The 55,491-nt window shown below is 41.8% G+C and carries 58 protein-coding genes, 2 tRNA genes, 2 rRNA genes and 1 pseudogene; 62 read left to right on the forward strand and 1 reads right to left on the reverse strand.

The genetic code is table 11. The features are described from left to right. Positions 1-7 precede the first annotated feature (7 nt). From rrf to rsmI, 14 genes are all read left to right on the forward strand, one after another. A 5S ribosomal RNA gene (rrf, locus tag C6344_RS18210) occupies positions 8-123 on the forward strand. Between the two features lie 171 nt (positions 124-294). Beyond that, positions 295-486: a sigma factor G inhibitor Gin gene (locus tag C6344_RS18215; protein ID WP_003217973.1), complete on the forward strand. Its 192-nt coding sequence runs from the start codon at positions 295-297 to the stop codon at positions 484-486. Between the two features lie 128 nt (positions 487-614). Next, complete coding sequence (locus tag C6344_RS18220) at positions 615-1,229, forward strand: 5-bromo-4-chloroindolyl phosphate hydrolysis family protein (protein WP_106031933.1); 615 nt, start codon at positions 615-617, stop codon at positions 1,227-1,229. Between the two features lie 19 nt (positions 1,230-1,248). Beyond that, positions 1,249-2,307 carry a toxic anion resistance protein gene (locus tag C6344_RS18225; RefSeq protein ID WP_106073173.1) on the forward strand — a complete coding sequence of 353 codons (1,059 nt, stop codon included), beginning with the start codon at positions 1,249-1,251 and terminating at the stop codon, positions 2,305-2,307. Between the two features lie 77 nt (positions 2,308-2,384). After that, positions 2,385-3,794 carry an aminotransferase class I/II-fold pyridoxal phosphate-dependent enzyme gene (locus C6344_RS18230; protein ID WP_106073174.1) on the forward strand — a complete coding sequence of 470 codons (1,410 nt, stop codon included), beginning with the start codon at positions 2,385-2,387 and terminating at the stop codon, positions 3,792-3,794. Then, positions 3,791-4,429 carry a dTMP kinase gene (tmk, locus tag C6344_RS18235; RefSeq protein WP_034665671.1) on the forward strand — a complete coding sequence of 213 codons (639 nt, stop codon included), beginning with the start codon at positions 3,791-3,793 and terminating at the stop codon, positions 4,427-4,429. Before C6344_RS18230 ends, tmk begins: the two co-directional genes overlap by 4 nt. A gap of 79 nt (positions 4,430-4,508) precedes the next feature. Next, on the forward strand, positions 4,509-4,838 hold the full coding sequence (locus C6344_RS18240; RefSeq protein ID WP_024425625.1) for a cyclic-di-AMP receptor: 330 nt from the start codon (positions 4,509-4,511) through the stop codon (positions 4,836-4,838). Positions 4,839-4,850: 12 nt separating this feature from the next. Next, complete coding sequence (locus C6344_RS18245; protein WP_034665673.1) at positions 4,851-5,291, forward strand: YaaR family protein; 441 nt, start codon at positions 4,851-4,853, stop codon at positions 5,289-5,291. Positions 5,292-5,302: 11 nt separating this feature from the next. Beyond that, positions 5,303-6,292 carry a DNA polymerase III subunit delta' gene (gene holB, locus C6344_RS18250; RefSeq protein ID WP_106037503.1) on the forward strand — a complete coding sequence of 330 codons (990 nt, stop codon included), beginning with the start codon at positions 5,303-5,305 and terminating at the stop codon, positions 6,290-6,292. A gap of 2 nt (positions 6,293-6,294) precedes the next feature. Further along, positions 6,295-7,122 (forward strand): competence/sporulation regulator complex protein RicT, encoded by an 828-nt coding sequence (gene ricT, locus C6344_RS18255; RefSeq protein WP_012008643.1) that lies wholly within the window; start codon positions 6,295-6,297, stop codon positions 7,120-7,122. 14 nt (positions 7,123-7,136) lie between these two features. Beyond that, on the forward strand, positions 7,137-7,490 hold the full coding sequence (gene yabA / locus C6344_RS18260) for a DNA replication initiation control protein YabA (protein WP_003217957.1): 354 nt from the start codon (positions 7,137-7,139) through the stop codon (positions 7,488-7,490). Between the two features lie 55 nt (positions 7,491-7,545). Then, positions 7,546-8,289 (forward strand): tRNA1(Val) (adenine(37)-N6)-methyltransferase, encoded by a 744-nt coding sequence (locus tag C6344_RS18265; protein WP_044140390.1) that lies wholly within the window; start codon positions 7,546-7,548, stop codon positions 8,287-8,289. Further along, positions 8,276-8,572 (forward strand): GIY-YIG nuclease family protein, encoded by a 297-nt coding sequence (locus C6344_RS18270; protein ID WP_106072606.1) that lies wholly within the window; start codon positions 8,276-8,278, stop codon positions 8,570-8,572. Before C6344_RS18265 ends, C6344_RS18270 begins: the two co-directional genes overlap by 14 nt. Then, complete coding sequence (gene rsmI / locus C6344_RS18275) at positions 8,550-9,428, forward strand: 16S rRNA (cytidine(1402)-2'-O)-methyltransferase (RefSeq protein WP_106073175.1); 879 nt, start codon at positions 8,550-8,552, stop codon at positions 9,426-9,428. Before C6344_RS18270 ends, rsmI begins: the two co-directional genes overlap by 23 nt. 45 nt (positions 9,429-9,473) lie before the next feature. On the opposite strand, the gene abrB is transcribed toward rsmI, so the two are convergent. Beyond that, positions 9,474-9,764 (reverse strand): transition state genes transcriptional regulator AbrB, encoded by a 291-nt coding sequence (gene abrB, locus C6344_RS18280; RefSeq protein ID WP_087975202.1) that lies wholly within the window; start codon positions 9,762-9,764, stop codon positions 9,474-9,476. A gap of 520 nt (positions 9,765-10,284) precedes the next feature. Here abrB and metG point away from each other — a divergent pair. The 48 genes and pseudogenes from metG to C6344_RS18520 all read left to right on the forward strand — a co-directional run. After that, the gene (gene metG, locus C6344_RS18285; RefSeq protein ID WP_106037506.1) at positions 10,285-12,282 is read left to right on the forward strand and encodes a methionine--tRNA ligase; all 1,998 of its coding nucleotides are present in this window, start codon (positions 10,285-10,287) and stop codon (positions 12,280-12,282) included. 82 nt (positions 12,283-12,364) lie between these two features. Further along, the gene (locus tag C6344_RS18290) at positions 12,365-13,132 is read left to right on the forward strand and encodes a TatD family hydrolase (RefSeq protein ID WP_034665688.1); all 768 of its coding nucleotides are present in this window, start codon (positions 12,365-12,367) and stop codon (positions 13,130-13,132) included. 244 nt (positions 13,133-13,376) lie between these two features. Beyond that, the gene (locus C6344_RS18295; RefSeq protein WP_034665691.1) at positions 13,377-14,579 is read left to right on the forward strand and encodes a G5 and 3D domain-containing protein; all 1,203 of its coding nucleotides are present in this window, start codon (positions 13,377-13,379) and stop codon (positions 14,577-14,579) included. A 160-nt stretch (positions 14,580-14,739) separates the two neighbouring features. Then, the gene (gene rnmV, locus C6344_RS18300; RefSeq protein WP_060595350.1) at positions 14,740-15,300 is read left to right on the forward strand and encodes a ribonuclease M5; all 561 of its coding nucleotides are present in this window, start codon (positions 14,740-14,742) and stop codon (positions 15,298-15,300) included. Beyond that, positions 15,293-16,171 (forward strand): 16S rRNA (adenine(1518)-N(6)/adenine(1519)-N(6))-dimethyltransferase RsmA, encoded by an 879-nt coding sequence (rsmA, locus tag C6344_RS18305; protein WP_060595351.1) that lies wholly within the window; start codon positions 15,293-15,295, stop codon positions 16,169-16,171. Before rnmV ends, rsmA begins: the two co-directional genes overlap by 8 nt. Positions 16,172-16,306: 135 nt before the next feature. Then, a complete protein-coding gene (gene yabG / locus C6344_RS18310) occupies positions 16,307-17,191 on the forward strand; it encodes a sporulation peptidase YabG (protein WP_012008652.1) in 885 nt (294 codons plus the stop codon). A gap of 213 nt (positions 17,192-17,404) precedes the next feature. Beyond that, a complete protein-coding gene (veg, locus tag C6344_RS18315; protein ID WP_003217979.1) occupies positions 17,405-17,662 on the forward strand; it encodes a biofilm formation stimulator Veg in 258 nt (85 codons plus the stop codon). A 163-nt stretch (positions 17,663-17,825) separates the two neighbouring features. Beyond that, on the forward strand, positions 17,826-18,011 hold the full coding sequence (locus tag C6344_RS18320) for a small, acid-soluble spore protein, alpha/beta type (RefSeq protein ID WP_012008653.1): 186 nt from the start codon (positions 17,826-17,828) through the stop codon (positions 18,009-18,011). Between the two features lie 146 nt (positions 18,012-18,157). Further along, positions 18,158-19,027, forward strand: a complete 870-nt coding sequence (gene ispE, locus C6344_RS18325; protein ID WP_060595352.1) for a 4-(cytidine 5'-diphospho)-2-C-methyl-D-erythritol kinase — start codon at positions 18,158-18,160, stop codon at positions 19,025-19,027. A 55-nt stretch (positions 19,028-19,082) separates the two neighbouring features. After that, positions 19,083-19,916: a pur operon repressor gene (gene purR, locus C6344_RS18330; protein ID WP_034665706.1), complete on the forward strand. Its 834-nt coding sequence runs from the start codon at positions 19,083-19,085 to the stop codon at positions 19,914-19,916. A 38-nt stretch (positions 19,917-19,954) separates the two neighbouring features. Further along, complete coding sequence (gene ridA, locus C6344_RS18335; RefSeq protein ID WP_034665708.1) at positions 19,955-20,332, forward strand: 2-iminobutanoate/2-iminopropanoate deaminase; 378 nt, start codon at positions 19,955-19,957, stop codon at positions 20,330-20,332. A gap of 225 nt (positions 20,333-20,557) precedes the next feature. Further along, the gene (gene spoVG / locus C6344_RS18340) at positions 20,558-20,854 is read left to right on the forward strand and encodes a septation regulator SpoVG (protein WP_034324487.1); all 297 of its coding nucleotides are present in this window, start codon (positions 20,558-20,560) and stop codon (positions 20,852-20,854) included. Positions 20,855-21,053: 199 nt separating this feature from the next. Further along, a complete protein-coding gene (gene glmU, locus C6344_RS18345; protein WP_034665711.1) occupies positions 21,054-22,424 on the forward strand; it encodes a bifunctional UDP-N-acetylglucosamine diphosphorylase/glucosamine-1-phosphate N-acetyltransferase GlmU in 1,371 nt (456 codons plus the stop codon). Positions 22,425-22,446: 22 nt separating this feature from the next. After that, positions 22,447-23,400, forward strand: a complete 954-nt coding sequence (locus C6344_RS18350) for a ribose-phosphate diphosphokinase (protein ID WP_060595354.1) — start codon at positions 22,447-22,449, stop codon at positions 23,398-23,400. Positions 23,401-23,537: 137 nt separating this feature from the next. Beyond that, a complete protein-coding gene (locus C6344_RS18355; protein WP_060595355.1) occupies positions 23,538-24,164 on the forward strand; it encodes a 50S ribosomal protein L25/general stress protein Ctc in 627 nt (208 codons plus the stop codon). 139 nt (positions 24,165-24,303) lie between these two features. Next, positions 24,304-24,870 carry an aminoacyl-tRNA hydrolase gene (gene pth, locus C6344_RS18360; protein WP_012008658.1) on the forward strand — a complete coding sequence of 189 codons (567 nt, stop codon included), beginning with the start codon at positions 24,304-24,306 and terminating at the stop codon, positions 24,868-24,870. Positions 24,871-24,925: 55 nt separating this feature from the next. Then, the gene (gene fin / locus C6344_RS18365; protein WP_003217967.1) at positions 24,926-25,156 is read left to right on the forward strand and encodes an anti-sigma-F factor Fin; all 231 of its coding nucleotides are present in this window, start codon (positions 24,926-24,928) and stop codon (positions 25,154-25,156) included. Positions 25,157-25,223: 67 nt separating this feature from the next. Beyond that, entirely contained in the window at positions 25,224-28,757 is a 3,534-nt protein-coding gene (mfd, locus tag C6344_RS18370; protein ID WP_060595356.1) for a transcription-repair coupling factor, read from the forward strand. 139 nt (positions 28,758-28,896) lie between these two features. After that, positions 28,897-29,433 (forward strand): stage V sporulation protein T, encoded by a 537-nt coding sequence (gene spoVT, locus C6344_RS18375; protein WP_003217990.1) that lies wholly within the window; start codon positions 28,897-28,899, stop codon positions 29,431-29,433. A 193-nt stretch (positions 29,434-29,626) separates the two neighbouring features. Next, complete coding sequence (locus tag C6344_RS18380; RefSeq protein ID WP_066031451.1) at positions 29,627-31,231, forward strand: putative polysaccharide biosynthesis protein; 1,605 nt, start codon at positions 29,627-29,629, stop codon at positions 31,229-31,231. Further along, positions 31,221-32,705 (forward strand): bifunctional methyltransferase/pyrophosphohydrolase YabN, encoded by a 1,485-nt coding sequence (gene yabN / locus C6344_RS18385; protein ID WP_106048783.1) that lies wholly within the window; start codon positions 31,221-31,223, stop codon positions 32,703-32,705. Before C6344_RS18380 ends, yabN begins: the two co-directional genes overlap by 11 nt. Next, complete coding sequence (locus C6344_RS18390) at positions 32,702-32,962, forward strand: RNA-binding S4 domain-containing protein (protein WP_008341839.1); 261 nt, start codon at positions 32,702-32,704, stop codon at positions 32,960-32,962. The genes yabN and C6344_RS18390 overlap by 4 nt, the downstream gene beginning before the upstream one ends. Before the next feature lie 74 nt (positions 32,963-33,036). Next, the gene (gene yabP / locus C6344_RS18395; RefSeq protein WP_034665732.1) at positions 33,037-33,345 is read left to right on the forward strand and encodes a sporulation protein YabP; all 309 of its coding nucleotides are present in this window, start codon (positions 33,037-33,039) and stop codon (positions 33,343-33,345) included. After that, the gene (gene yabQ / locus C6344_RS18400; RefSeq protein ID WP_060595359.1) at positions 33,342-33,980 is read left to right on the forward strand and encodes a spore cortex biosynthesis protein YabQ; all 639 of its coding nucleotides are present in this window, start codon (positions 33,342-33,344) and stop codon (positions 33,978-33,980) included. Before yabP ends, yabQ begins: the two co-directional genes overlap by 4 nt. Positions 33,981-33,998: 18 nt before the next feature. Then, positions 33,999-34,373 (forward strand): FtsB family cell division protein, encoded by a 375-nt coding sequence (locus tag C6344_RS18405; RefSeq protein WP_003217952.1) that lies wholly within the window; start codon positions 33,999-34,001, stop codon positions 34,371-34,373. A gap of 82 nt (positions 34,374-34,455) precedes the next feature. Beyond that, complete coding sequence (locus tag C6344_RS18410) at positions 34,456-34,854, forward strand: S1 domain-containing RNA-binding protein (RefSeq protein ID WP_003217901.1); 399 nt, start codon at positions 34,456-34,458, stop codon at positions 34,852-34,854. Positions 34,855-35,031: 177 nt separating this feature from the next. Then, positions 35,032-35,105: transfer RNA gene (locus C6344_RS18415), tRNA-Met, on the forward strand. A 26-nt stretch (positions 35,106-35,131) separates the two neighbouring features. Continuing rightward, positions 35,132-35,203, forward strand: a tRNA-Glu gene (locus C6344_RS18420). A 203-nt stretch (positions 35,204-35,406) separates the two neighbouring features. Further along, on the forward strand, positions 35,407-37,890 hold the full coding sequence (gene spoIIE, locus C6344_RS18425; protein ID WP_034665738.1) for a stage II sporulation protein E: 2,484 nt from the start codon (positions 35,407-35,409) through the stop codon (positions 37,888-37,890). Positions 37,891-37,967: 77 nt separating this feature from the next. Next, positions 37,968-38,705: a vWA domain-containing protein gene (locus C6344_RS18430; RefSeq protein WP_066031448.1), complete on the forward strand. Its 738-nt coding sequence runs from the start codon at positions 37,968-37,970 to the stop codon at positions 38,703-38,705. After that, entirely contained in the window at positions 38,689-39,696 is a 1,008-nt protein-coding gene (locus C6344_RS18435; RefSeq protein ID WP_106073176.1) for a protein kinase domain-containing protein, read from the forward strand. The genes C6344_RS18430 and C6344_RS18435 overlap by 17 nt, the downstream gene beginning before the upstream one ends. A gap of 96 nt (positions 39,697-39,792) precedes the next feature. Next, positions 39,793-41,215 (forward strand): annotated as a pseudogene (gene tilS / locus C6344_RS18440) (tRNA lysidine(34) synthetase TilS). Continuing rightward, positions 41,212-41,751: a hypoxanthine phosphoribosyltransferase gene (gene hpt / locus C6344_RS18445; protein ID WP_003217950.1), complete on the forward strand. Its 540-nt coding sequence runs from the start codon at positions 41,212-41,214 to the stop codon at positions 41,749-41,751. The pseudogene tilS and the gene hpt overlap by 4 nt, the downstream one beginning before the upstream one ends. A gap of 95 nt (positions 41,752-41,846) precedes the next feature. Then, a complete protein-coding gene (gene ftsH / locus C6344_RS18450; RefSeq protein ID WP_060595363.1) occupies positions 41,847-43,748 on the forward strand; it encodes an ATP-dependent zinc metalloprotease FtsH in 1,902 nt (633 codons plus the stop codon). Between the two features lie 162 nt (positions 43,749-43,910). After that, positions 43,911-44,687 carry a type III pantothenate kinase gene (locus tag C6344_RS18455; protein WP_060595364.1) on the forward strand — a complete coding sequence of 259 codons (777 nt, stop codon included), beginning with the start codon at positions 43,911-43,913 and terminating at the stop codon, positions 44,685-44,687. 15 nt (positions 44,688-44,702) lie between these two features. Beyond that, positions 44,703-45,578 (forward strand): Hsp33 family molecular chaperone HslO, encoded by an 876-nt coding sequence (gene hslO / locus C6344_RS18460; protein ID WP_060595365.1) that lies wholly within the window; start codon positions 44,703-44,705, stop codon positions 45,576-45,578. Positions 45,579-45,624: 46 nt separating this feature from the next. Beyond that, positions 45,625-46,533 (forward strand): peptidyl-prolyl cis-trans isomerase, encoded by a 909-nt coding sequence (locus C6344_RS18465; RefSeq protein ID WP_034665753.1) that lies wholly within the window; start codon positions 45,625-45,627, stop codon positions 46,531-46,533. Positions 46,534-46,610: 77 nt separating this feature from the next. Next, entirely contained in the window at positions 46,611-47,534 is a 924-nt protein-coding gene (gene cysK, locus C6344_RS18470) for a cysteine synthase A (protein WP_060595366.1), read from the forward strand. 124 nt (positions 47,535-47,658) lie between these two features. Then, positions 47,659-49,077 carry an aminodeoxychorismate synthase, component I gene (gene pabB, locus C6344_RS18475; protein WP_060595367.1) on the forward strand — a complete coding sequence of 473 codons (1,419 nt, stop codon included), beginning with the start codon at positions 47,659-47,661 and terminating at the stop codon, positions 49,075-49,077. Positions 49,078-49,090: 13 nt separating this feature from the next. Next, positions 49,091-49,684 carry an aminodeoxychorismate/anthranilate synthase component II gene (gene pabA, locus C6344_RS18480; protein ID WP_060595368.1) on the forward strand — a complete coding sequence of 198 codons (594 nt, stop codon included), beginning with the start codon at positions 49,091-49,093 and terminating at the stop codon, positions 49,682-49,684. Then, complete coding sequence (gene pabC / locus C6344_RS18485) at positions 49,681-50,529, forward strand: aminodeoxychorismate lyase (protein ID WP_060595369.1); 849 nt, start codon at positions 49,681-49,683, stop codon at positions 50,527-50,529. The genes pabA and pabC overlap by 4 nt, the downstream gene beginning before the upstream one ends. Positions 50,530-50,538: 9 nt before the next feature. Continuing rightward, positions 50,539-51,396 (forward strand): dihydropteroate synthase, encoded by an 858-nt coding sequence (gene folP / locus C6344_RS18490; RefSeq protein ID WP_106071958.1) that lies wholly within the window; start codon positions 50,539-50,541, stop codon positions 51,394-51,396. Further along, positions 51,389-51,751, forward strand: a complete 363-nt coding sequence (gene folB, locus C6344_RS18495; protein WP_034665765.1) for a dihydroneopterin aldolase — start codon at positions 51,389-51,391, stop codon at positions 51,749-51,751. The genes folP and folB overlap by 8 nt, the downstream gene beginning before the upstream one ends. After that, positions 51,748-52,251 (forward strand): 2-amino-4-hydroxy-6-hydroxymethyldihydropteridine diphosphokinase, encoded by a 504-nt coding sequence (folK, locus tag C6344_RS18500; protein ID WP_060595371.1) that lies wholly within the window; start codon positions 51,748-51,750, stop codon positions 52,249-52,251. Before folB ends, folK begins: the two co-directional genes overlap by 4 nt. Further along, entirely contained in the window at positions 52,203-52,436 is a 234-nt protein-coding gene (locus C6344_RS18505) for a helix-turn-helix domain-containing protein (RefSeq protein WP_106071959.1), read from the forward strand. Before folK ends, C6344_RS18505 begins: the two co-directional genes overlap by 49 nt. Beyond that, positions 52,429-53,430, forward strand: coding sequence for a tRNA dihydrouridine synthase DusB (gene dusB / locus C6344_RS18510; protein WP_034665771.1), 1,002 nt, complete (start codon positions 52,429-52,431; stop codon positions 53,428-53,430). Before C6344_RS18505 ends, dusB begins: the two co-directional genes overlap by 8 nt. 90 nt (positions 53,431-53,520) lie before the next feature. Then, entirely contained in the window at positions 53,521-55,020 is a 1,500-nt protein-coding gene (gene lysS, locus C6344_RS18515) for a lysine--tRNA ligase (RefSeq protein WP_106071960.1), read from the forward strand. Positions 55,021-55,361: 341 nt separating this feature from the next. Next, a 16S ribosomal RNA gene (locus C6344_RS18520) occupies positions 55,362-55,491 on the forward strand; the annotation flags it as partial.

Consider the following 55,491-nt stretch of genomic DNA (forward strand, 5'->3'; position numbering starts at 1 on the left):
CATCAGGTTTGGTGGCGATAGCGAAGAGGTCACACCCGTTCCCATACCGAACACGGAAGTTAAGCTCTTCAGCGCCGATGGTAGTTGGGGGTCTCCCCCTGTGAGAGTAGGACGCCGCCAAGCTTTTCTAAGGATCAGTTCCATACGGAACTGGTCTTTTTTGTTTTTTAAGAAAAGGAACAAACACCCGATCTGACATGGATACATATACTAAACTACCATCTAAAACATTCTTAATTTTGTATACAATTGAAAGCGCTAGGGCATACTGAAGCTATAAGTGGAGGTGTCACAATGAGCAAAAAAGAGCGAGAAGCGATTTGTTTGATTTGTGAAGAGAAAAAGACAAAGGGAATTTATTTATATCATCAGTTTTTGTGCCGAGACTGTGAGCGAAAGTTAATTTCTACATCGACCTCGGATCCTAGCTATTCCGATTATGTGAGAAAGCTTAAAAATCTTCATACGCCGCCTTTGTATTCATAGACCACTAGATGGTCTTTTTTTATGAGCTATAAAGGATTGGTCTTGTTTTTTGGAACTTAGTTTGGACATCATCCGTAATTCATAATAAGATAAACAGAGAGCCTGATTATTCATAGGAGTCGATAAACATGAAATCAATCTTTTATACATTTATATGGGCCATCCTCTCTACTTTTTTTTCGCTTGTGATTTTAACCGTTAGTATTGGGGTTTTCCATCATCATGCTGGATTATCGATACTGTATGCGATGATTGGATGGGGTGTGATGTTTGTAGGGAGCAGATGGACTGCTTTCCAATTGTTTTTAAAGAAACACGGACTGTCTCGTAGTGATTATGTATATATCAAACAGCATTTAAAAGAAGCAGGGCAAAAGCTCGTGCGTTTAAAAAAAGCTTTATTTGCTGTGAAAAACGTACAAACGATCAAACATAATTATGAAGTTCTTCGGCTTGCACGACGAATCTATACAATAACAAAAAAAGAGCCAAATCGATTTTATGATGCACAGCGTTTTTATTTCGAAAGCTTGGATTCTGTCGTTGAACTAACTGAGAAATATGCACTATTGTATAATCAGCCTAATCGTAGTCATGAGCTGGAAATGACATTGAGCCAAACCCGAGTGACATTGACAGAGCTGCAAAAGCAATTGACCAATGATTTGCAGCAAGTTTTAGGAAGAGACATAGAAGCTCTTCATATTGAGCTTGAAGTAGCAGATAAAATGATGAAGAAATAGATGAAAGGAGTCAAACTCGATGAAACCGGAAGATCACGCCACACCATCACCTGCCTCCACTACAGATCTTCAGTTTCGGGTGTTTGATACCTTATCTGATGAGGAGAAAAAAGAAGCCGTGCAGCGTGCTAAGCAGATCCCTGACAATCCGCAAAAACTGCTTTTCTATGGTACACGTGTGCAGGAACGACTATTGGAACAATCACAACAGATGATGAAATATGTTGAGAAAAAAGATATCGATCAAATAGGAGACGTGCTTGAGACCTTTTTGCAGCAGCTGCATGTAGTGGAGCCTGAGGATTTACTGCCAAAGAAACAGGGCATTTTTTTAAAATGGTTTCAACGGGATAAACGATCTACTCAGGAGATCATATCGCGTTTTCAACATGCAAAATCACAGATCGAGAGATTGTCAGCAAGACTTCGTTATGCAAGAGGCGTATTAATCTCGGACCATATGTTATTAGAGCGTTTATTTGAAGAAAATCAAACTTATTTTCAAGAGATGACGCTGCAGGTCGCAGCAGTTGAAGCGAAAATGACAACGTTAGAGCAGCGGCCTATTTCAGAAACGCAACTTTCTGTTGACCGGACAATAGAGGAGCAATTGATGAGTCAAGAAGTCAATGAGGAAGAGTATGTGGAGAGACTAAAGGAACGAAAGTATGATTTGCTGTTAAGCCGGCAAATTGCATTGCAATGTAATGCTCAAATTCGGATGATCCAGCATACGAATCATACTTTGGCCAATCATATTCAATCAACTGTTTCTGCGTCTATTCCACTATGGATCAACCAAATGTCGATTGCGTTAACGCATATTCAGCAGCGGGCTAATTCAGCTCTTGAGAACCGAATCCAAAAAACATATGAAAAGGTATCGAAGCAGCAGGGACAGCTTCTTGAAGAGGTATCTTTTGCTCCTATAGATACGTTGAAAAAGGTCCAACGTCAATTAGCTGAAACATTACAGGAAACGTTACAGGTGAAAGAGCATGGAAGCCAAGAGCGAGCTCAATTGAAAAGCAGTATGTATGAGGCAGAGCAGCAGCTGGCGAATCCAATAAAGGAATGAGAAACCATCTTTCGGTTCACTTGTTTGAACGTTATAATAGACTTAAGATATCGTTAAAGTGAAAAGGGTCGATTTGTTTGAGAACACCTTTATATACAGCATTAGCACAGCATGCGGAAAAGAAGCCTTATTCTTTTCACGTTCCAGGACATCACAATGGAGATGTCTTTTTTGATGAGGCGCGGTCCCACTATGCTTCAATCCTTCAGCTGGATGTGACGGAGCTTGAAGGTCTAGATGATCTCCATCACCCGACTGGTGTGATTCAAGAGGCAGAAAATTTATTGACTAAGCTATATGGTTCAGATCAAAGCTTTTTCCTTGTAAATGGCACAACAGTCGGAAATTTGGCGATGGTGATGGCGGCATGCCGCACGGGAGACGAGATTTTTGTCCAGCGTAATTGCCATAAGTCTGTCTTCCATGCGATCGAGCTTGCAGGGGCAACGCCTATTCTGGTAGACGCTGAGATAGACCCACACTTGCATGTTCCAACACATGTGACGGATGATACAGTCAGAAAAGCCATAGCAAGACATCCTAATTGCCGAGCAATCGTTTTGACTTATCCGAACTACTATGGACATGCAGCTGATTTATCAAAGCTGATTCACATGTGTCATGAAGCAGGTGTGGTTGTTTTGGTTGATGAGGCTCATGGCGCGCATTTTGTATTAGGCGGCGCATTTCCTCCATCTGCTCTTTCCTATGGAGCGGACGTGGTGGTACAATCAGCACATAAAACCCTTCCGGCAATGACGATGGGTTCCTATCTTCATCTTCAAGGGGACCGAATCGATGCGAAGCGTTTGAAAACATTTCTCACGATGCTTCAAAGCAGTTCGCCGTCTTATCCAATTATGGCCTCATTAGATGTGGCGAGGGCTTATGTCGAGGAGATCAAAGGAAAAGGGACATTGGATGTAATCATGAAAGAACTGACAGAGCTGAAAGATCAGTTCAACCGTCTGACTCATCTTGAAGTGGTTGAGCCTGACTCGCTGCTTTCCGATCCATTAAAATGCGTCATTCGATCAACAAAAGGACTGACTGGTTACGAACTAAAACGGGTGCTTGAATCAGTGGATGTTCATCCAGAGCTTGCGGACGAACATCAGGTTTTACTTATTCTTAGCTTAGAACAGAGGAAGGACGTTCCTTTCAAGCGGATCGAGCAGGCTCTTAAGCAAAGTGATTCATTGATCAAAGGAAAAAAACATATCCAAAATGAGACGTTATCTATTGAGACTGATGAGCAAAATCAAGACATAGAGGCTGTCCCATTTGAACATGCAGCAGGCCGGATGAGTGCAGAATCAATTATTCCCTATCCGCCTGGTATTCCTTTGATGATTAAGGGAGAGCGTATTGAGATAGATCAAATTGAGGCGTTAAGCCGTTTGCTTGGACATCAGGTTCATGTTCAAGCAAGTCAGGTCATTCATCAGAGAAAATTATATGTTTATATAGAAGAGGAGACACTATGAGCGGTATGTTTATTACGTTTGAAGGGCCAGAGGGCGCCGGAAAAACGACAGTGATTCGAAAAGTGTACGAAGAAATGGAACGTCAAGGATATGCAGTCATGGCGACACGTGAGCCGGGAGGCATTGAGATTGCTGAGCAGATTCGTGAAGTCATTTTAAATGAAAAAAACACGAAAATGGATGCGAAAACAGAGGCATTGCTGTATGCAGCAGCGAGAAGGCAGCATTTGGCTGAAAAGGTAGAACCGGCATTGCAGCGCGGAGACACAGTCTTATGTGATCGTTTTGTTGATAGCTCTCTCGCTTATCAAGGCTATGCGAGAGGGCTTGGAATTGACCAAGTCAGATCAATTAACGACTTTGCTATTGATGGTACGATGCCGCAAATGACCATTTATTTTTCCATTACACCTGAAGAAGGGTTAAAACGAATTCACGCCAATCAAGGAAGAGAAAAAAACAGATTAGACATGGAGACGCTGAATTTCCACCAGTTGGTCAGAGAAGGCTATGAACTGCTTATTGCGCAATCGCCAGAACGATTCCGTGTAGTAGATGCGTCTCAGCCGATACAGGATGTCTATGAAGAAGTACTTCGGGTGATTCAGGACACATTAAAGAAAAATCAAATATGACCTCATTCCCAATCGTTGTTATAATATAGAGGAAGACATCGGCATGTCACCTGTGCCTAAAACAAAGGAGGCCAATCAAATGAAATTAATTGTTGCCGTTGTACAGGACCAAGATAGCAGCAAGTTGTTGAAAATATTGACTGAACATCATTTCGGCGTGACAAAATTAGCTTCAACTGGTGGGTTTTTAAAGTCTGGGAATACGACTTTTATCATTGGTTGTGATGATGTCCGAGTGGATAAAGCATTACAGCTTATAAAAGAAAATTGCCGCAAACGTGATCAAATGATTGCACCTGTATCTCCAATGGGTGGTAACGCAGATTCATATGTACCATACCCTGTTGAGGTTGAAGTTGGTGGAGCTACTGTCTTTATTCTGCCAGTTGAACAATTTCATCAATTCTAAGGATGGGTTGCTGTGAAAATTAATCAAGATATGCGGCTGCTTTTAGAAAAGCGTGAACTCCAAGGCATTAAAGGAAGCCAAACATCTGCCTCCTTTAAAGCATCGATGGAGACGCAAAGCGGCAAAATGCGCTTAGAGCAGCTGACGGTTATGCTGAGTGATATCGAAGTGTTCGGTAAAAAGCTGACAAAGTCACGAAACCTAAAGGACTTGGCAAGGTTTAAAGGGCTTGTGAAGCGCTTTGTAAAAGAGACAGTCGATAATGGATTCAATATAGAAACATCAAGGAGCTTTGACATTTATGGCAACACGCGTACACTCGCTTTAGTCAAAGCATTAGATGAAAAGCTGATTGAATTAACAGAGGATATGATGGACCAAGAGAAACCTTCTATTGATTTGCTTGAACGTATTGGAGAAATAAAAGGTTTATTGATTAACCTTTACACATAGAGAGTGATAACATGGCAATTAGCTGGGATGACATGAATGATTTGCAGCCGCGCGTCATGCGGCTGATTTTTAATAGTATTGATAAAGACCGACTTGCGCATGCCTACTTATTTGAAGGAAAAAAAGGGACGGGAAAGCTGGATGCTGCGATGCTTTTGGCTAAGAGCTTTTTTTGCTTGAAAGCAGGAGTGAAACCATGTGAATCCTGCCAAAACTGCAAAAGGATTGAGTCAGGAAACCATCCCGATTTACATCTCGTGCAGCCTGATGGTCAATCGATTAAGAAAGCGCAAGTGCAGGCATTGCAAGAGGAATTTACAAAAGCAGGTGTGGAATCTCACCGAAAAATGTATATCATTCTTCATGCGGACAAAATGACGGTCAATGCCGCGAACAGTTTATTGAAGTTCCTAGAGGAGCCTAACCGGGAAACGATGGCAATTTTAATCACTGAGCAATCGCATAAAATGCTGGATACGATTATTTCAAGATGTCAGATGCTTAGCTTTCAGCCGCTGCAGCCGCAATCCTTGGAGCAGCAGCTATTACAAGAAGGCGTATCTCAGCATCTTGCAAGGCTTTTGTCGAATTTAACCAACAATTTAGCAGAAGCACTCGAATTAAGTCGAAATGATCAGTTTGCAGAGTCTAGAGCGAAAGTGATAAAATTGTATGAAGTCTTACACCAGCGAAAAGAACATGCATTTTTTTATATACAAGATCAATGGATGCCTTTTTTCAAAGAGAAAGACCTTCAAGAAACAGGTCTGGATATGCTTTTATTTATATATCGTGATGTATTGTCGATTCAAATAGGAAATGAAGATAAAGTCATTTATCAAGACTTATTCCAGACAATGAAGCAGCACGCGCTGCATTCCACACAGCAGATGGTGACGAACCAGATCCTTGCTGTATTAGAAGCGAAAAAGAGACTTCAATCCAACGTGAATGCCCAAGGGCTGATGGAGCAATTGGTGTTGATGTTGCAGGAGGGATAAGTTTGTACAACGTAATTGGTGTTCGTTTTAAAAAAGCGGGCAAAATCTATTATTTCGATCCTAATGGATTTCATATAGAAAATGATAGTTGTGTCATTGTAGAGACGGTCAGAGGAGTTGAGTACGGACAAGTGGTCATCGCTAATAAAAAAGTAGATGAACACGATGTCGTTCTTCCTCTGCGTAAGGTGATTCGTGTAGCAGACGAACGAGACCGGCTCATCGTTGAGGAAAACAAAGAAGCAGCGATGACAGCCTTTGATACATGTCTTCAGAAGGTAAGTGAACACGGGCTAGAAATGAAGCTGGTCGATGTTGAATTTACATTTGACCGAAACAAGGTCATCTTCTACTTCACAGCGGATGGCAGAGTAGATTTCCGCGAGCTAGTGAAAGATCTTGCTTCAATTTTCAAGACGAGAATTGAACTTCGCCAGATTGGTGTAAGAGACGAGGCAAAAATGCTGGGCGGCATAGGTCCTTGCGGGCGAATGCTTTGCTGTTCGACATTCTTAGGAGACTTTGAACCAGTATCCATTAAGATGGCAAAAGACCAAAACCTGTCGCTAAATCCTACAAAAATTTCAGGGCTTTGCGGCCGTTTGATGTGCTGCTTGAAATATGAGAATGATGAGTATGAAACAGCGAAAGAACAATTGCCCGATATCGGTGAAACGATTCAGACATCTAGTGGCTCTGCAAAGGTAGTAGGGCTCAACATTTTAGAACGAATTTTGCAAGTTGAATTAACCGGGCAAGAAAAAGTGATAGAATATACGTGGGAAGAATTATTACAAGAAGGCGTTGTATCTGCACAAACAACTGAGTAACGAGGTGTGCCACCTTGGATAAAAAGGAACTATTTGATACGGTGATCAATTTAGAAGAACAAATCGGTTCTCTTTATCGCCAGTTAGGTGATTTGAAAAATCATATCGGTGAAGTGATTGAAGAAAATCATCAGCTGCAGATGGAGAATCAGCACTTGCGTGAACGTCTGGATCAGTCTGATCGGGACAAATCGTCTGAGACAGAGAATGATTCTGCTCAGAAGCCAGGTCATTCTGATATAGGAGAAGGTCATGATAACCTGGCTCGGTTATATCAGGAGGGCTTCCATATTTGTAATGTACATTATGGGAGCATTCGTAAAGAGGGAGACTGTTTGTTCTGTCTGTCATTTTTAAATAAAAAATGAGAAAAGGCTTCCGCTGAATCGGAAGCCTTTTTCACAGGAAAAGAAAGGATACATCATGGTTTCGTTAAGAGAAGATGAACGATTAGATTACTTGCTCGCCGAAGATATGAAGATTATTCAAAGTAAAACGGTTTTCGCCTTTTCATTGGACGCAGTATTATTAGCGAAATTTGCGTATGTGCCAATCCAAAAAGGAGAGATCATTGATCTTTGTACGGGAAATGGCATTGTGCCATTGCTGCTTTCGACTCGATCTAAGGCCTCCATTACTGGGGTCGAAATTCAAGAACGGCTGTTTGATATGGCAAAAAGAAGCGTGGCGTATAATCAACTTGAAAAGCAGATTGAATTGATTCATGGTGATTTGAATGATATGCCAGCACGCTACGGCAACCACAAAGTAGATGTCATCACATGTAATCCGCCATATTTTAAGACACCTTCTAAGGAAGAAATCAATGAAAATGAATACTTGGCAATTGCCCGGCATGAAATCCATTGTACATTAGAAGATGTCATTCGTGTTTCTTCCACGCTGCTGAAGCAAGGAGGTAAACTGGCGATGGTTCATCGACCGGGACGGCTGCTTGAGATTGTGGAATTGATGAAGAAATACCGAATTGAGCCAAAACGAATTCAATTTGTTTATCCCAAACAGGGGAAAGAAGCCAATACCATCTTAGTAGAAGGTATAAAAGATGGAAAACCAGATCTGAAAATCCTCCCGCCTCTTTTTGTTTATGGAGATGATCAAGAGTATACAGAAGAAATCAGGACGATACTGTATGGAGAAGCATAATCATTACTTCTATGTATTGAAATGTGCAGACGGCAGCCTATATGCAGGTTATACAAATGATTTGCAAAAAAGACTGACGACCCACAATAGTGGAAAGGGAGCAAAATATACAAGAGCAAGGCGGCCGGTTGAGCTGTATTATCATGAACGCTTTGCAACCAAAAGAGAAGCCATGCAGCAAGAATATCGTTTTAAAACGTGGACGCGGAAAAAGAAAGACATTTATATAGAAGAAATGCGAATAGAAAAGGAGGCGGCACATGAAAACACAGAAAAGCTTTGATGGTCAATCAGATATGGGCATTCTATATCTCGTCCCAACCCCAATTGGCAACTTAGAAGATATGACGTTTCGAGCCATACAAACATTAAAAGATGTAGACTATATTGCCGCAGAAGATACAAGACAAACGAAAAAACTTTGTCATGTCTATGAAATTGATACGCCATTAACGAGTTATCATGAGCATAACAAAGAAAGCAGCGGCCACAAGTTGATCGAATGGTTAAAAGAAGGAAAAAACATCGCACTCGTGAGCGATGCTGGTTTACCGACGATCTCAGATCCAGGTGCTGAAGTGGTTCGAGACTTTACTAATATCGGCGGTTATGTCGTTCCGTTACCTGGAGCAAATGCTGCACTTACAGCACTCATTGCATCAGGGATTACACCTCAGCCATTTTTCTTTTATGGTTTTCTTGACCGACAAAAAAAGGAAAAGAAAAAACAGCTCGAAGCTTTGAAGAAGCGTCAAGAAACAATCATTTTCTATGAAGCGCCCCATCGATTAAAAGAAACGCTGACTTTGATGAAGGAAGTGTGGGGCAACCGGAATATCGCCATTACGAGAGAACTAACGAAAAAATTTGAAGAGTTTATTCGTGGAGATTTAGAGTCTGTGCTGACATGGGCCGCCGAGCATCAAATCCGGGGTGAATTCTGTCTTGTCGTACAAGGTAATGATCAAGATGAAGAAGAGTTAAATGAAGATGTCTGGTGGAAGTCCTTATCTGAAAAGGAACACGTGATCCATTACATAGAAGAAGGATTAACGTCGAAGGAAGCCATTAAACGTACAGCCGTCGAACGTGGTGTACCAAAGCGCATGATATACGATGCCTATCATATTGAACAATAAAGAAAGGTTCTTGCAAACGGTGCAAGAACCTTTTTTATATCAAACTTATTTTTGTGATTGAAGTTGGTTTTGGATTTCGTTAATGATTTGCTCTGCACCTTCACGGCTAAGAACTAATTTACCATTAGCAAGTTTAAGGTTATCGTCTGATACTTCACCTGTAACTTGGCAAGTCATGTTTGGTTTATATTTTTTTAGGATAATTTTTTCATCATCAACATAAATTTCCAAAGCGTCTTTTTCAGCGATTCCTAGAGTACGGCGAAGTTCGATTGGAATCACCACGCGTCCTAATTCGTCAACTTTACGTACAATACCTGTAGATTTCATCTTCATTCTCCTCCCAAAGAGTTCTTATTCTTAATATAATATTATCTTCGTCATTATTCGACAAATTCCTTACATTCATAGCATAACAAGGTTTCCATAAATCGTCAATCATTTTGTTTACTATTGTTTGTAAAATATGACTCTTAAAGTCAAAAGACCTTGAAACTATTGATTTATAAGGATTTCTCGGGTTTTTTCTATGAAAATATGAGAAATGACGAGTTCAGATTAACAAGACTTTTGCCCTAAATTAGACAATTGTAAATCTGGAAATAGATTTCATACGACAATATTCGACAAAATGTCGACAGGTTTGTCGTTTTTTTCGAAAAACTCATCTTTTTCGATCATTTCATCTTGTTCTATGTATATATGCTTGATCTTAAAGGCTAAGATGGTATCATAGAGAAAGCACAAGTGCAAAATTTAATGAATTGATCTAACACATTTTCATGTAACGATGATAACCGCTCTCGTCCATTGGGCGGGAGTTTTTGACATTTACACACACGCAGGAGGTTCCGACATGCCGGAAAAGAAAAAAACGTTTTATCTGACAACACCTATTTACTATCCGAGCGGAAAATTACATATTGGACATGCTTATACGACAGTAGCAGGGGATGCTATGGCTCGTTATAAACGTCTTCAAGGCTATGATGTGATGTATTTAACGGGTACAGATGAGCACGGACAAAAAATTCAGCAAAAAGCTGAAGAACAAAATATTACACCGATCGAGTATTTAGATCCGGTCGTAGCAGACATTCAATCATTATGGAAGAAACTCGACATTTCGAATGATGATTTCATCCGTACAACAGAAAAAAGACATACGAAAATCATTGAGCAAGTGTTTCAAAAGCTGCTTGATCAAGGTGATATTTATTTAGATCAATATGAAGGCTGGTACAGTATTCCTGATGAGACTTTCTATACGGAAACACAGCTTGTGGATGTTGAGCGGAATGAAAAAGGAGAAGTCATTGGCGGGAAAAGCCCTGACAGCGGACATCCTGTCGAATTAATTAAAGAGGAATCATATTTCTTCCGTATGAGTAAGTACGCGGATCGTTTACTAGACTATTATGAGAAGAATCCAACGTTCATTCAGCCTGAATCAAGAAAAAATGAAATGATCAATAACTTCATTAAACCAGGTTTAGAGGATTTGGCTGTATCAAGAACAACCTTTGATTGGGGAATTAAAGTTCCTAACAATCCAAAACACGTCATCTATGTATGGATTGATGCGTTATTCAACTATTTAACTGCGATTGGCTACGGAACTGATCAGGATGAAAAATATAAAAAATATTGGCCTGCTAACGTGCATCTCGTAGGGAAAGAAATTGTACGCTTCCATACGATTTATTGGCCAATTATGCTGATGGCACTAGATCTGCCGCTGCCGAAACAAATTTTCGCACACGGCTGGCTGCTGATGAAAGATGGGAAGATGTCTAAATCAAAAGGGAACGTAGTAGATCCCGTCACATTAATTGATCGCTATGGCCTTGATGCCCTTCGTTATTACCTCCTTCGTGAAGTACCATTTGGTGCGGATGGTGTGTTTACACCAGAAGGATTCGTGGAACGTGTAAACTATGACCTTGCCAATGATTTAGGTAACTTGCTTAACCGTACAGTTGCGATGGTACAAAAATATTTTGACGGTACATTAAGCAGCTATAAGGGTCCAGTTAATGAGTTTGATGAGGAACTTAAAGCGGTAGCTGAGCAAACAGTCAAAGCCTATGAAGAAGCGATGGAAAACCTTGAATTCTCGGTGGCTCTTTCAAATGTTTGGACATTAATCAGCAGAACCAATAAATATATTGACCAGACAGCTCCATGGGTGCTGGCAAAGGATGAAACAAAACGAAAAGAGCTGCATTCTGTCATGTATCATTTAGCAGAATCACTGCGCATCACAGCGGTGCTCTTAACGCCATTCCTAACGAAAACACCTGAGAAAATCTTCTTCCAGCTTGGCATTGAAGAAGAGAAGCTTAAAAGCTGGGATAGCATTCTATCTTTTGGTGCCATTCAACAAGCGACGGTACAAAAAGGAGAGCCTTTGTTCCCTCGTTTAGAGGTTGAAGAAGAAGTAGCGTATATTAAAGAGAAAATGCAGGGAAGTGCACCAAAGGAAGAAGAGAAAGTTGAAATAGAAGAAACGGAATTACCTGAGCTTGGAGCAGAAATTGCATTTGATGATTTCTCAAAAGTTGATCTTCGAGTAGCACAGGTACTGGAAGCAGCCCCAGTGAAAAAAGCGGATCGTCTCTTAAAGCTTCAGCTTGATTTTGGATTTGAAAAAAGACAAATTGTTTCAGGGGTTGCCAAGCATTATCAACCTGAGGAATTAGTAGGGAAAAAGCTCGTTTGCGTAGCGAATCTCACACCAGTCAAACTCAGAGGGGAAATTTCCCAGGGAATGATTTTAACTGGAGAAACTGATGGGAAATTGCAGGTTCTTGAAGTAGACCGATCTCTAGCAAATGGAACAAAAATTTTATAAATCAACAAAAGGTGTTCCACGTGTAACATTTCGTCGAACACCTTTTGTTTTTTAGAAGAATTGTCGAAAGGAGCAATCAACGATGTTATTTGATACACATGCCCATTTAAATGCTGAACAATATAATGAAGACTTAGAGCAGGTGATCGAAAGAGCGAAAAGTGAAAAAGTCGAAAAAATCGTGGTGGTAGGGTTTGACCGCCCGACAATTACGAGAGCAATGGAATTAATTGAAGAGTATGATTTCATCTATGCAGCCATTGGCTGGCATCCAGTCGATGCCATTGATATGACAGATGAGGATTTGCTGTGGATCAAAGAATTATCTCAACATGAAAAAGTCGTTGCGATTGGAGAAATGGGTCTGGATTACTATTGGGACAAGTCGCCAAAAGATGTACAAAAGGAAGTCTTTAGACGTCAAATTGCTCTTGCGAAGGAAGTGAATCTTCCAATCATTATTCATAATCGTGACGCAACGGAAGATGTCGTGACGATCTTAAAGGAAGAGGGAGCGGCTGATGTTGGAGGGATTATGCATTGCTTTACTGGCAGCCTAGAAATCGCAAAAGCGTGTATGGATATGAACTTTTATATTTCATTCGGTGGACCCGTGACATTTAAAAATGCCAAAAAACCGAAGGAAGTTGTCAAGGACATACCAAGTGACCGGCTTTTAATTGAAACAGACTGCCCTTACTTAACGCCAGCGCCATTTAGAGGGAAACGTAACGAGCCAAGTTATGTGAAATATATCGCAGAACAGATCGCGGAGTTACGAGAAACAAGCTTTGAAGAGCTTGCTGAATTGACCACAAAAAATGCGAAAAAAGTTTTCGGTATAAACTGACAGTATATGATGTCAATCCTTGTTTAAGCTTGTCCAATTGTGAAACATAACGAAAATGTTCTACACGTTTGCGCCTCCTCATAGGATAAGTTGTCGATAAGTCTTTCTTCCCTTCCTTCCATCAATCTCCCATAATAGGGTTACAATCGAGCATTTTTGTACAGTGGGAGGAAGGGTTGACAGGTTTTGAGATACTCTATATAATCTCTCCGAGGAGAAGGAGGCGTTTTTCATCGTACAAAAAATGAAAAATCTGTTTTCTGTTAAGCTAGGAAAAGGCAAGGTTTTATTACTAGTTGTTTGCTTGCTTTTAGCTGGAACTGGGACGGCTTACGGTGCGCATGAGCTCACTAAGCAGTCTATTACCATTTCAATCAATGGTAAAGAGAAGACAATTCGTACACATGAAGAGACAGTAGCACAGCTGCTTTCAGACCTTGGAATAAAGACCAGGGCGGAGGATCATATCTCTCCAAGTCTAAATACAAAAATTGAAGACAACATGAACATTGTGTATGATGCGGCTATACCGGTTCATCTGACCCTAGATGGGAAAGAGAAAACGATATGGACAACAGATCAGACGGTTGGAGCATTATTGAAGAATGAGAAGATAGATATTGGGAAGCACGATCAAGTAACTCCAGGAAAGAATGACAAGATTAAAAAGGATATGAATCTTGTGGTTCAGCAGGCCTTCCAGGTCAGCGTAAATGATGGAGGAAAAGATAAAAAGGTGTGGACCACTTCGACTACGGTCGCTGACTTTTTAAAGCAACAAGAGCTGAGGCTCAAGAAGCACGATAAGATCAAGCCTGCGTTACATAGTAACCTTTCTAAAAAGAGCGCAGATATAAAGATCACTCGGGTGGAAAAAGTCACCGATGTAGTGGAAGAGAAAATTGCTTTTGATACCAAACATAAAAAGGATCGTTCTCTTGAAAAAGGAAAAGAGAAGGTGCTTAAAAAAGGTGAAGAAGGTAAATTGAAGAAGCACTATGCCATTGTGAAAGAAAACGGCAAAGTGGTGTCTAAAGAATTGATTAAAGAAGTGACTGAAAAAGATAGCAAGGATCGTTTAGTGGCTATTGGTACACAAGTGTCCAATAAAGAGCCTAAAGCGACACCTGCCGTTTCAAGAAGCAATGAATCGTCTGGAAAAGAATTTTATGTGGCGTCGACAGCCTATACAGCGAGCTGTGCTGGATGTACGGGCAGAACGTCAACAGGCTTTGATTTAAAAGCAAATCCGGGTGCAAAGGTTATAGCAGTAGATCCGAGTGTCATTCCGCTAGGCTCTAAAGTGTATGTGGAAGGCTATGGATATGCCGTTGCATCAGACACTGGATCTGCTATAAAAGGGAATAAAATCGATGTGTTCGTCCCAAATAAGTCGGCAGCTTATCAATGGGGAAATAAACGAGTGAAAATTAGAGTACTCAAATAAACACATCAAATCATTTATATGAACAGAGGGCTTTGCGCACCCTCTGTTTTTTTGGTTATAATAGAAGCACTGTTTTCTAATTAATTAGACGCAAAAACAGCATGAAAGGTTTCATTTTTTAACCAAAAATTGTTTATTGTTTTTGCAAGCGGAGGAATACATGAAAATCAAAGAAATCATTGTGGTGGAAGGTCGTGATGACACTGCCAGAGTGAAGATGGCAGTTGATGCAGATACGATCGAAACAAACGGATCAGCTATTGGTGATACAGTTATTCAACAAGTGCGTCTTGCTCAGGAGACGAGAGGGGTCATTATTTTAACTGATCCTGATTTCCCTGGTGAGAAGATCCGGAAAACCATCGCAGAAGCGGTTCCTGGCTGTAAGCACGCATTTTTGCCAAAACATCTTGCGAAGGCGAAGCGAGACAAAGGAATTGGTGTCGAGCATGCTTCCTTGGACAGTATTCGAGAATGCCTAGCCCATGTCCATGAGGAAATGGAAGAATCGGAAAGTGACATTACATTAGATGACTTATTTGACGCAGGCCTTATCGGAGGAGAAGCATCGAAACGCCGCCGCGAACGACTAGGTATGCTTTTAAATATAGGATATACCAATGCGAAGCAGCTGCAAAAGCGCCTTCACATGTTCCAAATAACCAAACATGATTTTATTGCGGCCTTAAAGACCGTCATGCAGGAGGAAGCCGATGAATAAAGATATTGCGACACCCATCAGAACGAAGGAAATACTGAAGAAATACGGTTTCTCTTTTAAAAAGAGCTTAGGGCAGAACTTTTTAATTGATACAAATATACTCGATCGTATTGTCGATCACGCAGAGGTGACGGATGAGACCGGCGTGATTGAGATTGGGCCTGGTATCGGTGCATTGACCGAGCAGCTCGCTAAGCGTGCAAAGAAAGTCACCGCTTTTGAAATCGATCAGCGTTTATTGCCCATTTTAAACGATACGCTTTCTCCATATGATAATGTCACGATCATTCATCAAGACGTATTAAAGGCGGATGTGAGGAAGGTCATCGAGGAAAATTTTGCTGACTGTAAAGAAGTGATGGTTGTCGCCAACCTTCCATATTACGTGACGACACCGATTATTATGAAGCTGCTTGAAGAAAACCTTCCATTGAAAGGGATTGTCGTCATGCTGCAAAAAGAAGTAGCAGATCGTATGGCAGCAGTCCCTTCATCAAAGGAATACAATTCGCTGTCTATCGCAGTTCAATACTATACGGAAGCGAAAACAGTAATGGTTGTGCCTAAAACGGTTTTTGTTCCACAGCCTAATGTGGATTCGGCTGTGATTAAACTAACCGTTCGTGAAACGCCTGCTGTCTCAGTAGAAAATGATGCGTTTTTCTTTCAATTGATCCGTGCGAGCTTTGGTCAGCGCCGAAAAACATTGATGAATAATCTCATGAACAATTTACCTGATGGAAAAAAACATAAAGCCATCATCGAAGAAGCACTTCAAACAGCAGACATTGATGGAAAGCGCCGCGGCGAGTCATTATCCATTGAGGAATTTGCCTGTTTGTCGAACGTTTTACAAAAAGCTCTGTCTTAAGGGCTTTTTTCTTTTGTTTTTCACCACTTTGTTCGTTCGGGCATAGGCTAGAAAGAACAGCACACATGAAAGAAGAACATATTTTAGCGTAAGACGATACCAACAGGATATGAGCCTGATTGTGGAGTGAAAAGCATGCAATTTCAAATAGGAGATATGGTGACAAGGGCATCCTATCAAATGGATATTTTGTTTCGAATCATTCGAATTGATGAGACCGATCAGCACGAAGCTACCGCCATATTGCATGGGAATGAAGTGAGGCTGATTGCTGATGCCAAGTTGTCAGATCTCGTCAAGGTTCAAAAAGAGGAACAGCTGACTAGAGAGAAAAATGACGAACGAAAAATCAATGAATCGCTTGACTTACTTAGACAGGATTATCAGCTGCTGCGGGAAAAACAAGAGTATTATACTTCTGGACAATATCAGCATCAAGAGCAGTATTTTCACATGCCTGGAAAGGTCCTTCATTTAGATGGAGATGCTTCATACTTAAAGAAATGCTTGGATGTATATGAACGAATTGGTGTACCTGTGTACGGTGTGCATTGCCATGAGAAGAAAATGCCAAGCATGATTGACTCGTTAATTGATCAATATCGACCAGATATTTTGGTCATCACAGGACATGATGCGTATTCCAAGCAAAAGGGCGGCGTACATGATATCGGTGCCTATCGCCATTCTCGTCATTTCGTTGAAACGGTTCAAAAAGCAAGACGGAAAATTCCTCATTTAGATCAGCTTGTGATCTTTGCAGGTGCCTGTCAATCTCATTTCGAATCATTGATCCAAGCAGGTGCCAATTTTGCGAGCTCGCCTTCCCGTGTGAATATCCATGCGCTCGACCCCGTCTATATCGTTGCGAAGATCAGCTTCACTCCATTTGTAGATCGAATCAACGTGTGGGATGTGCTCCGAAATACATTAACAAGAGAAAAAGGCCTCGGAGGCATCGAGACGAAGGGCGTTCTAAGGGTAGGTATGCCATATAAAAGAGACCATGAATCGACATAACCCGACTGATTACAGTCTGGTTTTTTTTATGTTCAAAAAGAAATTGCAAAAGGATACATAATTCACCGGAATTTGAGAAAAATAGGGAGAAGAAAAGGTAGAAGTTTGTCAAAATTATTTTGTTGACAATGGCTCGTGTTCGTTGATATAATTTAATTTTTATTTGACAAAAACGAGCCGTTGTTGTATAATTATCTCAGTGAGGTGGATGCAATGGCGAAGACTTTGTCCGACATCAAAAGATCGCTTGATGGTAACTTAGGTAAACGTTTGACGTTAAAGGCTAACGGGGGCCGCCGTAAAACAATTGAGCGTTCGGGCATTTTAGCTGAAACGTACCCTTCTGTATTTGTGATTCAATTAGATCAAGATGAGAATTCGTTTGAAAGAGTTTCTTATAGTTATGCAGATATACTGACTGAGACGGTCGAATTAACGTTCGATGATACCGCTAGCTCAGTCGCCTATTAATGGGCAGTGAACTTCTTGTTTACTGCTTTTTGTTTTGCCTTTTTTTCTGAATGGGAGTCTGTCCATTTTTTGAAAGGGGTAAAAGAAAGGATTCGATACAAAATAAGAAAGCCACACAAGCAGTGGCACTGATTCGAATTCTCGACTAAAGGGGCTGTTTCGTTTGGGTAGACGCCGAGGTATTATGTCAGATGAGTTCAAATACGAGCTGGCGAAGGATCTTGGATTTTATGATACCGTCAAAAATGGAGGCTGGGGAGAGATTCGTGCGCGTGACGCAGGTAATATGGTCAAACGTGCCATTGAATTAGCTCAACAGCACATGGCTCAGGATGAGAATCAACGATAGAAAAACGGTCAGGGATACCTCGGGTGTCTCTGGCTTTTTTTGATGAAAAAGTCAGTGTGCTCGGCGTAAAAGCCTATATTCATCAGATCCATCAAATGTGATACAATATTGATACTTATGTTTAGATGGAGAAGTAGGTGAAATGTTTGCGTATTTTAGAAAAAGCACCGGCAAAAATTAATCTCTCACTTGATGTTCATGGAAAAAGACCGGATGGATATCACGAAGTGGAGATGGTGATGACAACAATAGACCTTGCAGATCGACTAGAGCTGACGGAGCTGGACAAGGATGAAATCCGTGTATCATCTCATAATCGATTCGTGCCAGATGATCAGCGTAATTTGGCTTATCAGGCGGCTAAATTGCTCAAAACAAGGTTCGGTATTCAAAAAGGTGTTTCCATTGTCATCACGAAAACAATTCCAGTCGCAGCAGGTTTAGCTGGAGGCAGCAGTGATGCGGCAGCAGCTCTTCGCGGCTTAAATCGTTTGTGGAAGTTGAACCTCACGTTAGATGAACTAGCTGAGCTTGGAGCGGAGATCGGCTCAGATGTGTCCTTTTGTGTACACGGAGGCACAGCACTAGCGACAGGACGTGGAGAAAAGCTGAAGCATATTGCGACACCGCCGCATTGCTGGGTGATTTTAGCGAAGCCGGTGATTGGGGTATCTACAGCTGAAGTCTATAGACAATATGACGCAAGCAAAGTAGAACACCCGAATGTAAAGCGGATGATTGAAGCGATTGAAGCGAAAGATTATAAAGAGATGTGCGGCTCACTCGGCAACGTTCTAGAGTCTGTGACATTAAAGATGTACCCAGAAGTAGATATGATCAAAAGACAGATGAAGCGTTTCGGTGCTGACGCTGTTTTAATGAGTGGAAGCGGCCCTACAGTATTTGGCTTGATTCAATATGAATCGAAGGTACAAAGAATATATAACGGACTGAGAGGATTTTGTGATCAAGTATACGCTGTCCGCATGATCGGCGAACAAAATGCCCTTGATTAAATCCGTATATTAAGTTATATTTATCATAAATTATTCGGGTTCTGGGGGTAAGTTCATGAAGTTTCGTCGAAGCGGCAGATTGGTGGACTTAACAAATTATTTGTTAGCCCACCCGCACGTACTAGTACCGTTAACTTTTTTTGCAGAAAGATATCAATCTGCGAAGTCCTCTATTAGTGAAGACTTAACGATTATCAAACAGACCTTCGAACAGCAGGGAATAGGCACATTGCTTACTGTACCTGGTGCTGCTGGCGGAGTGAAATATATTCCAAAGATTCACCTAAAAGAAGCAGACGACGTAGTAAACGATATCGGAGAGGCTCTATCGACTCCTGAACGTGTACTTCCTGGCGGTTATTTATATTTAACCGATGTTTTAGGTAATCCATCAATTCTTGCGAAAATCGGTAAGCTGTTTGCGACCATCTTTGCAGACCGTGCGATTGATGTCGTCATGACCGTTGCGACAAAGGGTATTCCAATTGCCTATTCTGTTGCGGGTTATTTAAATGTGCCTGTTGTGATCGTTAGAAAAGATAATAAGGTAACCGAAGGATCAACTGTAAGTATTAACTACGCGTCAGGTTCGTCTAACCGAATTCAAACCATGTCACTTGCAAAGCGGAGTTTAGATAAAGGATCCAATGTCCTAATCATTGATGACTTTATGAAAGCGGGCGGAACCATTAACGGCATGATGAATTTGCTTGAGGAATTTAATGCAAATGTTGCAGGGATCGGTGTTCTTTTAGAAGATGAAGGCGTAAATGAACGTCTCGTTGATGAATATGTATCGCTTTTAAAGCTTTCAACCATTGATATGAAGCAGAAGATCATTGAGATCAATGAAGGCAATTTCCACGAGTTTTTTCATTCGAAAGCTTAAGCTTTGATCAAACATGTAGTTGAATGGGAGAGATTGATATGACAAAAGTTGTTCAAACCAAACATGCACCAGCAGCCATTGGACCTTACTCTCAAGGGATTATTGTCAATAACATGTTTTACAGCTCAGGGCAGATTCCATTAACGCCAGCTGGCGACTTTGTAAATGGAGATATTAAAGAACAAACACATCAAGTGTTCCGTAATCTTAAGGCCGTACTTGAAGCAGCAGGTGCTTCCTTTGAGACAGTCGTGAAAGCAACAGTTTTTATCAAAGATATGGAACAATTCGCAGAAGTAAATGAAGTGTACGGTGAGTATTTCCATACACATAAGCCAGCTCGTTCATGTGTGGAAGTAGCAAGACTTCCTAAGGATGCACTCGTAGAAATTGAAGTAATTGCATTAGTAAAGTAAACAGGCAGTCTCAACGAAAGCCGTTTGGTTTCATCATATGCAGGAAAAGACATCATCATGATGTCTTTTTTTCACGCAAAGAATGTAAGCGTCGTCACCAAAATGACAAATAATGTATAAATATCCCGATATTTCAAAAAAAGTTTAAAAAAAGAGCAGGAGAATCACCACAATCGTTGAATACCTAAGTAATGCTTTTATATTGGGAAAAGGTGGTGAACTACTGTGGAAGTTACTGACGTAAGATTACGCCGCGTGAATACCGATGGTCGCATGAGGGCGATTGCATCCATCACGCTGGACCACGAATTTGTTGTTCATGATATTCGTGTGATTGATGGAAACAATGGGTTGTTTGTGGCAATGCCTAGCAAACGCACGCCTGATGGAGAGTTTCGCGATATTGCACACCCAATTAATTCAGGTACTCGGGGTAAAATCCAAGATGCTGTATTAAATGAATATCATCGCTTAGGCGAAGAGGAAGAAACAATTGAATATGAAGAAGCTGGAGCTTCTTAATCATATGTGAATCCAAAAAGACAGCTTTAAGAGAAAATGGAATGTTTTCTTTTAAATGCTGTCTTTTTTGCGTTTTTTCTCTTGTTTCTTATGTCTTTCATCCATTAGAAAATTATTGCACTTCCTCTTGTATCCTTGAAATCAGTCCTTATTTAGGATATATTTTTCTATGGATAATAGGGATATTGGAGGCCAATCAATGGATAAGCGGTTCGCAGTGATTTTAGCAGCGGGAAAAGGAACGAGAATGAAGTCAAAGCTATACAAAGTACTTCATCCAGTTTGCGGAAAGCCAATGGTCGAGCATGTGGCAGATGAAGCGTTAAAGCTTTCTTTAGCCAAGCTAGTGACGATCGTCGGTCATGGAGCAGAGAACGTCAAAGAGCAGCTTGGAGACAGAAGTGAGTATGCACTTCAAGAAGAACAGCTGGGAACAGCACATGCCGTCAAACAAGCAAAGTCGTTCCTTGCGCAGGAAAAGGGAACAACCATTGTCATTTGTGGTGATACGCCATTATTGACAGCGGAAACAATGGAAGCTATGTTGAGCGAGCATCAAAAACATCAAGCGAAAGTCACTATTTTAACTGCACATGCGGATGACCCGACAGGTTATGGTCGTATTATTCGTGACGAAACCGGTGCTGTCGTGAAAATTGTGGAGCATAAAGATGCGAATGATGCGGAACGTCAAGTGAATGAAATTAATACAGGGACCTATTGTTTTTCAAATGAAGATCTCTTCCGTGTGATTGAGCAAGTATCGAATGAAAATGCACAGGGTGAATACTATTTGCCAGACGTCATTGAAATTTTAAAGAATGAAGGGCAAACGGTTGCAGCATATCAAACACCGCATTTTGAAGAAACACTTGGAGTCAATGATCGTATCGCTCTATCACAAGCAGAGCAATTCATGAAGCGACGTATTAATCATCAGCATATGAAGAATGGTGTGACCTTGATTGATCCTGAGAACACGTATATTTCACCAGATGCTGTCATCGGTGAAGATACAATCATTTATCCTGGGACGGTCATCAAAGGGAATGTAAAAATCGGTGCAGACGCTACTATTGGGCCAAACACTGAAATTGTTGACAGCATCGTCGGAGATCGCACAGTGATTAAGCAATCTGTCGTCTGCGATAGTGAGGTTGGAGTCGATGTGACAATTGGGCCGTTTGCTCATATTCGCCCGTTGTCGAAAATTGGCGATGAAGTGAAGATCGGGAATTTTGTCGAAATCAAGAAAACGGTTTTCGGTGACCGCAGCAAAGCATCTCATCTAAGCTATATTGGAGATGCAGAGGTCGGAACTGATGTAAACCTTGGCTGTGGATCTATTACAGTCAACTATGATGGGAAGAACAAATTCTTAACGAAGATTGAAGATGGCGCTTTTATTGGCTGTAATTCAAATCTCGTAGCACCAGTCACTGTCGGAAAAGGGGCATATGTTGCAGCTGGTTCAACGGTTACAGAAGATGTACCGCAGGATGCATTGTCTATTGCTAGAGCAAGACAAGTCAATAAAGAAGATTATGTGAAAAATATTCATAAAAAATAATCCAAATACCCGGAGGTTTACCATGTCTAATCGTTATGCTGATGCGAATTTAAAGATATTCTCTTTGAATTCAAACCCTGAACTTGCTAAAGAAATTGCCGATCGTATCGGAGTTGATGTAGGAAAGAGCTCTGTTAAACGCTTTAGTGACGGTGAAGTCCAAATCAATATTGAAGAAAGTATTCGCGGCTGTGATTGTTATGTCATTCAATCAACGAGTGCGCCAGTCAATGAGCACATTATGGAACTGCTCATTATGGTGGATGCACTAAAACGCGCTTCTGCGAAAACGGTCAATATCGTGATCCCTTATTACGGATATGCACGTCAAGATCGTAAGGCAAAACCTCGTGAGCCAATCACTGCGAAGCTTTTTGCGAACTTACTTGAGACAGCAGGTGCTACTCGTGTCATTGCACTTGATCTTCATGCGCCGCAGATCCAAGGTTTCTTTGATATTCCAATCGATAACTTAATGGCTGTGCCAATCTTAACTAACTATTTCGAACAGAAAAACTTGAAGGATATCGTCGTTGTGTCTCCAGACCACGGTGGTGTGACACGTGCGCGTAAAATGGCAGACCGCCTGAAAGCGCCAATCGCTATTATCGACAAACGTCGTCCGAAGCCAAATGTTGCTGAAGTGATGAACATCATTGGTAACATTGAAGGCAAAACGGCGATTCTCATCGATGATATCATTGATACGGCTGGTACCATTACACTTGCTGCAAATGCACTTGTGGAAAATGGAGCGGCTGAAGTATATGCTTGCTGTACTCACCCAGTATTGTCTGGACCAGCAGTAGAACGTATCACAAATTCTAAAATAAAAGAATTGGTTGTGACAAACAGTATTCATTTAACAGATGACAAGAAAGTTGAAAAATTCATTCCGCTTTCAGTTGGGCCTTTGCTTGCAGAAGCCATCATCCGTGTACATGAAGAAGAATCTGTGAGCTACCTTTTTAGCTAATTTTCTGATTAAAAAAGGCCCTAGGCATCAGCTTGGGGTCTTTTTGCTGTCATCATTCAGAGCAAATAGGTTTAAAATGATTCGCTTATGGGTAATTATGAGAGTAGTGACAAAAATGAAATAGGATGGTGCTGAATATGGCAACTTTAAAAGCAAATAAAAGAACTGATTTCAAACGTTCCACACTGCAAAAAATCCGTCATTCAGGACACGTTCCTGGTGTCATATACGGAAAAAATACAGACAACCTGGCTGTTTCACTAGACAGCATCGATTTATTAAAGACCTTACGTGATGAAGGAAAGAATACAATCATCACATTAGACGTGAACGGTGAAACAAAATCCGTGATGGTCACAGAATTACAAACAGATCCGCTGAAAAATGAGCTTGTCCATGCAGATTTCCAAGTGGTCGACTTACAGCGTGAAATTGAAGCAGATGTACCTGTCCAGCTGATTGGCGAATCTAAAGGGGTAAAAGATGGCGGTGTGCTTCAGCAGCCACTATTTGAACTATCCATTACAGCGAAACCAAAAGATATCCCGCAGCATATTGAAGCAGATATTACAAACTTAGAAGTAAATGATGTCCTAACAGTCGCTGATTTGTCTGTTCAGTCATCATATCAAGTGAATAACGATCCAGAAGAAGTCGTTGCATCCATTTTGCCGCCTCAGCAATCAGAGGTTCCTGAGCCAGATAGCGAAGAGGAACCAAAAGAACCTGAGGCCATTAAAGAAAAGGATAACGATGGAGAATAACTGGTCATTTAGAGACGTAACCCTCCCGCGGTTGCGTCTTTTGTGCTAGAATGAAAAGAATTCATACGTTTTTACATGAGGCAATCCTATTGGCTCATTTTTTAGGCGTGTGCTTTGTGACAAAGGAGGTTATTGGTTCATGATTGCATTCGTTGGATTGGGTAATCCAGGAAAAGAATATGAAAAAACAAGACATAATGTCGGGTTTATGACAATAGATGAATTATCGAAAAAATGGGACATCCCCTTAAATCAATCAAAATTCCATGGACAATTTGGAACAGGGTTTGTTTCAGGGCAAAAGGTTCTACTTGTAAAGCCGCTTACATATATGAACTTATCAGGAGAATGCGTGCGTCCGCTAATGGATTACTATGATATTCCACTTGAACATTTGAAAGTCATCTATGATGATCTTGATTTGCCAACTGGGCGAATTCGTTTGCGTACAAAAGGAAGTGCAGGCGGACATAATGGAATCAAATCGTTGATTCAGCATTTAGGGTCACCTGAGTTTGACCGATTCCGTATCGGCATTGGACGTCCTCAAAATGGCATGAAGGTCGTCGATTACGTGCTAGGACGCTTTTCTGAAGAGGAGCAGCCTGACATTGCATCAGCCATTCAGGCGTCTGTCGAAGCTTGCGAGGCGGCTTTAACAAAGCCATTTTTAGAAGTGATGAATGATTTTAACAAGAAGGTATAAGAATGATAAGCAAAGCACATACTGATTATAAAATCTCAGCATGGGAGGATCACGTATGGCTTTGCATTATTACTGCCGGCACTGTGGTGTAAAGGTTGGCAGTCTAGATGAATCCGCTGTTCAAAGTGAAGCACTTGGATTTCATCACTTAACAAATGAGGAAAGAAACGATATGATTTCTTATAGGGAAAATGGTGATTTACATGTACAAACCATTTGTGAGGATTGCCAAGAGGCGCTCGAAAGAAATCCTGATTACCATCAGTATCATACCTTTATTCAATAAAAAGCTTTGGTGTAGATAATAGACCAAAGCGTTTTTCTGTTTTAAACAAGCAGGGAGGAGGAGCCAAATGAAAAATATACAATCATTTATCAAACAAAGTGATGATTTTCAGTCCATTTTTAATGGGCTAAAGGAAGGGTTAAAAGAACAGCTGCTCGCCGGACTATCAGGCTCCGTCAGATCTTTATTTACAGCCGCTATATCAGACGAACTTAAGCGGCCGATGTTTATTGTGACTCACAACTTGTATCAAGCGCAGAAGGTAACAGATGATCTTGCCAGTGTGATTTCAGATCGCTCGGTCCTTCTTTATCCTGTTAATGAACTCATTGCTTCAGAAATTGCCGTTGCCAGCCCTGAGCTCAGAGCACAGCGTCTAGATGTTCTGAACCGGCTGGCGAATGGAGAAAACCCCATTATCGTCACACCGGCTGCAGCGGTGCGCAGAATGCTTCCGCCAGTTGAGCTCTGGAAGGAGAGTCAGATCCATTTAAAGCTCGGTGAAGAAATTGATTTGGAGGCGTTTTCAAAACAACTTGTACAAATCGGTTATGACCGGACGTCGATGGTTGCTGCGCCCGGAGATTTTAGTGTGCGCGGTGGAATCATTGATATTTATTCGTTAACGGAAGATCATCCGATCCGTATTGAGCTGTTTGATACAGAAGTAGACTCGATTCGAACGTTCCACTCAGATACACAGCGTTCATTAGAAACACTTCAAGAGATTAAAATCGGTCCCGCAAAAGAGCTGATTGTGAGAGGTTCTGAACGAGTGAGAGCCATTGAACAGCTTGATCAAGGACTTGCGAAGAGCTTAAAGAAATTTAACTCAGACCAGCAAAAAGAACTGCTTCATCAACATATTTCTGCTGATCGAGAGAAGCTGCTAGAAGGTATCGTGACACAGGAAATGACGAAGTACCTGTCCTATTTCTATGAAAAGCCTGCTAGTTTGCTAGATTACACATCACAGGATACGATTATTATTTTAGATGAAATTAGCAGAATTCAGGAGATGGAAGAACAGCTTGAACAGGAAGAAGCTGATTGGACAATTAGCCTGCTTGAAGAAGGTAATATCCTTCATGATTTATCCCTTTCTTTCCCGTTCCAACAACTGATCAATCAGCAATCGCGGTCTATTCTGTACTACTCCTTGTTTCTGAGACATGTCCAGCAGACAAATCCGCAAAATATCGTCAATGTATCTAGTAAGCAAATGCAGAATTTCCACGGGCAGATGAATGTGCTTGCGAGTGAAATTGAACGCTACAAAAAACAACAATATACAGTTGTCTTCTTAGGTGCGGATGAAGAGCGGACAGATAAACTATCTTCTGTCTTACATGATTATGACATTGAAGCCGCTCTTGCCAAGCCGGACGCCGAGCTTGTAAGCGGACAGGTGTATATTTTACAAGGTGAGCTGCAAACAGGCTTTGAACTGCCGTTATCGAAAATTGCCGTGATCACAGAAGGCGAGCTCTTCAAGAAACGTGTGAAGAAGCAGGCACGTAAGCAAAAGCTGACCAATGCAGAGCGAATTAAGAGCTATTCAGAGCTTCAAGTCGGCGATTATGTGGTGCACATTAACCACGGGATCGGTAAGTATTTAGGAATTGAAACGCTTGAAATCGGCGGCATTCATAAAGATTATTTAAATATTCATTATCAAGGAAGCGACAAGCTTTATGTACCGGTTGAACAAATTGATCAGGTGCAGAAGTATGTCGGATCAGAAGGTAAAGAACCAAAGCTGTACAAACTAGGCGGCAGCGATTGGAAACGTGTGAAGAAAAAAGTGGAAACATCTGTACAGGACATCGCAGATGATCTCATTAAGCTGTATGCGGAACGTGAGGCAAGCAAAGGGTATGCCTTCTCGCCTGATCATGAGATGCAGCGCCAGTTTGAATCAGCGTTCCCTTACCAGGAAACAGATGATCAAATCCGTTCGATTCACGAAATCAAACAAGACATGGAGCGGGAGCGTCCAATGGACCGCCTGCTTTGTGGAGATGTGGGATATGGAAAAACAGAAGTGGCGATTCGAGCGGCCTTCAAAGCCATTGCTGACGGAAAACAGGTTGCTCTGCTTGTACCGACAACCATCTTAGCGCAGCAGCATTTTGACACGATTATGGACCGATTCCAAGACTACCCTGTCAAAATCGCTCAGCTGAGTCGTTTCCGTACAAGAAAAGAAACAACCGAAACGTTAAAAGGGCTGAAAAACGGAACGATTGATATGGTCATCGGCACACACCGTTTGCTTTCTAAAGATATTGTCTATAAAGACTTAGGTTTGTTGATCATTGACGAAGAGCAGCGTTTTGGTGTGACGCATAAAGAGAAAATTAAACAAATGAAAGCCAATATCGATGTACTGACATTAACGGCTACGCCAATTCCGCGTACGCTGCATATGTCTATGCTTGGCGTACGGGATTTATCGGTTATTGAGACACCGCCTGAAAACCGTTTCCCTGTTCAAACCTATGTGGTCGAGTACAATGGCGCTTTAGTCAGAGAAGCGATTGAGCGAGAACTAGCACGCGGCGGTCAAGTGTACTTTCTTTACAACCGTGTTGAAGATATTGAACGCAAAGCAGATGAAATCTCCATGCTAGTCCCAGACGCGAAAGTCAGTTATGCACATGGGAAAATGAGTGAGAACGAGCTGGAATCAGTGATGATCAATTTCCTTGAAGGTGAATCAGATGTATTGGTCAGTACCACCATCATTGAAACGGGAGTCGACATTCCAAATGTGAACACGCTCATCGTCCACGATGCGGATAAAATGGGGCTTTCTCAGCTGTACCAGCTAAGAGGACGAGTAGGACGCTCGAATCGTGTCGCATATGCTTATTTCACGTATCGAAAAGATAAAGTTCTGTCTGAAGTAGCAGAGAAGAGACTTCAAGCTATTAAAGAATTCACAGAGCTCGGATCAGGATTTAAAATTGCGATGCGTGATTTAACGATTCGAGGAGCAGGAAATTTACTTGGTGCACAGCAGCATGGATTCATTGATTCTGTTGGATTCGACCTCTATTCTCAAATGCTGAAAGAAGCCATTGAGGAAAGAAGAGGCGATACAACGGCTCAAGATAAATTCGAACCGGAAATCGATCTGCAAATCGATGCCTACATCCCGGACACTTACATTTCGGATGGGAAGCAAAAGATCGAGATGTATAAACAGTTCAGAGCGATTGGATCAATCGAAGAGCGAAAAGAGCTTCAAGATGAAATGATCGACCGATTTGGTGAATATCCGCAAGAAGTGGCGGACTTGTTCACGATTGCGACGATGAAAGTATACGCAGTGCAGGAACGTGTCGAACTGATCAAGATGGAGAAAGGCATTGTCAGGCTTACTCTTGAAGAGCAAGCAAGCAGTGAAATCGACGGTCAAAAATTATTTGCGCTCAGCAGTAAATATGGTCGTGATATAGGCTTGGGAATGGAAGGCAGCAAGCTGATTATTTCTGTTCAAACGAAAGGCAAGAAGACTGAGGAATGGCTTGAGATCGTTCTGAATATGCTTCGAGGCCTTCAAGAAGTGAAAAAAGAAACCATTCCATCTTCATAAAATTTTGTTTGTCTCTCGTGTATATTACGTTTGATGTGACGGATACTAAACTCAGGGTCAAGTGGTGAATGTTGCATAAAGTGGACGCTTTTGTTCCATTCACCCAACACATCATCAAACGAAAGAGAGGCAGCAGTGAATGAAAGCAACTGGAATTGTACGCCGCATCGATGATCTAGGTAGAGTGGTTATTCCGAAGGAGATTCGCAGAACATTGCGCATCCGGGAAGGAGATCCGCTTGAGATTTTCGTCGACCGCGATGGAGAAGTGATTTTGAAGAAATATTCGCCGATTAGTGAGCTAGGAGACTTTGCGAAGGAATATGCTGATGCATTATTCGACAGTTTGGGTCATTCCATCCTGATCTGTGATCGAGATACGTATATTGCTGTATCCGGCAGTTCGAAAAAAGAGTACTTAAACAAATCCATCAGTGATTTACTTGAACGAACAATGGACCAGCGTAATTCTGTATTAGAAGAAAGCAAAAAAGAAATTCAACTTGTCGATGGTATTGATGATGACGTATCTGCTTATACCATTGCACCTATTGTTGCAAACGGAGATCCGATTGGCGCCGTCGTCTTATTTTCTAAAGAGCGTTCAATGGGAGAAGTGGAGCATAAAGCGGCAGAAACGGCAGCTGGCTTCTTAGCCCGTCAAATGGAACATTAGGTCTAATAATTCTATATCATATAGATAAAATGAAAGAATGCCGATGAAATCATTTGATTTTGTCGGCGTTTTTTATATGGGATGAAACAAAACGAGGAATGTGCCGTCTACTCCTTAGAAAGAAACGGCTTTTCATTCACGTATGATATAATGAGTGCGTTTAACTGTAGATCTATTTTTAAAGGAGTCATCCATGAAAAATGCTGTGAATCAGCCGCATTGGCTTTTCCAGGGTGCGGTGATTTTGACCATCGCAGGCTTGTTATCAAAGGTACTAAGTGCCGTTTATCGTGTTCCGTTCCAGAACATCGTAGGAGACACAGGGTTTTATATTTATCAGCAAGTGTATCCCTTCCTTGGCATTGCCATCATGCTCGGCACCACAGGGTTTCCTGTCATGGTGTCCAAGCTTCTGAGTGAGCATGGGGAAGAGAATCGAAGGATCATTACAAGGGTATCCTTGGTCTATATCACTTTACTGAGCTTGGTCTTATTTCTTTGTCTTTACATAGGAGCAGGCAGAATTGCGAGCCTTATGGCGGACAGTCAATTAATCCTGCTCATCCAAATGAGTGCTTTCGTGTTTTTATTTCTTCCGCTTACCGTGATGCTGAGGGGAGTTTTTCAGAGTGACGGTATGATGCTTCCAACGGCTATTTCTCAATTGGTGGAGCAACTCATCAGGGTAGGCGTCCTGCTTGTTTTATCCTTCTATTTCGTGAGGCGCGGCTATTCGCTTTATGAAACAGGGGCGGGTGCGGTCTTCTCCTCCATAGCGGGGAGTGCGGCCTCGCTTATACTGCTTCTTTTTCTTTGGCTGACATACCGGAAACAGCCTGCTGCAAGTATGACAAGCAAACAGGCGACACTTCGGAAAAAGGATGTTTTGAAGAGTTTGGTGCTGTATACATTCACGATTTGTGTCAGCGGATTGCTCATTTTATGGATGCAAATGGTTGATGCCTTTCATCTGTATGCGTTGCTGCGCAGTGAGGGTCTGAGTGAAGCCGCGGCAAAAGCGGCAAAAGGTGTGTATGACCGAGGACAGCCGTTCTTACAGCTAGGGACGGTGTTTGCCATTAGCATCGGAACCTCTCTTGTGCCATTTTTATCGGCGGCCATGAGGAATGGAGAGCATGAAGCGATAAGGCAAAAAGTGCGTACATCGTTTAAGACCACGTCGGTTTTAGGGATTGGTTCAGCAGTTGGGCTGATTTGTATTCTAGCGTCAGTCAACACCATGCTTTTTCGTAATGACTTAGGCACCGATGCGCTGCAAATATTCTGTATTTCCATCGCATTTACATCGATTGCGATTACGCAAGCAGCTTTACTTCAAGGGCTCGGGCATACTGTGTATCCGGCTGTTGTGGTGATTCTCAGTGTGCTGGTGAAATGGATACTAACGCTTGCACTTGTCCCGCTATTTGGCATCTACGGTGCCGCATGGTCAACCGTATGTGGTTTTCTCGCTGCGGCTCTGCTCAATGCCGTTTATTTGAGGCATAAAGGATGGATTTCGTTGAGAGAGCTGTTCCCAGTGAAAATTCTTTTATCGGCTGCTTTCATGGCCATTGTCTTAATAGGGTATCAGGCACTGTTTTCTTGGGTCATTCCCTTTGAAAAACGTCCTTTTTTCGTTTTAGAGAGCCTGACGTCAGTTTTTATTGGTGGTTTCGCCTTTTTATATAGTATTCTTAAGCTAGAAGTATTTACGGACGAGGAATGGAGACTCATTCCATTAGGAGAAAAGATTTTATATTTTAAACAGATGAGAGGGAATCGAAATGGCAGGTAAGATTACCGTCGTCGGTCTCGGGGCAGGCGACATGGATCAGCTGACGCTCGGTGTATACAAGCAGCTGAAGCAGGCGAAAGAAGTATTTATGAGAACGCAGGATCATCCGCTTACCGCAGAGTTGATGCAGGAGGTCTCATCGCTGACCTTTTTTGATGAAATTTATGAAAAGCACGATCAGTTTGATTCGGTATATCAGGAAATCACTGAAATTTTATTTACAGAGGCTGCGGAAAAGGATATTGTGTACGCAGTACCAGGACACCCATTTGTCGCAGAAAAGACCGTCCAGCTATTAGTTTCTCAGCAGCAAGAGCGCGGGATTGAGGTGTCTGTTGCTGGTGGACAAAGCTTTTTGGATGCGACGTTTAACTCCTTGCAGATTGACCCAATCGAGGGATTACAATTCGTTGATGCAGGAGATATGAGAGCGGACGATCTGAAATTGACCCAGCATGTCCTCATTTGTCAGGTATATGATCAGCTGACCGCTTCGAATGTGAAACTCACGCTGATGGAAAAGCTTCCTGACGATTATGAAGTCTATATTGTGACTGCGGCTGGAAGCAGTCAGGAACAGATTACTGCCGTTCCTTTATTTGAACTTGATCGAGATGTGTCGATAAATAACTTAACGAGTGTTTATGTACCTCCGATTCAAGATGAAAAGCTGCTTTTTCAACAATTTGACACTTTCCGTGACGTCATACGTACATTAAGAGGTCCGGGCGGCTGTCCATGGGATCAAAAACAAACCAATGAGTCACTTAAACCATATTTAATTGAAGAATGCTATGAACTGCTTGAAGCGATCGATGAAGATGATCCAGACCATATGGTGGAAGAGCTCGGAGATGTGCTGCTGCAGGTGTTACTTCACGCCCAAATTGGTGAAGATGACGGCTTTTTCTCAATTGATGACGTCATCCAGCATGTCACAGAAAAAATGATTCGTAGACATCCCCATGTGTTTGGTGACACAAATGTTTCTGAAGCAGCAGATGTGGTCGCCAACTGGGAAAAAATCAAGCAGCAGGAGAAGCCGGAGCGGGCAGCCTCCATTTTGCAATCCATCCCGGCGACGCTTCCAGCACTAACAAAGGCATATAAGCTCCAAAAGAAAGCCGCCAAAGTAGGCTTTGATTGGACAGATGTGAAAGATATTTGGAACAAATACGAAGAAGAGAAGCAGGAATTTCTCGTTGAAGTGGCAGAGAAGCCGGACGAAAGTGCAACGAAGCAGATGAAAGATGAATTTGGAGATCTTTTGTTTGTTCTCGTCAACATTGGAAGGTTCTATCAGCTAGAGCCTGAAACGGCACTCGCTTCCGCCAACACAAAATTCATGCGTCGCTTTCAGCATATCGAACAAAAAGCAAAGGACATGGGACGTTCATTAGATGACTTAACGCTAGAGGAAATGGACGATCTATGGAACGATGCCAAACGTATAGAAAGAGGTGAGCATACATGAGACTAGATAAATTTTTAAAAGTGTCCCGTTTAATTAAAAGAAGAACATTGGCAAAAGAAGTAGCTGATCAAGGCAGAATTTCTATTAACGGCACACAGGCGAAAGCCAGCTCTGACGTGAAAGAAGGAGACGAGCTTCAAATCCGTTTTGGTCAAAAACTTGTGACGGTTCAAGTCAACGAGTTAAAGGACACGACGAAAAAAGAAGAAGCCGCTGGCATGTATACTGTGCTAAAAGAAGAAAAAACAGCAGAATAGGGCTTGTTCTAAATGATCCTCCTGTCACATACAATGCAGTAACAATGCAAGTATGAGATATGGGGGATGTATAAATGAATCAATATTATAATCAACCTCAAGGCACGAAGCTGTCATCAGAAGCGGAGCACAATGTCACAATGCGAAACAGAAAGCATTTAGATATTACCGGTGTCAAACAGGTGGAAAGCTTTGATAATGAAGAATTTCTGCTTGAGACGGTCATGGGGATTCTCGCTATCCGTGGAGAAAATCTGCAAATGAAAAACCTAGACGTCGAAAAAGGCGTTGTATCGATCAAAGGGCGTGTCTTTGACTTAATTTATGTAGATGAGCAGCACGGGGAGAAAGCTAAAGGATTTTTTAGCAAGCTGTTTAAATGACGCTGACAGTCCAGTTTTATACGATGCTTTCGATGGTAGCGATGGGCATCTGGCTGGGCGCATCGCTTGATACGTACAAGCTGTTTGTGAATCGGGAAAAGACAGCAAAATGGCTTTTGGTTATACACGATCTCCTTTTTTGGCTGGTACAGGGCCTCTTATTCTTTTATGTCCTGCTGCTGACAAATGAAGGAGAATTCAGGCTTTATATCTTTCTAGCCGTTGCACTAGGTTTTTCGATGTATCAGGCATTGATGAAACAGCTGTATATGAACATTCTCAAGTTTATGATGATGTGTGTGTATCAGACCGCTCTCGTCCTTAAACGGCTGGTCATGTCCATCGTCTTCCAGCCAATTCGCTGGCTGCTGACATTGATTATAAGTGCTATTATGTTCTTGCTCCACTTGCTCTTACGTCTTGTTCATTTTACGTTTCGGCTCGTGTGGAAGGTGCTGTCCATTGTTTGTTATCCACTCATCTGGTTACTTAATGTGACCATTATTCATCGGATTCCCGAAAAATGGCGAACATCAATGAGATTGTTTTTCTCTAAAGGAGCAGGAATTTTACAAGGGACTAAGAAATTATCTGGTACCATCAAAACGAAATGGAAACAATTCTGGACAAAGTAAGAGAGGAGGCCTTCAACCTTGAACAAGAGAAAAAGAAATATCGCACAAATTCAAAATGATTACCAAAAACAAATGGAACAGCAAGCACAGCGCTTAAAACGCAAACGCCGTGGACTCCTTAGAAGGCTTACCGTGTTTGGTGTGATTGTGCTCATGTTTGCTGTCTTGGTGACAAGTGCCCTCTGGTCGCAATCGTCCTCATTAAAGGAAAAAGAAGAGAAGAAGGTTGCGCTTGAAAAAGAATTGAAGCAATTACAAACAAAGCAGGAAGATATTTCTGATGAAATTAAAAAGCTGAAAAGCAAAGAATACGTACTCGAACTGGCACGACGAGACTATTATATGTCCAAAAAAGGCGAAAAAATCTTTGATGTGGGCAATAAGAGCGATTAGCCTTGTTGACACTTAAAATTCAGTTTATGTATAATTGAACAAATGAGATTTTTTTATAAGTCTAAGGAGGAGCACTTTTTTTATGTCGATTGAAGTTGGCAGCAAGTTACAAGGGAAAGTTACGGGCATTACAAATTTTGGAGCTTTTGTGGAGTTGCCAGGCGGTTCAACTGGTCTCGTTCATATCAGTGAGGTAGCCGATAACTATGTAAAAGATATTAATGAGCATTTAAAAGTCGGTGAACAAGTTGAAGTGAAAGTGATTAACGTTGAAAAAGACGGTAAAATCGGCTTGTCCATTAAAAAAGCAAAAGATCGTCCTCAACAACAACAATCAAGACCGAGCAGAAATGATTTCCGTCCGAAGGAATCGTTTGAGCAAAAAATGAACAAATTCTTAAAAGATAGTGAAGACCGCTTAACATCTTTAAAACGTAACACGGAATCAAAACGTGGGGGACGCGGAGCAAGAAGAGGTTAACTTGTTGCTGCTTTCTATATATCTTTCACAACAAAGCACCTGCTGTCCGCAGGTGCTTTTTTTCTTGATCCATACGACATTTTTTGAGATTTCTTCATTTAATTTAGAACTTCCTATTGACGGACAAGCGATTCCTTTGTATTATAGATCTTGTGCTTCTTAGCGCATTTTTATTATGGCGGTGTAGCTCAGCTGGCTAGAGCGTACGGTTCATACCCGTGAGGTCGGGGGTTCGATCCCCTCCGCCGCTATCCTTTTTAGTAGAACATAAAAGCAAGGCCCGTTGGTCAAGCGGTTAAGACACCGCCCTTTCACGGCGGTAACACGGGTTCGAATCCCGTACGGGTCATCTTCAAAACAGCTTTCTTTAGGAAGGCTGTTTTTTTGTGTCTTCGTAAAATTCTGATGAAAGACATCGACTTTCATGAAAGTATGCCTCTTTGACGAATAAAGCGTCGAACGTTTTATGGAAACGACAACTTCTTTTGACAAAATTTCTTTTTCACCTTCGCTATAATGACAAGCAACGAATATCAGGTGGGGGATGAAAAGATGGAAAAACTAGAAAGAAGAACTGATTTAACAGGAGCGGGGTTTGAAAGAATCAGTGCAGGGTTAAAAAAGATGAAAAACTTGTTTCTTCATCACACGCATTCTCTTTTTTTCTATAAAGGGTTTATTTATGTTGTACTTGGTTTTTTATTAGGACGAGCCTTTATTTTATCTGAAATTATGCCGTTTGCTCTGCCTTTCTTCGGCTCCATGCTGCTTATCAAAAGAGATAAGGCCATGCTTGCTTGTCTCGCTTTACTCGCTGGAGCCATGACGATATCACCTCAAAACGCATTGTTTGTGTTTGCGTCGTTGATCGTGTTTCTCCTTATGTCCAAGGTGGTTTCTTTCATCATCAAAGACCCAGTGAAAACATTGCCGGTTGTCATTGTGCTGTCAATGCTGATCACCCGAGGAGCATTTGTTTACCTAGAGCAAGGTGCTGTGCAAAGCTACGATTACGTCATGGCGGGTGTTGAAGCAGGACTTGCCTTCATTTTGACACTGATTTTCCTTCAAAGCCTGCCGATTTTTACAGTCAGGAAAATCAAACACTCCTTAAAGGTTGAAGAAATTATTTGCTTTATGATTTTAATTGCCTCAGTTTTAACAGGTCTGGCTGGTATCACATTTCAAGGGATGCAGGCAGAGCATATTTTGTCACGTTATGTAGTGCTGAGCTTTGCCTTTATTGGAGGAGCCAGTATTGGTTGTACGGTGGGTGTCGTGACAGGATTAATTCTCGGTCTCGCTAACATCGGAAACCTTTATCAGATGAGTCTTCTTGCCTTTTCAGGCTTATTAGGGGGATTGCTGAAAGAGGGGAAGAAAGCAGGCGCAGCCATTGGCTTAATTGTGGGTTCCTTACTTATTTCCCTATACGGAGAAGGATCAGCAGGTCTCGTGACCACGCTGTATGAATCACTTATTGCAGTTGCGCTCTTCTTACTCACGCCACAATCAGTGACCTCTAAGGTAGCGAAATATATTCCTGGTACGGTAGAGCATGTACAGGAACAGCAGCAATACGCCCGGAAAGTACGAGATGTGACTGCAAAAAAGGTAGACCAATTTTCTAATGTATTTCATGCGCTGTCTGAGAGTTTTGCGACATTTTACGAATCCATTCCTGAAGAAAAGAAGCAGGAAGAGGATGTAGATCTTTTTTTAAGTACGATCACAGAACGATCCTGTCAAACGTGCTATAAGAAAAATAAATGCTGGGTGCAGAACTTTGATACAACCTATGAACTGATGAAACAAGTTATGCATGAATCTGATGAAAAAACCTACGAGCATAACCGAAAATTGAAGAAGAAATTTAGCCAGCACTGCTCAAAATCAAAACATGTCGAGGAATTGATTGAAGAGGAGATCGCTTACTATAAAGCCAACCAGACTCTGAAGAAAAAGGTCCAAGACAGCAGACGACTTGTAGCTGAACAGCTGATGGGGGTCTCACAAGTGATGGAGGATTTTTCCCGGGAAATAAAACGAGAAAGAGAACAGCATTTTATTCAAGAAGAGCAGATGATAGAAGCACTTCAGCACTTTGGGATTGAAATTCAGCAAGTAGAAATTTATAGCTTGGAGCAGGGGAATGTCGATATTGAAATGAGAATCCCATATTGCCAAGGACATGGTGAATGTGAAAAAATCATCGCTCCCATGCTCTCAGATATTTTAGAAGAACAGATTTTAGTCAAAGCAGAGCAGTGTGCAGAGCACCCAACAGGCTATTGCCACGTTGTATTCGGCTCTGCAAAATCATATCGAGTGGCTACAGGCGTAGCGCATGCAGCGAAAGGCGGAGGGTTAGTGTCTGGGGATAGCTACAGCATGATGGAGCTGGGTGCGGGCAAATATGCCGCAGCTATTAGTGATGGAATGGGCAATGGAGCAAGGGCTCATTTTGAAAGCAATGAAACGATTAAGCTGTTAGAAAAAATATTGGCGTCAGGTATCAATGAAAAAGTGGCAATCAAAACCATTAATAGTATTTTATCTTTACGAACGACGGATGAAATCTATTCTACATTAGATTTATCAATTATTGATTTACAGGATGCGAGCTGTAAGTTCCTCAAGATTGGTTCAACACCCAGCTTTATTAAACGGGGTGATCAGGTGATGAAGGTACAAGCGAGCAACTTACCAATTGGGATTATTGATGAATTTGAAGTGGAGGTAGTGAGTGAACAGATGAAGGCAGGAGATCTGCTGATTATGATGAGTGATGGCATTTTCGAAGGACCAAAGCATATTGAAAATCATGATCTGTGGGTGAAGCGCAAAATGAAAAGCTTTAAAACAGAAGATCCGCAAGAGATTGCTGATTTATTAATGGAAGAGGTCATTCGAACAAGAGCGGGTCAAATTGACGACGATATGACGGTTGTTGTCATCAGGCTTGATCACAACACACCAAAATGGGCATCCATTCCGACTGGTACATTCTATCTTGAGAAACAAGAGATTTCTTAAAATATCGTATAATATGAATTTCTTCTGGCGATGATGGGGATATAAAGCATTCAGTTACGATCCCAGGAGGAATGAAGATGCGAAAAGGTCACGTAAACCAAATCTTATTGATTACAGATGGCTGCTCAAATCACGGGGAAGATCCACTTGCGATTGCCTCATTGGCAAGGGAACAAGGGATTACAGTCAATGTCATTGGCATTATGGAGGAAAACAGACACGATCATGAAGCGATGAAAGAAGTCGAGGGGATTGCCCTCGCAGGCGGAGGCATCCATCAGGTTGTCTACGTCCAGCAGTTATCTCAAACGGTACAAATGGTCACAAAAAAAGCGATGACACAAACCTTACAAGGTGTTGTGAATAAAGAATTGCAGCAAATACTTGGCAAAGACACTGAAATTGAAGAGCTTCCGCCTGATAAGCGTGGGGAAGTGATGGAAGTAGTCGATGAGTTAGGAGAGACGGTTCATCTTCAAGTACTTGTGCTTGTTGATACAAGTGCAAGTATGAAACCGAAGCTGCCGACCGTTAAAGAAGCACTCATCGATCTCTCTATTAGCTTAAATTCAAGGATTGGTGAAAATCAGTTTGGGATGTGTATATTTCCCGGGAAAAACTCAGATGCTGAAATTGTGTTGAATTGGACGCCTCGATTCGATTCGTTATCATCTATTTTCCCGAAACTGACCACGGGAGGAATTACTCCAACTGGACCAGCGCTTCGAGAAGCACTCCAGCATTTCAAATCAGTTCGTTCGCGTAAAGGGCTGCTTGAAGCAAAGGAAGAGCATGATAATGAATTCGGCTTCTAACATTCCGTTAGGCACGGTGATTCAAGGGAAATGGCATCACCATCATTACCGCATTGTAAAAGAGCTGGGAAAAGGGGCGAACGGTATTGTCTATCTAGCCGAATCGCCAAATGGTCAAGTAGCCCTTAAAGTGAGTGATGACAGTATGCTCATTGCATCTGAAGTCAATGTATTAAAATCCTTTTCTAAGGCTCCTGTGAAAACCATGGGGCCTTCTTTTTATGATATGGATGATGCGATTTATCCCGGTATGCTTCAAAAGCGTTCCTTTTATGTGATGGAGTATGTCAGAGGCCCGTTACTGCTTGAATTTGTAAAACAAAAAGGTGATGAGTGGATCGTCGTTTTAATGGTTCAGCTTTTATCTAACCTGGCTCATTTACATCAGGAAGGCTGGATTTTTGGTGACTTGAAGCCAGATAATCTCATCGTGTCAGGTCCCCCAGCCGCGATCCGGTGCATTGATGTAGGGGGAACGACAAAAGCAGGCAGGGCAATCAAGGAGTATACAGAGTTTTTTGATCGAGGCTATTGGGGATTCGGCACAAGAAAGGCAGAGCCATCTTATGATCTGTTTGCCTTAAGCATGGTGATGGTGAACTGTGCGTATAAGAAAGAATTCAAAAAAGGAGCAGAACCGGAAAAGCAGCTTTACAGAGCCATCGAAGGACATCCTTTATTAAAGCGGTATGAAAGGGTGTTAAAGGCTGCTCTACAAGGTAAATATCAATCAGCGGCGGATATGAAAAGTGCGATGCTGAAAGAAGGACAGCTGATCGCTTCAAGAAAAATGAGTCAAAAGAAGCAGCCGCAAAAAAACGGGCAAAAGCCCGCTGTTCACCAAAATCAACAGGTGACTTCACGATCAAGAGTTGCAGCAGCAAAAAGAACACCAGTACGTAAAAAATCAGGCGGGCTTTTTGAAACTATTCTTATCGTTTGCAGTGTACTTGCTCTTTACTGTGCATATGTGGTTTTGTTCCTGCTATAGACCTGTAAAAAAGCAGGCTTCATCTTTGCTTGGAGCTACTGAAAGTGATAGGATATGTATATCTTTAAATTACCTGCTCTTTGTGAGGAGGAAGTTGTGAATAGAATTGAATCATTTTTGAAAAAACATGATGTTTACCTTGAAAATACGACAGTCATTGTCGGGGTTTCTGGCGGACCAGATTCCATGCTCTTACTGCACGAACTAAACAAGCGTCGAAAAGGTTCCTATCAGCTGATTGCAGCCCATGTAGATCACATGTTCAGAGGAGAAGAATCCTTTGCTGATTTGGCATTTGTTGAGGCTTACTGCAAGGAGCAAGAGATTCCTTTTGAATCGGCCCGCATACAGGTCACCCAATATGCAAAAGAAAACCACTTAAACAAACAGGCAGCTGCAAGGGAGTGCAGATATGCTTTCTTTCGTCAATTGATGGAGCAATACAACGCTCAATTTATAGCGCTTGCACATCATGGAGACGACCAAGTAGAAACAATGATGATGAGGCTTGCGAGAGGGACTGTTGGAATAGGACTCGCCGGTATCCAAGCAAAACGTCCTTTTCAAGATGGATGGCTGATTCGGCCGCTCATTGGATATTCCAAGGACGACGTGCTGACCGCTTGTGAAAAAGAACATATTCCCTATGTCATTGATCAAAGCAATCACACTGATGACTACTTGAGAAACCGGATAAGAAGACACATTCTTCCCGTGTTAAAAGAAGAGGCACCTCATGTACATGAAAGCTTTCAGTTTGTAAGTGACATGCTGACTGAGGATGAGCAATACTTGCAGGCATTAACAAAGGAACAAATGAACCAAGTGATAACGAATCAATCGCCTAAGCAAATTAAGATCAAAACGAAGCCTTTGCTTGACCTGCCTTTGCCTTTACAAAGAAGAGGCATTCAACTAATATTAAACTATCTTTATGAAAACACTCAATCAGCGTTTTCAAACCAGCATATTCTAGGGACTTTGGACTGGTTATCTCATACCGAACAACCGTCTGGATCATTAGATTTGCCAAAAGGTTTACAAGCTGTCAAGTCTTATGATTACTGTATGTTTACCTTTGAACGATCGCTTGTACTAGACCAGTCTTATGCTCTTCACTTAAAGGGTGAGCTTGGAGAGGAGCTTTTCCTTCCGAATGGGCAGTCTATCGTGGTATCAAATCATGTTCCGAAGGATGCACGGAACGGAAACCATTTTTTCTTGCTTCAAAAAGATCATGTTCGTCTCCCTTTGATCATTCGCTCACGAAAAAATGGTGATCGAATCAAACTTAAAGGGATGAATGGATCAAAAAAGGTGAAGGATATATTTATTGATAAAAAAGTGCCTCTTGCAGAAAGAGACAGCTGGCCGATCGTCACTGACTCGGATCATCAAATCATCTGGATCCCAGGTCTGAAAAAATCCGTTTTTGAAGAAATTGATATGACAAACAGCGATCTCATTGTATTACAATATAGACAGCATGAAAATTTGTAGGGGGCAAGCAAAAGCATGAAACAAGATATTGAAAAGGTTTTGATCTCAGAAGAAGAGATCCAGCAAAAAGTGAAGGAACTGGGTGCAACATTAACCAGCGATTATGATGGTAAATTTCCCCTGGCTATTGGTGTTTTGAAAGGGGCTCTTCCATTCATGGCAGACCTGATCAAACACATTGATACATATTTAGAACTTGATTTTATGGATGTATCTAGCTACGGAAAATCTACCGTATCTTCAGGAGAAGTAAAGATCATTAAAGATCTAGATACTTCTGTTGAAGGAAGAGATATTTTAATTATGGAAGATATCATCGACAGTGGGTTAACTTTGAGCTATCTGGTAGAGCTTTTCCGATACCGTAAAGCAAATTCCATAAAAATTGTGACATTGCTTGATAAACCAAGCGGTCGTAAAGCAGACATCAAAGCAGATTATGTTGGATTTGAAGTGCCAGATGCATTTGTTGTCGGCTATGGATTGGATTTCGCTGAACGTTACCGAAACCTCCCGTATATTGGAGTGTTAAAACCATCTGTTTACGAAGGCTAATCAGCATACGTATACATGAGGTTATTGGTTGTATTGGAATGATTTTCTATGATACTATTGAACATAGTTGTGCTTACTGTGGGAGGAGGTAAGGAATGAATCGGGTTTTTCGTAATACGATTTTTTATATACTTATTTTATTACTTGTGATAGGGGTAGTCAGTTGGTTAGGATCCCCTAATCAAAAGCCTGAGAACATGTCTTACAGCAAATTTTCGCAAAATCTAAGTGCGGGAAAAGTGGAGAGTATCTCCATTCAGCCTGTAAGAGGGGTTTATGAAATTCGTGGTCAATTAGATGGCGCGAAGAAAGATCAATACTTCATTACCCATGTTCCAGATGGTCAAGGTGTTGACCAGATTTACAGTGCACTGAAGAATACAGATGTAAAAGTAGAACCAGCACCTGAAACAAATGGATGGCTGCAAGTTCTGACCACCATCATTCCGTTTATCATCATCTTTATCCTGTTCTTCTTCTTATTGAACCAAGCTCAGGGCGGTGGAAGCCGTGTTATGAACTTTGGTAAGAGTAAGGCGAAGCTTTACACAGAAGAGAAGAAACGTGTGAAATTTAAAGATGTTGCCGGTGCAGATGAAGAAAAGCAAGAGCTTGTAGAAGTGGTTGAATTCCTAAAGGACCCACGTAAATTTGCGGAGCTTGGCGCAAGAATACCTAAAGGGGTTTTACTAGTAGGACCTCCAGGTACAGGTAAAACATTGCTTGCGAGAGCATCTGCAGGAGAAGCAGGCGTTCCTTTCTTCAGCATCAGTGGTTCTGACTTCGTCGAGATGTTCGTCGGTGTCGGTGCATCACGTGTACGTGATTTATTCGAAAATGCGAAAAAGAATGCACCTTGCTTAATCTTTATTGATGAGATTGATGCAGTGGGTCGTCAGCGTGGAGCCGGTCTTGGCGGTGGTCATGACGAGCGTGAACAAACGCTTAACCAGCTTCTTGTTGAAATGGATGGTTTTAGTGCGAACGAAGGTATTATTATCATTGCTGCGACGAACCGTGCAGATATCCTAGATCCTGCATTGCTGCGTCCGGGACGTTTTGACCGTCAAATTACGGTTGACCGACCAGATGTCATTGGCCGTGAAGAAGTACTGAAGGTTCATGCGAAAAACAAACCGCTTGATGATACAGTGAACTTGAAAGCCATTGCAAGCAGAACACCTGGGTTCTCTGGAGCAGATCTTGAGAACTTACTAAACGAAGCAGCACTTGTTGCTGCCCGTCATAACAAAAAGAAAATCGATATGCGTGATATCGACGAAGCGACTGACCGTGTCATCGCTGGACCGGCGAAGAAAAGCCGCGTCATTTCGAAGAAAGAACGTAATATCGTGGCTTACCATGAAGCAGGTCATACTGTGATTGGACTTATCCTAGACGAAGCGGACATGGTGCATAAAGTAACGATCGTTCCTCGTGGTCAGGCAGGCGGATATGCGGTCATGCTTCCAAGAGAAGACCGTTATTTCCAAACGAAGCCAGAGCTTCTTGATAAAATTGTCGGCTTGCTCGGCGGTCGTGTTGCAGAGGAAATTACGTTTGGTGAAGTAAGCACAGGCGCTCACAACGACTTCCAGCGTGCAACAGGCATTGCAAGAAAAATGGTTACTGAGTTCGGTATGTCTGATAAGCTTGGTCCACTTCAGTTCGGTCAAGCACAAGGTGGTCAAGTGTTCCTAGGTCGTGATTTTAACAACGAGCCGAATTATAGTGAAGCCATTGCTTACGAGATTGACCAAGAAATTCAGCGTTTCATCAAGGACAGCTACGAACGTGCGAAACAAATTCTCACTGAGAACAAAGATAAGCTAGAAATCATCGCACAGGCCCTTTTAGAAGTTGAAACATTAGATGCTGAGCAAATTAAATCTCTTTACGAAACTGGAAAGCTTCCAGAGCGTGTATACGCAGATGACGAAGAGAAAAACGATGATGTGAAAGTGAACATCAAGAAAAAAGAAGATGAGGAGATCTAATCTCCTTCTGTGAAAGCTGCCGGGATCACCGGCAGCTTTTTTTATTTCGATTCCTAAATGGATCGGTTTCGAATTGTTTACAAATGGAACTCAATTCGTGTATGGTATGATAGAAAGTCGAAAAATGCTCTTTTTGAGAAACTATTCAAAGTGGTGATGAACTTGTTACTCGTGATAGATGTAGGAAACACAAATACCGTTTTAGGTGTTTATCATAACGGCGATCTAAACTACCATTGGCGAATTGAAACAAGCCGTCATAAAACAGAAGACGAATTTGGTATGGCCATCAGGTCTTTATTTGATTATGTGGGGCTGATGTTTGATCAAATAGAAGGAATTATCATCTCGTCTGTTGTCCCGCCAATGATGTTTGCACTAGAAAGAATGTGCGAGAAGTACTTTCACTTAACACCCCAAATTGTAGGGCCTGGAATGAAGACTGGATTAAACATTATGTGTGACAATCCAAAGGAAGTCGGGGCTGATCGAATTGTGAATGCAGTAGCGGCGATTCACCTATATGGGGCACCTCTCATTGTGGTAGACTTTGGCACAGCGACAACCTACTGCTATATCAATGAACAAAAACAATACATGGGTGGGGCAATTGCACCTGGTATTACCATCTCAACAGAGGCTTTATATACAAGAGCGGCGAAGCTGCCGAGAATTGAAATTGTCCGTCCAGATCACATTGTTGGAAAAAACACCATTAGTGCGATGCAATCCGGCATCCTTTATGGATATGTTGGGCAAGTCGAGGGAATAGTGAAACGGATGAAGCAGCAAGCGAAACAAACACCGAAAGTCATTGCAACAGGCGGTTTGTCAACATTGATTGGAAATGAATCAGACTGCATTGATATTGTCGATCCGTTCTTAACATTAAAAGGACTTCAACTTATTTATGAACGTAATCGTGTCGGTGTACTATAGGAGGTTTAAAATCGAATGGATCACTTAGTTAAAGCGTTAGCATATGACGGAAAAGTCCGAGCATATGCTGCAAACACAACAGATACAATCAACGAAGCACAAAGAAGGCACCATACATGGCCAACAGCATCAGCAGCGATTGGCAGAACAATGACAGCTACAGTCATGATGGGTGCTATGCTGAAAGGCGAAAATAAGCTAACGGTCAAAATTGAAGGCGGTGGACCAATCGGTGCCATCATTGCTGATGGAAACGCAAAAGGTCAGGTGCGCGGATATGTCTCAAACCCACAAGTCCACTTTGACTTAAATGAACATGGCAAGCTGGATGTCAGACGTGCAGTCGGGACATCTGGAACGTTGAGTGTTGTCAAAGATATCGGACTGAAAGATCACTTTACAGGACAAACGGAGATCGTCTCAGGTGAAATTGGAGATGACTTCACTTATTATCTTGTCTCTTCTGAGCAAGTGCCTTCCTCTGTAGGCGTAGGGGTTCTGGTCAATCCAGATAACTCGATCCTTGCAGCAGGCGGTTTCATCATTCAATTGCTGCCTGGAACAGAAGATGCTGTCATCGAAAGACTAGAAAAGCGGCTCTCAACCATTGAACCTATTTCTAAACTCATTGAAAAAGGGATGACACCAGAAGAAATTTTAGAAGAAGTACTCGGAGAAAAACCTCAAATTTTAGAAACTGTACCTGTCGAATTCTCTTGTAACTGCTCAAAAGAACGTTTTGCTAATGGCATTATCAGCCTAGGGAAAGCCGAAATTGACGACATGATTGAACAAGACGGACAAGCAGAAGCTCAATGCCATTTTTGTAACGAAACGTATGTATTTACAAAAGAAGAGCTAGAAGAGCTACGTGAAGAAATAACCCGCTAAGCTCTAAGCAGCGGGTTTTCTTTTTAGAATGGAAAGGAGACGAAAAATGAGACTAAAAGCAAGAGTGGTATGGACATTTATCCTCGTGTTGCTTATGATCAATGCCGTTGTCATTGCATATGTATTAACAAAGTCGCAAATGTCACAGGCTTCTTCAAATGGGAAGAGCGGTGAAGAAATTGCGTCGATTGGAAAAGAGAAGGTGACGCGTCAAGAATGGTTAAAGAAGATGGAAGACCGCTATGGCAAGGCAACACTTGAGCAAATGATTAATCAGAAGGTGGTCAATCAGCTTGCGAAAGAAAACAAGCTTGAGGTGTCTTCAAAAGAGATCAATCGTGAATTGCTCATGCTTAAAGCGGTATCTAATAATTTCTACGAAGATGGACATACGAGTGAAAAGGAATGGAAAGAACAGATTCGTTATCAAATTTTATTAGAGCAGCTTTTAACGAGAGATGCTGTCGTTTCTGAAAAAGAAGCGAAATCCTTTTATGAAAAAAACAAGGACTTATATCAATATGATGATTCATACCGTATTCGTCATATCGTCGTGAAGACAAAAGGCGAAGCTGAAAATGTATTGAAGGATCTGAAAGGCGGATCTAGCTTCGAAGCGGTGGCAGCTGAACGCTCCATTGACCGCTACACCTCTCCATATGGCGGAGATCTTGGGTTTGTGACAGAAGAACAAGAAAGTATACCAGCCCTATACATACAGGAAGCTCAAAAGCTTCAGCCAGACGAATGGACAAAAGAACCGATCGAGACCAAAAACGGGTATGCCATTATTCAACTAAAAGAAAAATTAGATGGCCGCTCCTTCTCTTATGAAGAAGTCAAAGATCAGATCAAAAGGCAGATTGCCATGGAAGACCTAGGTGAAAAGGCGAATGTCAAAACCCTGTGGAAAGAAGCAAAAGTCACATGGTTTTACGATGGCGAGCAGGACTAAAAGCATTGACAAAATTTTTTGAAATTGATAATTTAATATTAATACAATAAAATTACTCGGAGATAGAGGTGTTAGTGATGGCTCGTATTGCAAATTCAGTTTTTGAACTAATAGGAAATACACCAGTCGTTAAATTAAACCGTTTAGTAGATGAAGACAGTGCGGATGTCTACTTGAAACTTGAATATATGAACCCGGGCAGCAGTGTAAAAGATCGTATTGCGTTAGCGATGATCGAAGATGCTGAAGCGAAAGGTACTTTAAAAGCCGGCGACACGCTCATTGAACCAACAAGCGGAAACACAGGGATCGGTCTTGCGATGGTAGCGGCAGCTAAAGGAATTAACGCAATTCTAGTGATGCCAGACACAATGAGTCAGGAGCGCCGCAACCTTTTACGCGCTTATGGTGCAGAGCTTGTATTAACACCAGGTGCAGAAGGAATGAAAGGTGCCATTAAAAAGGCAGAAGAATTGGCAGAAGAGCATGGTTACTTCATGCCTCAGCAATTTAGCAACGAAGCCAATGCGGAGATTCACCGTCGTACTACAGGAAAAGAAATTCTTGAACAGTTTGACGGCGAGCTTGATGCATTTATTGCAGGTGTTGGTACGGGCGGCACGATTACGGGTGCTGGTGAAATCCTAAAAGAAGCCATCCCATCGATTCAGCTTTATGCGGTAGAGCCGACAGATTCTCCTGTATTATCAGGCGGAAAGCCAGGCCCGCATAAAATCCAAGGGATAGGAGCAGGTTTTATCCCTTCAATCTTGAACACGGAAGTATATGACGGTATTATCCAAGTGAAAAACGAAGATGCATTTGAGCTTGCAAGAAAAGCAGCGAAAGAGGAAGGGATCCTTGGCGGTATTTCTTCAGGAGCAGCTATTTACGCAGCACTTCAAACAGCGAAGAAGCTTGGTAAAGGGAAAAAGGTTCTGGCAATCATCCCAAGTAATGGGGAGCGTTATCTCAGTACACCTCTTTATCAATTCGATTAAACCAATTACCCCAGCATTTGCTGGGGTTTTTTTATGAAATCTGTAGATGGAAAGCAAATACTATTTTCTAAATAAATTGGATTGCATTACAATAAGATTAATGAAAATGAAAAAGGATGATAACATGACACAACGCAGGCCGATGGGCATCAAAATTCCTTTTACGAAAGATGCTTTCCTGAAAAGATACGAACAATTAACTGCTGGCGAAACACACCATGTTCTTCTTGAAAGTGCTCGCGGCGGTTCATACAGCATTGCTGGCATTGACCCGGTTGCTAAAGCGAAGGGGAAAGACGGGATGACAACCATCCATTATCAAGATGAGGTGCTGTTCAAAGAAGGCGATCCATTCAGAGCGTTTACGGATTGGTTCCAAACCCTTCAAACCGAAATGAATGAGGAATATCCTGATTTTCAAGGCGGGGCGATTGGATTTTTAAGCTATGATTATGCAAGATATATCGAGCATTTTAAAATGCTGTCCATTGATGACCTGAAAACACCTGATCTTTATTTTCTCGTATTTAATGATGTTGCGGTCTTTGATCATGAAGAAAACGTGCTGTGGCTGATCACTCACACAGAAGGAACGGAACCTGTGAGTGACACTCATCAAAGACTCGAAGATTTGAAGCGAAAGTGGACAAGCTCTTCAGAAGAATCAGCGCAATCTCCTGTTCATGAATCTTCTGCAGAATTTGTACCAGCAGCACCGTTTACCGAAGAAACCTTTGGAGAAGCAGTAGAGAAAATTAAACAATATATCGCAAGCGGTGATGTGTTCCAAGTGAATTTATCCATCAGACAAGATGAACAGCTCCACACACATCCGTATGATTTATTCAAAACGTTACGTCAAGTCAATCCATCTCCGTATATGTCTTATCTGCACACGCCTGATTTCCAGATTGTTTGTGGATCTCCAGAGCTGCTTATTAAGAAAAAGGGGAATCAATTAGAAACAAGACCGATTGCGGGTACAAGATCAAGAGGCAAAGACGACGCTGAGGATCAAGCGCTGGCAAAAGAGCTCATTGAAAATGAAAAAGAACGCGCAGAGCATGTGATGCTCGTGGATCTTGAGCGGAATGACCTTGGACGCGTGTCTACTTATGGCTCAGTAAAAGTGAACGAATTTATGGCGATTGAGAAATATTCACACGTGATGCACATTGTATCCAACGTACAAGGGGAACTGCGTGATGATTGTGATGCAGTAGATGTCATGAGAGCTGTATTCCCAGGCGGAACAATTACAGGTGCTCCAAAGGTGAGAACAATGGAAATCATAGAAGAGCTTGAGCCGACAAGGCGTGGGCTTTATACTGGATCTATAGGCTGGTTTGGATTCAATCAAGATATGCACTTTAACATCGTCATTCGTACGGCGTACTGTACTGAAGGCAAAGCCTTTATGCAGTCGGGTGCTGGGATCGTCATCGATTCTGTACCAAAGCACGAATACAAAGAATCGATTAAAAAAGCCTATGCAGTGAAAAAAGCATTACAGTTGAGCAAAGAAGAGACTATTTTGAGTTAGAGGTGAGCAGAGCATGATATTAATGATTGATAATTATGATTCATTTACGTACAACTTGGTCCAGTATTTAGGTGAGCTTGGAGAAGAATTGATCGTGAAACGGAATGATCAAGTAACCATTCAAGAAATCGAAGAACTCAAGCCGGATTTTCTCATGATTTCCCCGGGGCCATGCAGTCCAGATGAAGCGGGAATTAGTATGGAGGCGATCAAGCACTTTGCGGGAAGTATTCCGATCTTCGGTGTGTGTCTAGGTCATCAATCCATCGCGCAAGTTTTTGGCGGGGATGTCATTCGTGCAGAACGCTTAATGCATGGTAAAACGTCAGAGATTGCTCATGACGGAAAAGGTGTCTTCACTGGACTCCAAAATCCGCTTGTCGCAACGAGATATCATTCATTAATTGTCAAAAACGAGACGCTGCCGGAGTGTTTTGACGCAACAGCCAGCACAAAGGAAGGTGAGCTCATGGCCATTCGCCATAAAGAGCTGCCGATTGAAAGTGTACAGTTTCATCCTGAATCGATTATGACGTCCTTCGGAAAAGAAATGCTTAAAAATTTCATTGAAACCTATCGTAAAAAGGGGCATGAAGTAAACGCATGATCATTTATCTGAACGGTCAGTATATAGAGGAGAAAGACGCGACTCTTTCTCCTTTTGATCATGGTTTTCTATATGGCATCGGTGTATTCGAAACATTTACCAGCCTGGCAGGACAAGTCTTTCTGTTAGATTGGCACCTTGAAAGGCTCAATCAATCATTGCGTGACCTTTGCATCGAATCCACAATAGAGAAACCATTTGTACTCGACATCATTCATACCTTACTAAATAAAAACGAAATAGCCGGTGGACACGCGAGAATTCGCTTCAATGTTTCTGCGGGCAGGGGCAATGGATTTTCTGCAGATCCTTATGAAGAGCCTGTCGTGTTTGTCATGATCTCTCCATTCCGGCCCGAATCTGTTTTAGATGAGAAACAGGGAGTCATTCTTCAAACGAGGAGAAATACCCCGGAAGGTCCAAGGCGCCTCAAGTCTCATCATTATATGAACAACCTGCTGGCTAAAAGAGAAGTGGGAAATGATGCGTCGTTAGAAGGCATCTTTTTAACAAAAGAAAATGATGTGGCAGAAGGAATTACCTCCAATATATTTTGGCGAAAAGGTGATGTGATCTATACACCGTCACTTGATACAGGCATTTTAAATGGAGTCACTCGTCGATATTGTATTGAAACGCTTCAAGCTATGGGGGCTTCACTAAAAGTAGGGCGATACCCAGTCTCGCAATTGCTATCAGCTGATGAGGCATGGATGACCAACTCTGTTCAAGGGATTGTGCCTTTCAGAAGTATAGGAGAAATCTCCTTTCCTCAAAACAGCCGGATCTTCTCAACAAAATTGAGAACACAATATACAAAAGAACGTCTAGATTATAAAGAGTAGGTGGACACAATGACACAACAAGTGATAAAACAGCCTAAAATCATACAAGCCAAGCACCACACCCTTAGTTATGAAGAAAAGACATTGGTCATGGGCATTTTAAATGTCACACCTGACTCTTTTTCAGATGGAGGAAAGTTTAATCAAGTGGATAAAGCGCTGGCTCATGCAGCCCAGCTGATAGAGGACGGGGCACATATCATTGATATAGGCGGAGAATCGACTCGCCCAGGAGCGGCATTTGTCTCAGAACAAGAGGAGCTTTCAAGAGTGATTCCCGTCATTGAAAAGATCACAAAACAATTGGATGTACCGATTTCCATTGATACGTATAAAGCCCATGTTGCAGATGAAGCGGTGAAAGCTGGAGCTTCCATCATTAATGATGTATGGGGAGCGAAGGCAGATCCTCAAATGGCGCATGTGGCAGCGAAGCACAATGTGCCGATTATTTTAATGCACAATCGGCCAGAGCGAAACTACACACATCTGATTTCAGATATGATCGCAGATTTGAAAGAAAGTGTTCAAATTGCAAAACAAGCGGGTGTCCGTGATGACATGATCATATTAGACCCAGGTGTAGGATTTGCGAAAAATAAAGAGGACAATCTCATGGTCTTGAATGAGCTCGAACATTTTTGTCACCTTGGGTATCCACTGCTCTTAGCTACATCTCGAAAGCGATTCATCGGAGCTGTCTTAGACCTGCCGCCGGAAGAACGTACTGAAGGAACGGGAGCCACGGTCTGCCTTGGGATTCAAAAAGGCAGTGCGATGGTTCGTGTACATGATGTAAAAGAAATCGCAAGAATGGCAAAAATGATGGATGCCATGTTGAATAAGGGAGGCGCTTATCATCGATAAAGTATATGTAAATGGAATGGAATTTTACGGCTATCATGGCGTATTTGCAGAAGAAAATAAATTAGGACAGCGATTCCGTGTGGATTTAACAGCTTCACTTGATTTAAGTAAAGCCGGACAAACTGATGACCTCAATGAGACCATTAATTATGCAGAGCTCTACCAAATCTGCAAAAGCATTGTAGAAGGTGAATCAGTCAACCTCGTTGAAACACTGACAGAAAGAATTGCGAACCAAGTGTTAAAGGACTTTCCGACAGTTCAGGAATGTACAGTAAAGGTAATCAAACCAGATCCGCCAATTCCAGGACACTATCAGTCCGTTGCAATTGAAATGACGAGATCACGCACATGAACAATACCGCATACATCGCTTTAGGTTCGAACATAGGTAAAAAGGAAACCTATTTAAAAGAAGCTGTCAAAAAACTGCACGAACATCCAGAGGTTCAAGTAGAATTGATCTCCTCTATATATGAAACAACACCTGTAGGTTACGAAAACCAAGATGACTTTTTAAATATGGCTGTGAAAATTTCCACTTCGCTTCGTCCAAATGAACTACTGGTACTTACTCAGAAAATCGAGCAAGAGTTAGGCAGAACAAGAGAAGTGAGATGGGGACCGCGAACGGCTGACCTTGACATTTTACTTTATAATCGTGAAAATATTGAAACAGAACAGCTTGTAGTACCACATCCTAGAATGTACGAACGTTTATTCGTTCTTGTTCCGATGAGTGAGATTTGCCCAGAAATCGGCGAAGTACAAATAAATGCCGTAACAGACCAAGAAGGTGTAAGTATATGGAAAAAGACATGTGGGGTAGAAGAATTCGTGCATACCGAAAGCTAAAAGGGTATACTCAGGAAGGGTTCGCGAAAAGACTAGGCATCTCTGTCTCTGTCTTAGGAGAAATTGAGCGAGGCAATCGATTACCAACAAACCAATTGGTTGGTCAAATAGCAGATGCTTTAAATATAACGGTGGAAGAACTTTCGCCAATTCTTGAAGAAGGAAGGAGTGGAAATGATGTTTAAAATCGGAGATATCGACATTAAAAACAAAGTGGTGCTCGCGCCTATGGCTGGTGTGTGCAACTCTGCCTTCAGACTGACAGTTAAAGAGTTTGGAGCGGGTTTAGTCTGCGCTGAAATGGTCAGTGACAAAGCGATCCTGATCAACAATGCAAGAACAATGGGTATGCTATACATTGATGAACGTGAAAAACCTTTGAGCCTTCAGATATTTGGAGGTGAAAAAGACACACTCGTTGAAGCAGCAAAGTTTGTAGACCAGAACACAACAGCGGACATTATTGATATTAACATGGGCTGTCCTGTACCGAAGATTACGAAATGTGATGCAGGAGCGAAATGGCTGCTTGATCCAAACAAGATTTATGAAATGGTCTCTGCTGTTGTAGATGCTGTAGATAAACCTGTTACGGTGAAAATGAGAATGGGCTGGGACGAAGATCATATCTTCGCTATCGACAATGCCCGTGCTGTTGAACGAGCAGGTGGACAAGCGGTTGCGCTTCACGGACGGACACGTGTGCAGATGTACGAAGGAACAGCGAATTGGGATATTATAAAAGAGGTCAAACAATCTGTTTCCATCCCTGTCATCGGCAATGGAGATGTCAAAACCCCTCAAGATGCAAAACGTATGCTTGATGAAACAGGTGTAGATGCTGTCATGATCGGAAGAGCCGCACTAGGAAACCCGTGGATGATCTATCGAACGGTTCATTATTTAGAAACGGGTGAACTAAAAGAAGAGCCAAATGTACGTGAGAAGATGTCAGTGTGCAAACTTCACTTAGACAGACTCATTGACCTAAAAGGCGAACACGTGGCTGTCAGAGAAATGAGAAAGCACGCAGCATGGTACTTAAAAGGTGTCCGAGGCAATGCGGACGTAAGAAATCAAATCAATCAAAGTGAAACGAGAGCGGAGCTGGTACAAGTTCTTGATGACTTTACGATCGAAGCCGAGGCAAAAGAGCTTCAAAGTATAAAAGTAGGATAAGACTATCTTTCTTTTTGTAGCTCACTGCTAGTGCATGTACTGGCAGTTTTTCTGCTTTTCTCTGCAAAATACATTATTGGAGTGATATAAATGAGTAATGAAGGGCTTAATAACGAAGAATTAAATGACCAATTCCAGGTCAGACGTGACAAAATGAATAAAATGAGAGAAGAGGGTATCGATCCATTCGGCGAACGATATGACCGCTCTCATCAATCCGCACAAATTATCGCAGAATATGATGAGTTTTCTAAAGAAGACTTAGAAGAAAAGTCTACCCAAGTGACAATCGCTGGACGTATGATGACAAAGCGAGGAAAAGGGAAAGCTGGCTTTGCGCATATACAAGACTTAGAAGGACAAATTCAAATATACGTTCGTAAAGATAGTGTAGGAGAAGAAGCTTACGAGTTATTCAAAAGCTCAGACCTAGGCGATATCATCGGTGTAACAGGAATGGTATTTAAAACGAACGTTGGAGAACTTTCAATTAAAGCGACTAGCTTTGAGGTTCTCACAAAAGCACTTCGCCCGCTTCCTGATAAATATCATGGACTCAAAGATGTTGAACAACGTTATCGTCAGCGCTACCTTGACCTGATTGTAAATCCAGAAAGTAAGCAGACGTTCATCATGCGAAGCAAGATTATTCAATCCATGAGAAGATACTTAGATTCTAAAGGGTACCTAGAAGTTGAAACACCAACAATGCACAGCATCCCTGGTGGTGCATCAGCACGTCCTTTCATTACTCATCACAATGCACTGGATATGCCGCTTTATATGCGTATTGCGATTGAACTGCACTTAAAACGCCTGATTGTCGGTGGCCTAGAGAAAGTATACGAGATTGGCCGTGTATTCCGTAACGAAGGTGTATCAACTCGTCATAACCCAGAATTCACTATGATCGAGCTGTACGAAGCTTACGCAGATTACAAAGACATCATGAACCTAACTGAAAACCTGATTGCTCATATTGCCGAAGAGGTACTAGGAACAACCACTATTCAATATGGAGAAGATGAAATTGATCTCAAGCCTGAATGGAAGAGACTCCATATGGTTGAAGCGGTCAAAGAAGCAACTGGTGTGGACTTTTGGCAGGAGATGTCTGTAGAAGAAGCGAAGCAGCATGCCGCTGATCACGGAATTGAAATCACGAAAAACATGACAGTAGGTCATATCATCAATGAGTTCTTCGAGCAAAAAGTAGAAGAAACATTGGTTCAGCCTACATTTATTTACGGACACCCAGTGGAGATTTCTCCATTAGCTAAGAAAAATCCTGAAGACCCTCGCTTCACTGATCGCTTTGAACTATTTATCGTACGCCGCGAGCATGCTAATGCATTCACAGAGCTAAACGATCCAATCGATCAAAGAGAACGATTCGAAGCTCAATTAAAAGAACGTGAAGAAGGGAATGACGAAGCGCATCTAATGGATGACGATTTTGTTGAAGCATTAGAATATGGTATGCCTCCAACAGGCGGACTAGGAATCGGTATCGACCGGTTAATCATGCTATTAACAAATTCTCCATCAATCAGAGATGTACTGCTTTTCCCACAAATGAGAAACCGTTAATACATCAATCAAAGCGCCATTTTAACTATGGCGCTTTTTATTTTTCATAAAATGAAACTTTTTTTAAAAAAACTATTGCAAGGAAAGAATCAAGATGGTATATTATTATTCGTTGCCGCAAAACAGCAACGAGGTTAAAAAAGAAATTGAAAAAAGTTCTTGACTTTAACCGATGCGAAATGTTAAGATATTAAAGTCGCTTACGAGCGATAATGAAAATGATCTTTGAAAACTAAACAAGACAAAACGTACCTGTTAATTCGAGTTTTTATAAAAAAATCCTATGAAACATCATAGGTAGTCAGTCAAACTGGCGAAAAACAAAACTTCGGTTTTGTACTTTTTCGGAGAGTTTGATCCTGGCTCAGGACGAACGCTGGCGGCGTGCCTAATACATGCAAGTCGAGCGGACAGAAGGGAGCTTGCTCCCGGATGTTAGCGGCGGACGGGTGAGTAACACGTGGGTAACCT

The sequence above is a fragment of the Bacillus sp. GBSW19 genome, from assembly GCF_002998655.1.
Taxonomy (GTDB): Bacteria; Bacillota; Bacilli; order Bacillales; family Bacillaceae; genus Bacillus.

What these genes read in the sequence shown, in the direction of transcription:
- C6344_RS18505 (WP_106071959.1), top strand. Translation starts at nt 52,203, where the DNA reads ATGGAAAAAGACATGTGGGGTAGAAGAATTCGTGCATACCGAAAGCTA.
- metG (WP_106037506.1), top strand. Translation starts at nt 10,285, where the DNA reads ATGCCGGAAAAGAAAAAAACGTTTTATCTGACAACACCTATTTACTAT.
- lysS (WP_106071960.1), top strand. Translation starts at nt 53,521, where the DNA reads ATGAGTAATGAAGGGCTTAATAACGAAGAATTAAATGACCAATTCCAG.
- rsmA (WP_060595351.1), top strand. Translation starts at nt 15,293, where the DNA reads ATGAATAAAGATATTGCGACACCCATCAGAACGAAGGAAATACTGAAG.
- C6344_RS18465 (WP_034665753.1), top strand. Translation starts at nt 45,625, where the DNA reads ATGAGACTAAAAGCAAGAGTGGTATGGACATTTATCCTCGTGTTGCTT.
- C6344_RS18295 (WP_034665691.1), top strand. Translation starts at nt 13,377, where the DNA reads ATGAAAAATCTGTTTTCTGTTAAGCTAGGAAAAGGCAAGGTTTTATTA.
- C6344_RS18435 (WP_106073176.1), top strand. Translation starts at nt 38,689, where the DNA reads ATGAATTCGGCTTCTAACATTCCGTTAGGCACGGTGATTCAAGGGAAA.
- hpt (WP_003217950.1), top strand. Translation starts at nt 41,212, where the DNA reads ATGAAACAAGATATTGAAAAGGTTTTGATCTCAGAAGAAGAGATCCAG.
- veg (WP_003217979.1), top strand. Translation starts at nt 17,405, where the DNA reads ATGGCGAAGACTTTGTCCGACATCAAAAGATCGCTTGATGGTAACTTA.
- C6344_RS18410 (WP_003217901.1), top strand. Translation starts at nt 34,456, where the DNA reads ATGTCGATTGAAGTTGGCAGCAAGTTACAAGGGAAAGTTACGGGCATT.
- pabB (WP_060595367.1), top strand. Translation starts at nt 47,659, where the DNA reads ATGACACAACGCAGGCCGATGGGCATCAAAATTCCTTTTACGAAAGAT.
- cysK (WP_060595366.1), top strand. Translation starts at nt 46,611, where the DNA reads ATGGCTCGTATTGCAAATTCAGTTTTTGAACTAATAGGAAATACACCA.
- abrB (WP_087975202.1), bottom strand. Translation starts at nt 9,764, where the DNA reads ATGAAGATGAAATCTACAGGTATTGTACGTAAAGTTGACGAATTAGGA.
- holB (WP_106037503.1), top strand. Translation starts at nt 5,303, where the DNA reads ATGGCAATTAGCTGGGATGACATGAATGATTTGCAGCCGCGCGTCATG.
- rnmV (WP_060595350.1), top strand. Translation starts at nt 14,740, where the DNA reads ATGAAAATCAAAGAAATCATTGTGGTGGAAGGTCGTGATGACACTGCC.
- C6344_RS18290 (WP_034665688.1), top strand. Translation starts at nt 12,365, where the DNA reads ATGTTATTTGATACACATGCCCATTTAAATGCTGAACAATATAATGAA.
- C6344_RS18220 (WP_106031933.1), top strand. Translation starts at nt 615, where the DNA reads ATGAAATCAATCTTTTATACATTTATATGGGCCATCCTCTCTACTTTT.
- yabG (WP_012008652.1), top strand. Translation starts at nt 16,307, where the DNA reads ATGCAATTTCAAATAGGAGATATGGTGACAAGGGCATCCTATCAAATG.
- folP (WP_106071958.1), top strand. Translation starts at nt 50,539, where the DNA reads ATGACACAACAAGTGATAAAACAGCCTAAAATCATACAAGCCAAGCAC.
- pabC (WP_060595369.1), top strand. Translation starts at nt 49,681, where the DNA reads ATGATCATTTATCTGAACGGTCAGTATATAGAGGAGAAAGACGCGACT.
- rsmI (WP_106073175.1), top strand. Translation starts at nt 8,550, where the DNA reads ATGAAAACACAGAAAAGCTTTGATGGTCAATCAGATATGGGCATTCTA.
- pabA (WP_060595368.1), top strand. Translation starts at nt 49,091, where the DNA reads ATGATATTAATGATTGATAATTATGATTCATTTACGTACAACTTGGTC.
- hslO (WP_060595365.1), top strand. Translation starts at nt 44,703, where the DNA reads ATGGATCACTTAGTTAAAGCGTTAGCATATGACGGAAAAGTCCGAGCA.
- C6344_RS18225 (WP_106073173.1), top strand. Translation starts at nt 1,249, where the DNA reads ATGAAACCGGAAGATCACGCCACACCATCACCTGCCTCCACTACAGAT.
- glmU (WP_034665711.1), top strand. Translation starts at nt 21,054, where the DNA reads ATGGATAAGCGGTTCGCAGTGATTTTAGCAGCGGGAAAAGGAACGAGA.
- C6344_RS18390 (WP_008341839.1), top strand. Translation starts at nt 32,702, where the DNA reads ATGAGACTAGATAAATTTTTAAAAGTGTCCCGTTTAATTAAAAGAAGA.
- mfd (WP_060595356.1), top strand. Translation starts at nt 25,224, where the DNA reads ATGAAAAATATACAATCATTTATCAAACAAAGTGATGATTTTCAGTCC.
- C6344_RS18430 (WP_066031448.1), top strand. Translation starts at nt 37,968, where the DNA reads ATGCGAAAAGGTCACGTAAACCAAATCTTATTGATTACAGATGGCTGC.
- C6344_RS18215 (WP_003217973.1), top strand. Translation starts at nt 295, where the DNA reads ATGAGCAAAAAAGAGCGAGAAGCGATTTGTTTGATTTGTGAAGAGAAA.
- yabQ (WP_060595359.1), top strand. Translation starts at nt 33,342, where the DNA reads ATGACGCTGACAGTCCAGTTTTATACGATGCTTTCGATGGTAGCGATG.
- C6344_RS18240 (WP_024425625.1), top strand. Translation starts at nt 4,509, where the DNA reads ATGAAATTAATTGTTGCCGTTGTACAGGACCAAGATAGCAGCAAGTTG.
- dusB (WP_034665771.1), top strand. Translation starts at nt 52,429, where the DNA reads ATGTTTAAAATCGGAGATATCGACATTAAAAACAAAGTGGTGCTCGCG.
- C6344_RS18270 (WP_106072606.1), top strand. Translation starts at nt 8,276, where the DNA reads ATGGAGAAGCATAATCATTACTTCTATGTATTGAAATGTGCAGACGGC.
- tmk (WP_034665671.1), top strand. Translation starts at nt 3,791, where the DNA reads ATGAGCGGTATGTTTATTACGTTTGAAGGGCCAGAGGGCGCCGGAAAA.
- ridA (WP_034665708.1), top strand. Translation starts at nt 19,955, where the DNA reads ATGACAAAAGTTGTTCAAACCAAACATGCACCAGCAGCCATTGGACCT.
- ftsH (WP_060595363.1), top strand. Translation starts at nt 41,847, where the DNA reads ATGAATCGGGTTTTTCGTAATACGATTTTTTATATACTTATTTTATTA.
- C6344_RS18350 (WP_060595354.1), top strand. Translation starts at nt 22,447, where the DNA reads ATGTCTAATCGTTATGCTGATGCGAATTTAAAGATATTCTCTTTGAAT.
- pth (WP_012008658.1), top strand. Translation starts at nt 24,304, where the DNA reads ATGATTGCATTCGTTGGATTGGGTAATCCAGGAAAAGAATATGAAAAA.
- spoVT (WP_003217990.1), top strand. Translation starts at nt 28,897, where the DNA reads ATGAAAGCAACTGGAATTGTACGCCGCATCGATGATCTAGGTAGAGTG.
- C6344_RS18265 (WP_044140390.1), top strand. Translation starts at nt 7,546, where the DNA reads ATGGTTTCGTTAAGAGAAGATGAACGATTAGATTACTTGCTCGCCGAA.
- yabP (WP_034665732.1), top strand. Translation starts at nt 33,037, where the DNA reads ATGAATCAATATTATAATCAACCTCAAGGCACGAAGCTGTCATCAGAA.
- fin (WP_003217967.1), top strand. Translation starts at nt 24,926, where the DNA reads ATGGCTTTGCATTATTACTGCCGGCACTGTGGTGTAAAGGTTGGCAGT.
- folK (WP_060595371.1), top strand. Translation starts at nt 51,748, where the DNA reads ATGAACAATACCGCATACATCGCTTTAGGTTCGAACATAGGTAAAAAG.
- purR (WP_034665706.1), top strand. Translation starts at nt 19,083, where the DNA reads ATGAAGTTTCGTCGAAGCGGCAGATTGGTGGACTTAACAAATTATTTG.
- spoIIE (WP_034665738.1), top strand. Translation starts at nt 35,407, where the DNA reads ATGGAAAAACTAGAAAGAAGAACTGATTTAACAGGAGCGGGGTTTGAA.
- yabN (WP_106048783.1), top strand. Translation starts at nt 31,221, where the DNA reads ATGGCAGGTAAGATTACCGTCGTCGGTCTCGGGGCAGGCGACATGGAT.
- C6344_RS18380 (WP_066031451.1), top strand. Translation starts at nt 29,627, where the DNA reads ATGAAAAATGCTGTGAATCAGCCGCATTGGCTTTTCCAGGGTGCGGTG.
- C6344_RS18355 (WP_060595355.1), top strand. Translation starts at nt 23,538, where the DNA reads ATGGCAACTTTAAAAGCAAATAAAAGAACTGATTTCAAACGTTCCACA.